46 protein-coding genes and 2 pseudogenes are annotated in these 48,217 nt (G+C 35.4%); 16 read left to right on the forward strand and 32 right to left on the reverse strand.

All coding sequences use genetic code 11. The features are described from left to right. Positions 1-54: 54 nt before the first annotated feature. Positions 55-567: a pentapeptide repeat-containing protein gene (locus D5R40_RS08310; RefSeq protein ID WP_338043252.1), complete on the reverse strand. Its 513-nt coding sequence runs from the start codon at positions 565-567 to the stop codon at positions 55-57. Positions 568-680: 113 nt separating this feature from the next. On the opposite strand from D5R40_RS08310, the gene D5R40_RS34860 reads away from it, so the two are divergent. Both D5R40_RS34860 and D5R40_RS08320 read left to right on the forward strand, forming a co-directional pair. Then, on the forward strand, positions 681-857 hold the full coding sequence (locus D5R40_RS34860; RefSeq protein WP_161564956.1) for a hypothetical protein: 177 nt from the start codon (positions 681-683) through the stop codon (positions 855-857). Positions 858-907: 50 nt separating this feature from the next. Next, positions 908-2,437: a SagB/ThcOx family dehydrogenase gene (locus D5R40_RS08320; protein WP_124147132.1), complete on the forward strand. Its 1,530-nt coding sequence runs from the start codon at positions 908-910 to the stop codon at positions 2,435-2,437. Between the two features lie 375 nt (positions 2,438-2,812). On the opposite strand, the gene D5R40_RS08325 is transcribed toward D5R40_RS08320, so the two are convergent. The 5 genes from D5R40_RS08325 to D5R40_RS34865 all read right to left on the reverse strand — a co-directional run bounded on the left by D5R40_RS08325 (position 2,813) and on the right by D5R40_RS34865 (position 7,048). Beyond that, the gene (locus D5R40_RS08325; protein ID WP_124154484.1) at positions 2,813-2,992 is read right to left on the reverse strand and encodes a hypothetical protein; all 180 of its coding nucleotides are present in this window, start codon (positions 2,990-2,992) and stop codon (positions 2,813-2,815) included. A 279-nt stretch (positions 2,993-3,271) separates the two neighbouring features. Then, the gene (locus tag D5R40_RS08330) at positions 3,272-4,054 is read right to left on the reverse strand and encodes an ABC transporter permease (RefSeq protein WP_124154485.1); all 783 of its coding nucleotides are present in this window, start codon (positions 4,052-4,054) and stop codon (positions 3,272-3,274) included. A 594-nt stretch (positions 4,055-4,648) separates the two neighbouring features. Beyond that, the gene (locus D5R40_RS08335; RefSeq protein ID WP_124154486.1) at positions 4,649-5,314 is read right to left on the reverse strand and encodes a 2OG-Fe dioxygenase family protein; all 666 of its coding nucleotides are present in this window, start codon (positions 5,312-5,314) and stop codon (positions 4,649-4,651) included. 533 nt (positions 5,315-5,847) lie between these two features. Beyond that, positions 5,848-6,609, reverse strand: coding sequence for an HpcH/HpaI aldolase family protein (locus D5R40_RS08340; RefSeq protein WP_124154498.1), 762 nt, complete (start codon positions 6,607-6,609; stop codon positions 5,848-5,850). Between the two features lie 274 nt (positions 6,610-6,883). After that, entirely contained in the window at positions 6,884-7,048 is a 165-nt protein-coding gene (locus D5R40_RS34865; RefSeq protein ID WP_161564957.1) for a hypothetical protein, read from the reverse strand. A gap of 441 nt (positions 7,049-7,489) precedes the next feature. Between D5R40_RS34865 and D5R40_RS08345 the strand changes: the two genes are divergently transcribed. Beyond that, complete coding sequence (locus D5R40_RS08345; RefSeq protein ID WP_124145979.1) at positions 7,490-8,218, forward strand: hypothetical protein; 729 nt, start codon at positions 7,490-7,492, stop codon at positions 8,216-8,218. 426 nt (positions 8,219-8,644) lie between these two features. Here D5R40_RS08345 and D5R40_RS08350 read toward each other — a convergent pair whose 3' ends face one another. Then, positions 8,645-9,253, reverse strand: a complete 609-nt coding sequence (locus D5R40_RS08350; RefSeq protein ID WP_124154487.1) for a hypothetical protein — start codon at positions 9,251-9,253, stop codon at positions 8,645-8,647. 10 nt (positions 9,254-9,263) lie between these two features. Between D5R40_RS08350 and D5R40_RS08355 the strand changes: the two genes are divergently transcribed. Next, the gene (locus D5R40_RS08355) at positions 9,264-9,479 is read left to right on the forward strand and encodes a hypothetical protein (protein ID WP_124145977.1); all 216 of its coding nucleotides are present in this window, start codon (positions 9,264-9,266) and stop codon (positions 9,477-9,479) included. A gap of 24 nt (positions 9,480-9,503) precedes the next feature. Here the strand turns inward: D5R40_RS08355 and D5R40_RS08360 are convergent, their stop codons facing one another. From D5R40_RS08360 to D5R40_RS08370, 3 genes are all read right to left on the reverse strand, one after another. Beyond that, entirely contained in the window at positions 9,504-9,956 is a 453-nt protein-coding gene (locus D5R40_RS08360) for a PIN domain-containing protein (protein ID WP_124145976.1), read from the reverse strand. A gap of 45 nt (positions 9,957-10,001) precedes the next feature. Next, on the reverse strand, positions 10,002-10,232 hold the full coding sequence (locus tag D5R40_RS08365) for a hypothetical protein (RefSeq protein WP_124145975.1): 231 nt from the start codon (positions 10,230-10,232) through the stop codon (positions 10,002-10,004). Between the two features lie 190 nt (positions 10,233-10,422). Further along, the gene (locus tag D5R40_RS08370) at positions 10,423-11,955 is read right to left on the reverse strand and encodes a glycoside hydrolase family 10-like protein (RefSeq protein WP_124154488.1); all 1,533 of its coding nucleotides are present in this window, start codon (positions 11,953-11,955) and stop codon (positions 10,423-10,425) included. Between the two features lie 459 nt (positions 11,956-12,414). Here D5R40_RS08370 and D5R40_RS08375 point away from each other — a divergent pair, with 459 nt between their 5' ends. Next, entirely contained in the window at positions 12,415-14,559 is a 2,145-nt protein-coding gene (locus D5R40_RS08375) for a HEAT repeat domain-containing protein (RefSeq protein ID WP_124154489.1), read from the forward strand. A 39-nt stretch (positions 14,560-14,598) separates the two neighbouring features. On the opposite strand, the gene D5R40_RS34870 is transcribed toward D5R40_RS08375, so the two are convergent. Further along, the gene (locus D5R40_RS34870) at positions 14,599-14,826 is read right to left on the reverse strand and encodes a hypothetical protein (protein WP_124145972.1); all 228 of its coding nucleotides are present in this window, start codon (positions 14,824-14,826) and stop codon (positions 14,599-14,601) included. A 35-nt stretch (positions 14,827-14,861) separates the two neighbouring features. Here D5R40_RS34870 and D5R40_RS08385 point away from each other — a divergent pair, with 35 nt between their 5' ends. Beyond that, positions 14,862-16,715, forward strand: coding sequence for a pentapeptide repeat-containing protein (locus tag D5R40_RS08385; RefSeq protein ID WP_124154490.1), 1,854 nt, complete (start codon positions 14,862-14,864; stop codon positions 16,713-16,715). A gap of 52 nt (positions 16,716-16,767) precedes the next feature. Here the strand turns inward: D5R40_RS08385 and D5R40_RS08390 are convergent, their stop codons facing one another. From D5R40_RS08390 to D5R40_RS08415, 8 genes are all read right to left on the reverse strand, one after another. After that, a complete protein-coding gene (locus tag D5R40_RS08390; RefSeq protein ID WP_124154491.1) occupies positions 16,768-17,796 on the reverse strand; it encodes a CHAT domain-containing protein in 1,029 nt (342 codons plus the stop codon). 41 nt (positions 17,797-17,837) lie between these two features. Further along, positions 17,838-18,503 (reverse strand): RNA-guided endonuclease InsQ/TnpB family protein, encoded by a 666-nt coding sequence (locus D5R40_RS39320; protein ID WP_339379480.1) that lies wholly within the window; start codon positions 18,501-18,503, stop codon positions 17,838-17,840. Positions 18,504-18,515: 12 nt separating this feature from the next. Continuing rightward, positions 18,516-19,094 carry an RNA-guided endonuclease InsQ/TnpB family protein gene (locus tag D5R40_RS39325; RefSeq protein ID WP_240041564.1) on the reverse strand — a complete coding sequence of 193 codons (579 nt, stop codon included), beginning with the start codon at positions 19,092-19,094 and terminating at the stop codon, positions 18,516-18,518. Between the two features lie 181 nt (positions 19,095-19,275). Continuing rightward, positions 19,276-19,941, reverse strand: a complete 666-nt coding sequence (locus D5R40_RS08400; RefSeq protein WP_124145968.1) for an HAD family hydrolase — start codon at positions 19,939-19,941, stop codon at positions 19,276-19,278. Between the two features lie 539 nt (positions 19,942-20,480). Continuing rightward, positions 20,481-20,807 (reverse strand): DUF433 domain-containing protein, encoded by a 327-nt coding sequence (locus D5R40_RS08405; RefSeq protein ID WP_124145967.1) that lies wholly within the window; start codon positions 20,805-20,807, stop codon positions 20,481-20,483. 345 nt (positions 20,808-21,152) lie between these two features. Next, on the reverse strand, positions 21,153-21,293 hold the full coding sequence (locus D5R40_RS34875) for a hypothetical protein (protein ID WP_161564616.1): 141 nt from the start codon (positions 21,291-21,293) through the stop codon (positions 21,153-21,155). A gap of 170 nt (positions 21,294-21,463) precedes the next feature. Further along, positions 21,464-23,191, reverse strand: a complete 1,728-nt coding sequence (locus tag D5R40_RS08410; RefSeq protein WP_124154492.1) for a succinate dehydrogenase/fumarate reductase flavoprotein subunit — start codon at positions 23,189-23,191, stop codon at positions 21,464-21,466. 553 nt (positions 23,192-23,744) lie between these two features. Then, complete coding sequence (locus tag D5R40_RS08415; RefSeq protein WP_124145987.1) at positions 23,745-24,053, reverse strand: hypothetical protein; 309 nt, start codon at positions 24,051-24,053, stop codon at positions 23,745-23,747. Between the two features lie 571 nt (positions 24,054-24,624). Between D5R40_RS08415 and D5R40_RS39330 the strand changes: the two genes are divergently transcribed. Together D5R40_RS39330 and D5R40_RS08425 are read left to right on the forward strand one after the other, a co-directional pair. After that, complete coding sequence (locus D5R40_RS39330; RefSeq protein ID WP_124145965.1) at positions 24,625-25,647, forward strand: globin family protein; 1,023 nt, start codon at positions 24,625-24,627, stop codon at positions 25,645-25,647. Positions 25,648-25,700: 53 nt separating this feature from the next. Further along, complete coding sequence (locus D5R40_RS08425) at positions 25,701-26,102, forward strand: globin family protein (RefSeq protein WP_240039068.1); 402 nt, start codon at positions 25,701-25,703, stop codon at positions 26,100-26,102. A 716-nt stretch (positions 26,103-26,818) separates the two neighbouring features. Here the strand turns inward: D5R40_RS08425 and D5R40_RS41900 are convergent. The 3 genes and pseudogenes from D5R40_RS41900 to D5R40_RS08435 all read right to left on the reverse strand — a co-directional run bounded on the left by D5R40_RS41900 (position 26,819) and on the right by D5R40_RS08435 (position 28,073). Beyond that, positions 26,819-27,079 carry a tetratricopeptide repeat protein gene (locus D5R40_RS41900; protein ID WP_339379481.1) on the reverse strand — a complete coding sequence of 87 codons (261 nt, stop codon included), beginning with the start codon at positions 27,077-27,079 and terminating at the stop codon, positions 26,819-26,821. Between the two features lie 15 nt (positions 27,080-27,094). Beyond that, positions 27,095-27,430, reverse strand: a pseudogene (locus D5R40_RS41905) (tetratricopeptide repeat protein); the annotation flags it as partial. Positions 27,431-27,440: 10 nt separating this feature from the next. Beyond that, on the reverse strand, positions 27,441-28,073 hold the full coding sequence (locus D5R40_RS08435) for a tetratricopeptide repeat protein (RefSeq protein WP_124154493.1): 633 nt from the start codon (positions 28,071-28,073) through the stop codon (positions 27,441-27,443). A 314-nt stretch (positions 28,074-28,387) separates the two neighbouring features. Between D5R40_RS08435 and D5R40_RS08440 the strand changes: the two genes are divergently transcribed. Beyond that, positions 28,388-28,666 (forward strand): hypothetical protein, encoded by a 279-nt coding sequence (locus D5R40_RS08440; RefSeq protein WP_124145962.1) that lies wholly within the window; start codon positions 28,388-28,390, stop codon positions 28,664-28,666. Positions 28,667-28,997: 331 nt separating this feature from the next. Then, positions 28,998-29,345 (forward strand): DUF4258 domain-containing protein, encoded by a 348-nt coding sequence (locus D5R40_RS08445; protein WP_240039067.1) that lies wholly within the window; start codon positions 28,998-29,000, stop codon positions 29,343-29,345. Positions 29,346-29,943: 598 nt separating this feature from the next. Here D5R40_RS08445 and D5R40_RS08450 read toward each other — a convergent pair. From D5R40_RS08450 to recF, 6 genes and pseudogenes are all read right to left on the reverse strand, one after another. After that, on the reverse strand, positions 29,944-30,864 hold the full coding sequence (locus D5R40_RS08450; protein WP_240039066.1) for a 2-keto-4-pentenoate hydratase: 921 nt from the start codon (positions 30,862-30,864) through the stop codon (positions 29,944-29,946). Positions 30,865-30,897: 33 nt separating this feature from the next. Then, positions 30,898-31,899 (reverse strand): pentapeptide repeat-containing protein, encoded by a 1,002-nt coding sequence (locus D5R40_RS41910; protein WP_339379482.1) that lies wholly within the window; start codon positions 31,897-31,899, stop codon positions 30,898-30,900. A gap of 54 nt (positions 31,900-31,953) precedes the next feature. Then, positions 31,954-32,436 (reverse strand): annotated as a pseudogene (locus tag D5R40_RS08460) (Uma2 family endonuclease); the annotation flags it as partial. 174 nt (positions 32,437-32,610) lie between these two features. Beyond that, positions 32,611-34,146: a glycoside hydrolase family protein gene (locus D5R40_RS08465; RefSeq protein WP_124145960.1), complete on the reverse strand. Its 1,536-nt coding sequence runs from the start codon at positions 34,144-34,146 to the stop codon at positions 32,611-32,613. A gap of 1,196 nt (positions 34,147-35,342) precedes the next feature. Further along, complete coding sequence (gene psb27, locus D5R40_RS08470) at positions 35,343-35,741, reverse strand: photosystem II protein Psb27 (RefSeq protein ID WP_124145959.1); 399 nt, start codon at positions 35,739-35,741, stop codon at positions 35,343-35,345. A gap of 159 nt (positions 35,742-35,900) precedes the next feature. Then, positions 35,901-37,073, reverse strand: a complete 1,173-nt coding sequence (gene recF / locus D5R40_RS08475; protein WP_124145958.1) for a DNA replication/repair protein RecF — start codon at positions 37,071-37,073, stop codon at positions 35,901-35,903. Between the two features lie 719 nt (positions 37,074-37,792). On the opposite strand from recF, the gene fmt reads away from it, so the two are divergent. The 5 genes from fmt to D5R40_RS08495 all read left to right on the forward strand — a co-directional run bounded on the left by fmt (position 37,793) and on the right by D5R40_RS08495 (position 42,024). Next, positions 37,793-38,791 carry a methionyl-tRNA formyltransferase gene (gene fmt / locus D5R40_RS08480; protein WP_124154494.1) on the forward strand — a complete coding sequence of 333 codons (999 nt, stop codon included), beginning with the start codon at positions 37,793-37,795 and terminating at the stop codon, positions 38,789-38,791. A gap of 633 nt (positions 38,792-39,424) precedes the next feature. After that, the gene (locus D5R40_RS08485) at positions 39,425-39,706 is read left to right on the forward strand and encodes a hypothetical protein (protein WP_124154495.1); all 282 of its coding nucleotides are present in this window, start codon (positions 39,425-39,427) and stop codon (positions 39,704-39,706) included. A 362-nt stretch (positions 39,707-40,068) separates the two neighbouring features. Continuing rightward, a complete protein-coding gene (locus tag D5R40_RS37590; RefSeq protein WP_205127620.1) occupies positions 40,069-40,302 on the forward strand; it encodes a hypothetical protein in 234 nt (77 codons plus the stop codon). Positions 40,303-40,349: 47 nt separating this feature from the next. Beyond that, positions 40,350-40,565: a hypothetical protein gene (locus D5R40_RS37595; RefSeq protein ID WP_205127621.1), complete on the forward strand. Its 216-nt coding sequence runs from the start codon at positions 40,350-40,352 to the stop codon at positions 40,563-40,565. A gap of 718 nt (positions 40,566-41,283) precedes the next feature. Next, positions 41,284-42,024 carry a sulfite exporter TauE/SafE family protein gene (locus D5R40_RS08495; RefSeq protein WP_124154496.1) on the forward strand — a complete coding sequence of 247 codons (741 nt, stop codon included), beginning with the start codon at positions 41,284-41,286 and terminating at the stop codon, positions 42,022-42,024. A gap of 366 nt (positions 42,025-42,390) precedes the next feature. On the opposite strand, the gene lysS is transcribed toward D5R40_RS08495, so the two are convergent. Together lysS and D5R40_RS08505 are read right to left on the reverse strand one after the other, a co-directional pair. After that, positions 42,391-43,551 carry a homocitrate synthase gene (lysS, locus tag D5R40_RS08500; RefSeq protein ID WP_240039064.1) on the reverse strand — a complete coding sequence of 387 codons (1,161 nt, stop codon included), beginning with the start codon at positions 43,549-43,551 and terminating at the stop codon, positions 42,391-42,393. An 891-nt stretch (positions 43,552-44,442) separates the two neighbouring features. Beyond that, complete coding sequence (locus D5R40_RS08505; RefSeq protein ID WP_124145954.1) at positions 44,443-45,303, reverse strand: AAA family ATPase; 861 nt, start codon at positions 45,301-45,303, stop codon at positions 44,443-44,445. A gap of 83 nt (positions 45,304-45,386) precedes the next feature. On the opposite strand from D5R40_RS08505, the gene D5R40_RS08510 reads away from it, so the two are divergent. Continuing rightward, positions 45,387-46,355: an acetamidase/formamidase family protein gene (locus tag D5R40_RS08510; protein WP_124154497.1), complete on the forward strand. Its 969-nt coding sequence runs from the start codon at positions 45,387-45,389 to the stop codon at positions 46,353-46,355. Between the two features lie 184 nt (positions 46,356-46,539). On the opposite strand, the gene D5R40_RS08515 is transcribed toward D5R40_RS08510, so the two are convergent. Together D5R40_RS08515 and D5R40_RS42490 are read right to left on the reverse strand one after the other, a co-directional pair. After that, positions 46,540-46,740 carry a tetratricopeptide repeat protein gene (locus D5R40_RS08515; protein ID WP_124145952.1) on the reverse strand — a complete coding sequence of 67 codons (201 nt, stop codon included), beginning with the start codon at positions 46,738-46,740 and terminating at the stop codon, positions 46,540-46,542. Between the two features lie 1,104 nt (positions 46,741-47,844). Then, positions 47,845-47,991: a transposase gene (locus D5R40_RS42490; protein WP_353734885.1), complete on the reverse strand. Its 147-nt coding sequence runs from the start codon at positions 47,989-47,991 to the stop codon at positions 47,845-47,847. Positions 47,992-48,217: the final 226 nt, after the last annotated feature.

Raw genomic sequence — 48,217 nt, forward strand, 5'->3', positions numbered from 1 at the left:
CCCCTCACCCAATAAGACTTTTTCAGCAAACCCTAATTATTAATTATTAATTATTTAATACCCATCAGGTCCAATAGTAGTGTCGTTGTGTTCTGCCATAGATAAATCAACTTTTTTAGCTCGAAATAAATTACACCATCCCAATTTAGCATTATCTAATTTTGCCTTCTCTAGATTAGCTTTTCTTAAATCTGCATGGCTTAAATCTGTGTCTGTGAGGTCTGCATTATATAAATTTGCACCTTGTAAATTGGCTCGATTCAAATTTGCACCACTCAGAATAGCATTACGCAAATTAGCTCTCGATAGATTTCCCTGCGAAATATTGGTATTAGATAAATTAGCTTGATAAAGTTTAATATCTCCCATTTCCACTTCTTGTAAATTACATCCTTTAAGATTAGCTTGATTCAAATTTGCATAAGGCATATAAGCTTTTGTTAAATCACAACCTTTTAAATTAATTCCTTCTAAATCAGCCTCAAATAATTCAATATTACTCAAATCAATATCACAAAATTCTCTTTGACCCTCCGCGTATCTTGCCAGTAATTCCTCTGCACTCATTTTCTCCATCTTAATATTTTTATAACTACTTGATTAGCAGTTGATAATTATTATTTATGTGTTAAATTATGAGTATTTATACTCGGTTTTTTTTATTAAGCTTAATATTAAGATTGCCTTATAAAAATTACTGCGATTCTAATCCTTTTTTAAGATTTGTAAAATTTTTATTCAGAAATGTCAAAATCATAACTATACCTATTGAAGAAGGAGACAGGAGACAGGAGACAGGAGACAGGAGGAAAATTACATGGGGATTCTCACCCCAAGTAATTTTGAACACCGTGTAGACGGTGGGGTATTAAACCCACAAAGAAAATGATAAAACCTAACAAGAATTATGACAGAAGTTAAACAATCCATCGCTCAACACTACCATGAACGGACAAAATACGACCCAGAAACAATAGCAAGTAAGAATAACCAACTAGACTGGGAAAAACAACCAATACCATTCAAAGAATATAAAGTCGGGACAACTATTGACCTCAAACCCTATCTACAAGAACAAATTGATCAAGAAAAAGATTTAGGAGAAGGAGAAAGGCTATCTAATTTATTTTTATGTAGCTATGGTTTAACTGGTAAAGTGGCAACAATTATGGGAAATCATTACTTAAGAGCTGCTCCCTCTGCTGGAGGTTTGTATCCTGCGGAGGTTTATTTAATTTCCCGTGGCACACCTCTATTACCTGCCGGACTATATAATTATCAGGCCAAAACTCATTCCTTACTCAGATTTTGGGATAATAGAATCTGGCCAGAATTGCAAGATGCTTGTTTTTGGCATCCAGCTTTAGAAAATACAAAATTAGCGATCGCCATAACTACTATTTTCTATCGTTCTGCTTGGCGTTACGAAGACCGAGCATATAGAAGAATATTTTTAGATACAGGTCATTTACTAGGTAATATTGAATTAGCTTCTGCTTTCACCAACTATCGACCTCATCTAATTGGTGGGTTTACCGATGAAGCAATAAATCAAATGCTTTATCTAGATACTCAAGAAGAACAGGCGATCGCTATTATCGCTCTGGCAGACCTACTAGATATTGAACAAAATCTCTCACAATGGGAAAGTGCTTTACCTTCTAGCACTCAAACAGATTACCCTATGATTCCAGATGGTGAACTGCTAAAATATTTACATCAAGCTGCTCACATCAACTCAAATTCTCCAAAAGTGCCTACCTGGAAAACAAGAGAAACTCCTGAATACTCAGAAGATAAATACAACTTTCCATTCTGTACAAAAGTCTCCACTGTCACTCCCTCTATCTCATGGGGCAAAGACTTAAGAGCTTTAAGAAAAACAATTCTCAAAAGACGCTCTACTCGGGAATATACAGGGGAACCAATTGCTTTAAAGGAACTATTAGCAGCATTAGATTTTACTTATCAACCCGATCATTATATTAATCAAGACTTAGATCGTAACCCTGATTATTTTGACCTGAGTTTAATCGAAACATTTATTGCTGTTTCAGGAGTAGATGGTTTAGAAGAAGGTTGTTATTATTATGCTCCAGTTGCTCAAGAGTTACGGCAAATTAGGTTTAAAAATTTCCGACAAGAGCTACATTTTCTGTGCTTGGAGCAGGAATTAGGGAGAGATGCTGCTGTTGTGCTATTTCATACCGCTGACCTCAAAAAAGCTGTAGCAAAATATGGCGATCGCGTTTACCGTTACCTCCATGCAGATGCAGGCCATCTTGGGCAAAGGCTAAATTTAGCAGCTATTTATCTTAATTTAGGTGTTAGTGGTATCGGTGGTTTCTTTGACGATTATGTGAATGAAGTTTTAGGTATTCCTGTAGATGAAGCCGTTGTGTATATTTCTACCTTAGGCCAAGCGCGATCACAATAATAGGATTGGGTAGCATAATTATAGCGATTTTCACAAAGGTAGACTACAGACAAAATATAAGTATGTTTTAAGTTTAATAAGTTACAGATATGACAGCTGTATTCTATGTTAATGAAAACCGCTATAAAAAAGTTTGACTGTGCTACCTTTCTATAATAGACTTGTCGCTTTATGACTTAAAAAATCCCCAAAAACCTTGTTCTGTAAGGATTCTAGATATTAGAAATTAAAAATGCTTAGAATTATTGCTCTGTCTAGGTTGGAGCGATTTTTTCCCTCTATTTAGCGACAACTCTAATGAAATCAAATATGGTAGACATCTAATCTTTCTACTGCTTCGGCAGCAACAAAAGTATCTTGAGGTATTTCTTGGAGTCAATCTATAGCTTCTTGCCATACCTCCGGTGGATGAGGAGGGAGTGGTTGATATTTAACCATATTCTTAGCTTGAATATTTAGTTTTTGAGCTTCTTTGAAATCTTTTTCTTCAGGAGAAACAATTACTATTCTTTGACTAGCTTGTAGAGCATAGACAACTATACTTACTTCTATCATTAGAATAGATAATAATAAGATGATCAGAGGTTTCTGTGAAAATTTTGTTTCTTCAGAAAGTTGTTCTTCCTGCTGTTGCTGTTGTTCTATTTCTTGTAGTAACTATTCAGAATCTAAACTTTCCTCAAGTTCACTTAAAAGTTGATTTGGTTCCATTGCTAAATTAAGTACCTGTGGAAGATTAATTTAACATTTAGAAGTAAAGAAGAGGGGGCAGAAAATATATCTCAGTATATATATCTCAGTATAAATATACAAATAATTTTGCCCACCTACTTATTAACTAGAAGCACTTGTATAGTAGCGCAAAGCCAGCCGCCAAAATCCAATAGAAGCAAATAATAACCCACTTGCCAAAATAAAAGAAACTATTATCCAAGTTCCTCCAATTCTACCTAAGATTGCTTGAGTTGGAATTGTTGTTAAAAATGCAACTGGTACTAGAAAAGTAAAAAAGAAACGATAAGCATTGGGATAGGCACCCATTGGGTATCTTCCTGCTTCTAATAGGCCTTTGAGGACTTCTGTCACATTATAAATTTTGACGAACCAAATACTTGTTGAACCCAAAATAAACCACAGACTATAAAGAGTAATTATCCCACAGACTAGGGGTACTAAACTAAACAAATAATTATCTATTCCTAAGCCTAATTTACTACCAGCATATTCCAATAACAGAATACCAAAAATTACATCTGGTATTCCCCAAGGAGAAATTGTACGAGTAGAAAGCCAAAATTGACTACTGATAGGTTTTAGTAGTACAAAATCTAGAGTACCTTCTTGTACTTGTGTGACAATGCGATTCAGATTTGGAGTCAAAAAAATAGCAGATATACCCTGTAAAATAGTAAAAATTGCTAAGACAATTAAAGCTTCTTCCCAATTCCAAGCATCAAATTTATAGCCTGTTCTATAAAATAAAAATAACCCAAATAAGCTACCTAATAAATTCCCTAAACTGCTGATTGCTGCTATAACAAAATTGAAGCGGTATTCTAATTCAGCAGCGATCGCTGTCCCCCAAAATAATTTTAATATTTGTAGGTATCGTTCCATTTTTATTTGATTTCATCAGAAAATTTACATCTTTAAAAATTATACAGCAATCCTATTTCAGTTGTAGGTAAAAATATCTTTGAATTTAGGGAAGAGGAAACAGGCAACAGGAGTAAAAGTTTCAGAGTTTTTATATATCCTTAGATTTTTTACAAAAGATTTTTGATTGCTATATCAAAATAATGTTTAGTTTATGCCAATTATATGTGAGACTGCACAAAATTATGAAATTTATTCACTTGTCTTGTTGATCTATATTTACAGTCAACTCTAATTCAAATATTATTCTATGCAACTTTATATGAATTTGATATTAATCTCCTTTTTTTCAAGAAGGTGATTCGGGAGTTTTAGCAATTATTGAGTTAGAGTTAAATCTGCATTCTAATTGATGTATAGCAGGTAAGGGTGGGGTATTAAATTTAATAGTGGAGGAGTGAAACAGTGAGATTTATTTTTTCCTAATTCCCCTCCAATTCAGGAAAAGGTAATTCTGAAAAATAATAAGTTTAATTTCCTCTTATCTAGCAACAAGTCTACAGACAACTTATCAAAAGTAAAAATCTCTATCTTTAGTCGTTATTTCTCTCTTCTTCAATGAATCAAACTTGGAGAAGTCAGAACAAATACATCTCGATATCCTACTTCTTCAGTTACAGGTTTAATCGGAGTTGTAAAGTGGAAAAATTCATGGTCATTTACCAATAATAAATCCCCAGGATTGAGAATTTTACTAAATACTGGCTTTTCTTTTCTAGCAGTATAAAGATGAGTTGCACCGCCTTGAATATTATGTCTATTTACTGCAAATATGCCAATAAAATCTGTTCCGTCTCTGTGGATACCTTCTGGTGCTGGATTACCTGAATTCTTAGGGGAACAAATCGTTCTAATTTGATGTACTCCTATTTCTGCTTCTGGATGTATTTTGCAGGAATCACAGAAGGCTAATATCATTTTTTTAAAGTTATCTAAGGCGATAAGTCTGTCGTCTATTTCAGCATATTCCCTTTTAATATCTCCAGCTAAAGGATTATAATTTTTGCTTTGGAAAAGATAACCATGAGGCTGTTTTATTACCTCTTCCCCTGAAATAATAAAACGAGAAAGTCTTCTATAACGATAGTTACCTTTTATGTATGGATCGACAGGAAGGTCAGCAAAAAACTCTTCAAAACCTTCCATACTAATTGAGTTTACCTTTTTGTAGGTAAACATAAAAGCGTAATCTAAATTAATTGATTCTAAGACTTTTTCCATAGATATTTCTCCCTATTTTCATAGAGTAAAAATTGAGTTTTATATTGTTTATATTTTTAGTATAGCTCAGGTTTCTGAGAAGTGTTGCTAAGTATTATACAAAGCATTAATTTTTTTTAAAAAATGTGGCGTTGGTGAAGGGCATGTATGATATTAATCTTAATTATTTAGGAGTCAGGAGTCAGGAGTCAGGAGGAAAGAAAGAAGAATAAAGAGGAATAGAAGGAGAAAGTTTTTTGTTTGCTCTCTTATCCGGACAAGACATCATACCTCAAATTACCAACGCCAACAAGTCTAATACTAATTGAATAAATGTTGGCTAAAAATAGCTAGGCTATTTATTAGGAGTCAGGAGTCAGGAGTCAGGAGTCAGAATGAATCGTTTTTATACTATTTAGTCAAAGGAACATTTCCTGTAAAATCTTTTAGTCACTCCAATTATTGATAACATTCTTAGATTAACTTTTTCCCTCTTCCCTCTTCCTTCTTCCTTCTTCCTTCTTCCCTCTTCCTTCTTTCTTCCAGAGTAAAAATTAACCTCTTACAGCTCTGACCAAACCTTGACAACCTTGTAAGAAAATACTCACATCTATACCCAATCCAATATACTGAACTCCACAGTCAATCCATTTTTTTGCAGTCTCAGAATTATTAGTAAAAGTACCGACTGCTTTGCCAGAACTCCGAATAATTTCTACCGATTTTTGCATTAATTCAACTACTCGAATATCATCAACCTGACCGGGAATACCTAAAGATTGGGATAAATCATAAGGACCGAGAAAAATCACATCAATATGAGGAATTGTAACAATTTCTCTCAGATTTTCGACACCTTTTGTACCCTCTACATGAACGACAACTAAAGATTCTGCATTTAATTTATCGGTAATATTACTACCTGCTGAAGTGTAAACTCCCGCACGAGTTCCAAATGATAAACCACGGCAACCAATGGGATTATATTTAGCACTTTGCACTACTATTTCTGCGTCGGTTATTGTTTCTATCTGTGGAACTTGTACACCTGCACTACCAATATCAAGAGCACGTTGAATTTGTGCGGCATCATTTTTGCTGACTCTAACAACGGGGGCAATACCAACACAGTCAGCAGCACGACATAGGTCTTCTGCGACTAGAATATTTAGAGGTCCGTGTTCCAGGTCAATGACTGCAAAATCAAATCCTGCTAGACCACAAATTTCTATGAATGCAGGGTAAGCACAATTCATAAAAAGTCCGAGTACAGTTTCGCCGTTTTTGAGTTTTTGTTTGAGTTGATTTTTTTGCATGGTTGATAAATATATAGAAAAGAGGTAATAGGGAATAGTAGTGGGAGCATCTTGCTCCCGTTCCTGGTATTTCTTATTCCTGTATACCATTACTATGTAAAACTACCAACAATATTACTAGAGAGTTTGGAGACCAAACCCCTACCAAGAATTTTAAATTTTTGGAATAATGCTTATAGAACCCATTTGAGATCTATATAATTATGGTGGTCAAGTCTTTTCGCGCATCAATTTTGACCGAAAATCTTGGTGTTGGTGTGTTGAATTTTTTGTATTATTTCTCCCCACATCTTCCCTCTTCCCTCTTACCTCCTGTCTCCTGACTCCTTGCTTTTTGTATTATTTCTCCCCACATCTTCCCTCTTACCTCCTGTCTCCTGTCTCCTGTCTCCTGACTCCTTGCTAAATTTATGAAGATACGATCAGGGGTTCTATACATTATATCATGTCCGGTAGCATCGGTCTTGTATAGCAAAGGTAAGGAAGAAGGAAGAAGGAAGAAGGAAGAAGAAAGAGGGAAGAGGGAAGAAGGCTACCCTCGCAAGAAAAAACCATCATTTCCTGTAGATATTCACCCTTAGGTTTACACAAACGATATAAACGGACATGATATTATCCGGATTAATTCCTCTTTCCTTGAGCATTTATACTGCTCTGTCTGCACGTTGTTTTTCCTGAATAGTTTTGTAGAATGAGCGTCTTGCCTTTTAGTTGTTTTATCCTGAACAAACACTCAGCTCTTGGTATTAGCGGTTAAAGAGATGATTTTTTCCTAGGGGTAACATTCTTAGTCGGGTATTCAGGGCGATCGCTTTGGATGACCTTTAAATTTTTACCTCTTGATTTACTAACGCCCAAATTTAAACTTTAGGTGCAACTGATGACTACTTCACAAAATCCAAACAATCAAAACACTCAAGCAAATCAAAAAAATTTCTTGCACAGATTTATTGAATCTTTCCGTAGAAATAGTACGGTATTTGTTGTTGCTACTATTGCTAGTATTATGATTTCTATCATAGGATTTGTTGTTGATTTTGTAGAATTTCAAGCAATTATCCATCCTCCAATAGATATTAGCAATTATAAATCGGGGTCGGTTTTGGTCAAAATCACAGGATGGTCAGAAACATCTTATAATTTTGCTGAACAAGATGGAACAGATGGACTCAGAGCTTTTTTTGTTCAGAGATTAAAAGGAAAATCTGAACAAACTTCTATGATTTATACAGACCATCAACCTACGGATCGAATGCTAAATAAAGGTGTATCTCCAGAGAAAGATATTAGTGTTCTTAAAAATGTAGACTACGAAGGCACAATTCCTGATATTACCAAACCCATATCAAAAAGAAATTCTCAAACGCTTCTTGCACGACTTATTCAGGCCAGTAGAAATGAAGAACCTGTTTGTCTTTTTGTTTATGGTATACGTGATAATGAAAAGTCTCAATTCTTGAATATTATAGACTTTAAAACAGTGAATCAAAATTTTCAAGATGAATATAATACTCTTATAAAGGAAGAAAATCTACATAGGAAACAAGATAAATTAGTTAAGTTAACTGGGGATGCTTGCTCTGGTCTTGGTAAACCCTTATTTGGGTAATTATCAAACCCACATTCCGCACCACAAAATGTAGTATAGAAGAAGGAGTCAGGAGACAGGAGACAGGAGACAGAATTTTAGAAGAAAATCATAACTGCCGCGATCGAGTACATGATCGAGCAAGTATTTATGCTTCATTATTTACTCGGAATTTGATCGACGAAAAAAGTAATTGAGATGACTTGCATAGTATAAATACCTACCAAGCTACGGATTTATATACTACTTTTAATGATACAAATTGAAGTGCGAAATGTGGGATCAAAATATCAATCCTTGGTTGATAGATACTTTGACTCTCGAATATGAGCTTTCGTTAATCAACAGAAACCTGGTTTTTTAACAACCATTAATATTTTGAGTGAATAGAGAAAATAGGGAACAGGGAACTCTAGGGTTTTGCGGACCAAACCCGTACAAATTATCCTATTTCTCATCATCCTCTTCTACTAATTGAACCAGGTTTTCCAAAGCACCATAAACTCTTGGCAAATTATCGATAGTGAAATTCCCAGAATCTTTGATAAAATTGTCTCCCGCAAGCTTTCCAAACTGCCATAAATTACCATCTGTAACAATTCCATATACTGCCCTTAAAAAATTATCATTTATTTTCTGTGACGCGAACAACTCTGCCAGACATTGCCCCCAACCATACTCAAAATCATTTTTTTTTGCTTCAACAACAATGACAATAGGCTTTTCTAATACAGTTTTACCAAGTTCAGAACGTCGTGAAAAAATATAATCAGGTGTTCCAGAGAGAATTTCATCATAAGAAATACTTTTGCGAATCCAAAATGAATACTTCTGATAATATTTCTTATAAACTTCACGCAATAGTGGCGAGATTATAATTTCACTGCGAGATGCTTCTGAGGCAAACAAGTCTATATTTTCTTTGTTAAATTCAAAGTCTTTGATAAAACTGTCTGAAGGCAATAATTCCTGACTAACTATCAAATTCTCTTCTGAATATTTAATTCTATACTTTTTTTGTACATCCGAGATTGTCTTAAAATCACTGAAAGCCATATTTGATATAATGTTATTTACAAATGGTAGAGACGTTGTATGCAATGTCCCTACTAAATCAGAAGGGCTAAACGTTGAAGAAAAACTTCAATTAATGTGTTATTTATCAAGTCATCTTCAAAGAGATGATAATTCAACCCCTAAACCTAGGCGTCAATGGCATAATATTCAAGGAAAAGCAACTTATCCATTAGTAGGAGAAGATGCTCAACAATGGATTTATTGAACTCGTCAAGAAGACACTTATAACTTAAACATACTTATTAACAAAAGCTTCAGGAGTTAGACACTCAAACTCTCCAGTTTTTTCTACAATAGCCTTAATTAATTTATAGTTAGCCGACACAAAACATTGAGCTTTAGCTGTTTTAGCAGTTAAATAAACTCCTGCATCCTCTCTAGGAATATTACCTGAATTTTTAATTATTTCTAGTTCATTTTCATCCAGTAGAACATAACAGACTTGAAAATATTGCCATATTTTATCGACTATTTCTCCACTCCAATCTTTATGTTTTAGACGTTTTGCCACTCGCAAAATTTCTGCAAGCAATATTTCTGAAATTACAACTTCAATTAATGCAGATTTTTTCATACCTAAACCAGCCCATTGAAGACATCTAAACTCATTACTTTCTGGAGCAGCGAAACCAATAATATAAACATTAGTGTCGAAAAATATACGACTTGGAGAAATAGTCATTTTTTTAATTTAAAAGTATTATCAAATTTAATAAAGTTAGCGATGTTATTGTGAAATTTCCTTTCTAACTTCTCGTACTAAATTCACTATATCCTCTCTTGATTTATATCCTGCTTCTGCTAAGTCTTTAGCAAATTCTGATTGTAACCTTTCTAGAGGCATTAAAGAATATTGAGAAGATTTATTTTTCCTAAGTTCAACTATCATTTTTTCAATTAAAATAATTTGTTCAGAAACAGGAAGCTGTTTGGCTAAATTAAACACTTGTTCTAACATAATAATATTGTCTCCGTGAAAAATAATAACCCTGTAGGGACGTTGCATGGAACGTCCCTACTTTTTTAAGGGGAATTTAGGGGAATCGTCAATGTACTTCATCTTTATGAGAAATGCTATACATAGAATTTAGAATTAGTAAATTTACCTCATTTTCTAAATTCTACATTCTAAATTCTAAATTCGGAAGCTACTGCACCGTCACCACTTGTTCCGAACTTTCATTTGCCAAGCGATCGACTGCTCGTAAAGCATAAATTCCTGGGGTAACTCTCACCGCATTAGTAGCAGAATTTAATACCTGTACAAGTGACCATTGATTACCATTTTGCTGATACAACGCCCAAGAACGAACATCTCCAGTATTATCAACATTCCAACTAATAACATCAGAATTAACCTGTACTCCTGTAGGTGGTGCGGGAGGTTGGTTATCTAACCACGGCATCGCTGGAGGTAATGCTGGAGTTGGATAAACTGAACTTTTGAACACATTATTTACACCCGCTACATTATCTCGAAACATCTTCATACTAAAAAAGATATTTCCTAAAGAAAGTTGACTTGCTCTCTGACGAGAAATAGCAACTTGTCTCTCAAACTCAGATACTGACCAACCTGCACCTTGCAACTGACTTAAATAGTTTCCGGCATAAATATGACGACGTTGTGGGTTTTGTTGTAACCACCAATTTAACAAAACTGGATAACTTTGTTGAGGGGGGTCGATTCGCCAATAAAGTTGCGGTGCTAAATAATCTACCCAACCCTGCTCCATCCATAATTTCACGTCAGCATATAAACTTTCATATTGATCTAACCCGACAATACCAGGAGGGTTCCCTGGGCGATAAATGCCAAATGGACTAATGCCAAATTTCACATAAGGTTTCTCAGCGTGAATACCTTGGTAAAGACGTTGTACCATGTTATTCACATTCTGTCGTCGCCAGTTAGATAAAGAGAGAGTACCACCAGATGCTTTGTATGCGTTATAGGTTTGGTAGTCGGGGAACTCTTGTCCGCGTTGAGGGTAGGGATAGAAATAGTCGTCAAAGTGAATGGCATCAACGTCATAACGACGGACTACATCCATAATGGTGTTGAAAGTTTGGTCTTGAATAACTTTCGCCCCTGGGTCCATCCAAATGTTGTTGCCGTATCTATAAGCATATTGGGGATATTTGACTGCCATGTGATTTCCAGCAAAGGAACCATCATTGGGACTAAGTTGAGCGCGGTATGGGTTAAACCAAGCATGGAGTTCGATATTGCGTTTATGACTTTCGGCGATCGCAAATTCTAGTGGATCGTAATATGGTTGTGGTGGGGTTCCCTGTTTGCCTGTCATCCAACCACTCCAGGGTTCGATCGGAGAATCATACAAAGCGTCTCCATTGGGTCGAACTTGCAAGACTAAAGCATTAAGGTTAAGTTCTTGCATCCGGTTGAGGATGTTGAGTAATTCTGATTTTTGTTGCGCAACAGATAGACCACGTTGGGATGGCCAGTCAATATTGGCAACGGATGCTACCCATACTCCTCGAAATTCTCTGGGGGAAAAGGAAGAGGGTTGTTGAGCAGTGGCGGTTGGTAGATAGGTGTAGATTTGAGTGAGGGTTAGTCCAAATATTATTAGGGAAACCCAGAGGAGGTTTTTGGGTCGAAAGCGAATATTTTGAGGGATATTAATTTTGGAAAATAGTTTGCTGATTAAGTTCATTTTTGGACAATTTGGATAATTGGCGTTGTTGAATAGTAATAATTTTTAGATTAAGTATCAACGCAAAACATAAGTTTTTCAATTTTATCTTCAGCTACTTACCATTACATTTCAGCAAGGCAGGATAATTTAACTTTATAGTAAATCTAATTCTCCTTAAAAGGAGAGACTTTCAACCTTTGGGAATTAATTATCAATTTTATTATTTGTTAATATTCTTTAAATTTTTTGAAGTTATAGCTGATTTATCAAGTAAATATTAAGAGGATGAATTCTTTACTATACTTAGGCTTTGCGATTTATCGTTCAGTCAGACCCAAATTACTAAAAGCTAGGTAATATAAGACTTTTCCAGGGTCATGCTGCGCAAACAGCTAAGTTTACAAATTAGCTCTTAGTACAACTGTAGTTTTTTATGGGTTAGGATGGTGGAGAAAATACTAAAGAAATAACTTTCAGATGGATACTTTAATAAGAATAGGAAGTCGAGGGTATCAAGTTATTCAGCTTCAAGAACAATTAAATAACTGGGGATTTCCAGTCGGGAAAGTAGATGGAATATTTGGCCCTAAGACTCTTGCTGCAGTTATTCGTTTTCAGGAATATCATAATTTAAAGCCAGATGGTATTGTTGGTCCAGAAACAAATAAAATTTTGTTAACACCTCCTAATGTTCAAGCTTTAATTAACGTCATAATAGATACTGGTACGAGTAGTGATATTCGTAGTAGTGTAATTTACGCATTAGGAGACATAAAATCAAAAGAGGCGGTTCAACCTTTAATTAACATTATCACAACTGATAGAGATAGTGATGTTCGTAGTAGGGCAATTGACGCATTAGGAGACATAAAATCAAAAGAGGCGGTTCAACCTTTAATTAACATCATCACAACTGATAGAGATAGTGATGTTCGTAGTAGTGCAATTGAAGTATTAGGAAGGATAGAATCAAAAGAGGCGGTTCAACCTTTAATTAACATCATCACAACTGATAGAGATAGTTTTTTTCGTTTTATAGCAATTGAAGCATTAGGAAGGATAAAATCAAAAGAGGCAGTTCAACCTTTAATTAACATCATCAAAGATACTGATACGGATAGTTCTGTTCTTATATTGGCAATTTACGCACTAGGAAACATAGAATCAAAAGAGGCTATTCAAGCTTTAATTAACGTTGTTCAACCTTTAATTAATATTATCACAAATACTGGTGAACATATTCATGTTCGTAAGAGTGCAATTGAAGTGTTAGGAAACATAGAATCAAAAGAAGCTGTTCAAGCTTTAATTAATATTATCACAAATACTGGTGAACATATTCATGTTCGTAGTAGTGCAATTGTAGTATTAGGAAGGATAGAATCAAAAGAGGCGGTTCAACCTTTAATTAACATCATTGATACTGATACTAATAGCGATATTCGTAGTATTGCAATTGACGCATTAGGAAACATACAGTCAAAAGAGGCGGTTCCACCTTTAATTAATATCATTACAAATACTGGTGAGGATATTGATGTTCTTTGTAGTGCAATTGAAGTATTAGGAAACATACAATCAAAAGAGGCGGTTCCACCTTTAATTAATATCATTACAAATACTGGTGAGGATATTGATGTTCTTTGTAGTGCAATTGAAGTATTAGGAAACATACAATCAAAAGAGGCGGTTCCACCTTTAATTAATATCATTACAAATACTGGTGAGGATATTGATGTTCGTAAGAATGCAATTGAAGTATTAGGAAACATAGAATCAAAAGAGGCGGTTCCACCTTTAATTAACATCATCACAGATACTGATACTGATGTTCGTAGTAGTGCAATTAGAGCATTAGGAAACATACAGTCAAAAGAGGCGGTTCCACCTTTAATTAAAATTGTCACAGATACTGATACTGATGTTCGTAGTAGTGCAATTAGAGCATTAGGAAACATACAGTCAAAAGAGGCGGTTCCACCTTTAATTAAAATTGTCACAGATACTGATACTGATGTTTTTGTTCGTAGTAGTGCAATTGACGCATTAGGAAACATACAGTCAAAAGAGGCGGTTCCACCTTTAATTAAAATTGTCACAGATACTGATACTGATGTTTTTGTTCGTAGTAGTGCAATTGACGCATTAGGAAACATACAGTCAAAAGAGGCGGTTCCACCTTTAATTAAAATTGTCACAGATACTGATACTGATGTTTTTGTTCGTAGTAGTGCAATTGACGCATTAGGAAACATACAGTCAAAAGAGGCGGTTCCACCTTTAATTAAAATTGTCACAGATACTGATACTGATGTTCGTAGTAGTGCAATTAGAGCATTAGGAAACATACAGTCAAAAGAGGCGGTTCCACCTTTAATTAACATCATTACAGATACTGATACTAATAGTTCTCTTCTAGAGATAGCAATTAGAGCATTAGGAAACATACAATCAAAAGAGGCTATTGAATCTTTAATTAACATCATCACAGATACTAATACGGATAGATATGTTCGTAGGATTGCAATTGAGGCATTACTAGGAATAGAGCCTGAGCAGTATCAGGGTTATTCCATTACACATTGGACAAATCTATTGAGCAATAGGATCAGAAATAGGTAAAGCTTTATCATTTTCTTTGTGGGTTTAATACCCCACCGTCTACACGGTGTTCAAAATTACTTGGGGTGAGAATCCATAAGTAATTTTCCTCCTGTCTCCTGTCTCCTGTCTCCTGTCTCCTTCTTCAAGACTTTTTACGGTTTCGTACCATGAAAGTAGCGATTGCAAATAAAGTCGCTTTTTACTATAATTATAGTCACCTCTATTACTGTGTTTCTGGCTTTTCCAGACACAGATAATGCCAAGTCCAATGAATTGTACTAGCACTTTTTATTGGTATTAATATACTGTATTTCCAAAAAATGTTTAAAGATTTCCCACAGCAAAACTTGCAAGGTGGTACTGTCAAAAGTCAAGATAATGCTAATTTTAGCCATAGCAAGATTCAGGGACGAAACTTTTCTCAAGCTATGCTTGTTAGTGGAAATTTTCGTTATGCCCAAGCTGGGCTAAAAATAAGTTGGTTGCTGATTTTAGGAACAATTTTATTATTTTTAGCAATGCTAGGTGGATTTATCTGTGGCTATGCAGGAGCTTTTATAGGTAGTATATTGAAATGGAAAGGTCTAACTTGGATAGGACCATTATTAGTCCTTGGTTTTGGATTAATTTTATTCTTGGGTTTTATTTTAATCACAATTTATAGAGGTATAGGTACGGCTTTATGGCTTTTTACTATAATTGTACTCACCTCTATTGCTATGTTTATGGCTCTTCCAGGCACAGATGATGCCGGAGCTGATGCCAGAGCAGACGCAATTTTACTAGCATTTTGTATTGGTATTAATATTTCAGGGGTATTGTTAGAGGCAATTGCGATCGCAGTGATGAGAATTTCATTCCCAAACAGAATGTTATTATTATTGATTCAATTTGTAACTCTAGCTACAGCAATACTGGGAATAATAGCAGCGACTCAGGAAGAGAATAAAAATTTGCTCTACACTTCATCTGTTGTCAAAATTTTGGCCATTGCAATTCCTGCCACGATAACTTTGCTCGCTCTAAGTCTTTTTATTGGTTGCCGTGCTGTGGTTGGCGATCGCAAATACGCTTTGATTAGAAATATTGCAATTATTCTATGTAGCTATGGAGGAACTAGCTTTTACGAAGCAAATTTAACTGATGCCAACTTCTCTGGTGCCAGTCTCAAAAACACTAATTTGAGAAAAGCTATTCTCACTCGCACTTGTTGGTTAAATGCTAAACACCTAGACAAAGCTAGAGTTGAAGGAACCTACTTAGAAAATAAAATAATTCGTCAATTGGTTGTAACAGGTAACGGACGAGATCAGAACTTTGACAATTTAGACTTACGGGGATGTAACTTACGATACGCTGACTTAACTGATGCTAGTTTCATTGGTACAAAGTTGAGCGAAGCTACTTTAGAAGGGGCAAACTTAACAAGAGCAAAACTTGTGAAAGCTCAACTGTACGGTACTAACCTAACAAATGCAATACTAACAGGTGCTTGTATTCAGGATTGGGCAATTTCCCTGGATACCCAATTTGAGGGGATTAAATGCGATTATGTTTATATGCGCTTAGAAACAAAAGAAGACCGCGACCCTTGGCGCAAACCAGACAACCGCAATGAGATTTTTAAAGATGGAGACTTTAGCAGTTTTATCGCCCCTATTATCAAAACTAAACAACTTTATCAAACTCAAAATGTAGACCCACGGGAAGTAGCAGAAAATTATTCAATTTTAGATATATTTCACCATGAAGGAGTAGACCCCAGTGCCGCAGCAATAGCTTTTCAAAGATTAATCGAAAAATATCCAGAATCAGGATTACAAGTTCTTTCAATTGAAGGGCGAGGTAATGAAATAGTTCACTTTCAAGCACAAGTTACTGATGATGTTGACCGCTCATTTCTCAGTCAAGAATATAATGAAATTTATCATCAAATAAAATCAGGAAGTTATCCAGATTTATTAGCACTTTTAGCTGGAGTAGCGGAAAAAGACAAACATATTATTGAGCTGAGAAATTTATTAGAAACAGCCTTAAAGCAGAACAAATTTTATGTCGAAACCTATCAAGAAACCCGGAATATTGAAGTCCAGAAAGGTGATTATCGAGAGACTTCTGTTAACGATCGAGGGAGTTATGTTGAAGGGGATACTCATCATAACTCCCCAGAGTAGGAATGGGAAATAAACTAGCAACCTTTGTGTGAGAATTTGTTTTTTATTTGCCTTAATTTTTGGTATTTTTCCACTCTTCCAAAGCACCAATCACAAAACTTGCTGCCGGATGATTTAAAGTTTGCTCAAAAACACTCATACCACCAGCTTTTAAAGCACTAAAAACCCGATTCATCAAAGCAGGATTAGTTTCAATTTTCTCAATTACTTCCCCTGCTATTTTCATATTTCCAGTCATTGTATCAGTAGGGTTATTTTTGCTTAGTTGTTCCAGCAATTGTTGAATTTCATTAGCAGCATCAGCCAGGTTTTGTTTTTCTGCGGAATTATTATAGTAATCTCCTTCAACATAACTTCCTTGGTCATTAATAGTTGTCTCACGATAATCACCAGTTCCAATTTGTATATTACGTTCACCAGTCATTGTTTTATCTCCTTGATTAGAAGTATTAAAATCAAATTTATTACGAGGTATAAAAGTCGCAGTTTTAGGAATTGAATTTTCGCTATTTTTAGCAGACAACTGAGGAATTAACTCTTGAGGTATTCCTGCAATCATAATAGCATTACATCCTAACTGATAAGCAAAATCATAAGTTTGTCCAGCTCCCAAAGCATCATAAAAAGCCACAGCAAATTCAATTGCAGCTCTATCATTTATAGCCTGACTCATACCAATCACATAATTAATATATTTAACTATTTCTTGAGCTTGATACTCTGAATAACAAGCATTCAGAACAACACATTCTACCTGTTCCGAAAATAATTGAAAAAGTCCGGCAATAGCTTCAGTATCAACTAATTTTTGAGACCCAGTTTCATCCTCAAAAACTAAACCATCATGGCCTGCTCCATGTCCGCTAAAATGAACAATATTCGGTTGATAATCTAAAATAGCTCTACGAATATCTCTATATCGAGTAGCTTCCGCAGATTCAATTAAAAATAAATCTCTAGAAGGCGATCGCCTCAATCCTTCTTTTATTTCTCGCATTTCTTCATCTAACCTTAAATAACTTGTACTTTTAGGATTAGCTGATAAAATTAATATTTTCCGATAAGTAGCATGATTATTCATAAACTAATACCTCGTGAAGTTCTCTCCCGTTAAATCAAAGATTATAACCGGAGCTTCTCAACAAACAAAGAAGTTTCTTGTTTTGCTGGCTGACCAATATCTAAGCCTCCACAAGCAGACAAGATGATACCCACCTCGTTTAACGCTTTATTTAATATGTTTTTTGCTGCATTTTCATCCCTATCTAAAACTGTTCCACATTTCTGACAAGAATGAGTTCTAACTGATAAAGTCTTAGGTACTTTTTGACCACAATTACTGCAATTTTGTGATGTATTGTGAGGATTAACTTTTACTACATGAACACCGCGTTTTACCGCTACTGCATTCAATTTTTCAATAAAATTACCCCAGGCTACATCATAAATTGATTTTGATAGTTTCGTGTTTTTTGCCAGACCTCTAATATTTAAGTTTTCAACTGCAATCATATCATATTGTTTAACTAATTTATGAGCAGTCTTATAGTGAAAATCTTCTCTTTGCCTAGCAATATGTTGATGTAATCTAGCTATTTTGTTTTGTGCCTTTTTCCAGTTGTTTGAACCTATTTCTTTTCTAGATACTTTTTTTTGCTTTCTTGCTAAATTCGATTGAGATTTTCTATAGAATTTAGGTACAGAAACAGTCTCACCAGTATTAGTAGTTAAAAACTCTTTTAACCCTACATCAATACCTACAGCAGTTTTGATATTATTTGTAGGAATTAGATTAGGAACTTATTTATCTTCTAAACTGAAACTTATATAATAACCATCAGCTTTTTTGGTTATAGTTGCAGTTTTTATCGTCATACCATCTGGTATAGGTCTATGAACTATGACTGGAATAGTACCAAACCTACTAATAATGATTTGCTTACCATCAAACTTAATTGCTGCTTTAGAATGATTGACTCTGCTGAAACAAAATGACCTTAACTTTCCTGATTTTTTAAATCTAGGTCGCCCTCCACGTTGACCTTTTTTGTCAGGTATTAACCAACGTTTCCAAGCTTTATCTAGCCTTTGTAAGTTAATTTGTTGAATTTCTGAATATATTTCCTTGTAGTCAGGAAATAACTGTTTTGTCTGTTTAAGTGCTGATTGTTGAAAATAATAATCTGGTCTAGTAGAAATTTCACCAATAGGACATGAAATTAATGAACAACGGTCAACTTGACATCTAGTTCTATTTAACCAATCTAGTCTTTGACCTAGAGCATAATTCCAATGTCTTCGTAACAGTTCTAGCCAATAATCTATTTTGACTGACTGTTCAGTAGTGGGCTTAATTTTGTAGCAATGAGTAATTATCATAATTTTATACTACTCTTTAGTGCTACATTTGAACAGCAATCGAAACCTGTTTAATTTGCAGCTCGGCAATTCCCCTCCTGTTAAATCGCAGATTATAACGGGAGACCCCTTGCCGAATCAAGTTGGAAATAAACATTTTTAGCTTTTATGTCACTAAGGATTTATCTTTGCCATCATAACCTTAGTTTCCTTGGAACTTCCTTATATCTAAAAGTTGCTGTAATTTTTCATCACTAAAATCATTAATAACAATACTCGCTCCTACTTCTAATAAAGATTCAGGTTCATGGGTAGAAGCAACTCCTACTGTGTAAATTCCTGCTCCGACTGCTGACTTAATTCCAGAACGAGAATCTTCAAAAACAATTGCCTCTTCCGGGGAAATTTCCAATTTTTCTAAACATAATTTATAAGGTGCAGGATCTGGTTTTGCGACAGTCATTACTCCACCTAATATTACTAATGGAAAAGTATCTGTTAGCTGCAAAACATCTAACATAAATTCAGCATTTTCTGGAGGTGCATTTGTCACGACCGCTTTCTGAAGTTTTTGTTTTTTTACCCATGCAATAAATTCTAATAATCCTGTCATTGGTTCTAAGTTTGTAGCCATTTCTCGAAATTTAGCTTCTTTATAATCTGCTAGTTCTTCTACTTCTGTAGTTGATAGGTGTGGTAGTAATTTTTTCAGAATTGTGGGATTAGTTCCACCACTAATTTTTTCCTTATAAGAGTTATGGTCAATTACTATTCCGTAATTATTTAAAATTTCTTTCCATACCTGGAAATGCAAGGGGTCTGTATTAACTATGGTGCCATCTAGGTCAAACAAAATTGCTTTTAGCATCTCTTATATAGATAGTGTTTACTTTATGAGGTCTGAACTGAAAATTGAATTTCTCAGAGAAAATCTAGATCGAAGGTTCGTGCAATGAGGGGCAATTAAAGCTTAAAAGTATTGATTTATATGAATTTTAGCCCTCTTACTGAACGGTTATTTAACAAAATGATACTATCATTGTATCAACTTAATTCTAATATCTGAATAAAATAAGGTATGAAATGGATAGAATTGAAGAAGGAGACAGGAGACAACCCACCTCCAACCCCTCCCAGGAGGGGAAGACAGGAGACAGGAGGAAAATTACATGGGGATTCTAACCCCAAGTAATTTTGAACACCCCCGTTGACGGTGGGGTATTAAACCCACAAAGAAAATGATAAATCTTATGTAGAAACCGGAATCTCTAATTTAGACTCTGAACTTTATGGTGGCTTTTTCTATGATAAATTAACTTCTATTAAAGGAAGAGTTGCTGTGGAGAAAACAACCTTTATAGTGTAACTGATAATCAGTAAATAAAAAGGAAAAAAAAGCAGCAAAATTTACAATCTGTGACGTTTAAGTAAGCGATCGCGTACTCTTTGGGGGTCAAATTTCGCCTCATTTTTTCGACGTACTTCTTGTGCTATTTTTTGTCGTTCCTGTAAATACTTTTCTACTTCTTCTTGATGCCTTAAATAATAGACAATCACTGCATAAACATCTGCTAAATTTAATGATGGATATGCCAAACAAATTTCTTCTGCTGTTGCTCCTTGTTGAAAAACATAAACAACTGTATCTAGGGTAACTCGTGTTCCGGCAACTAGGACTACACCATCCGTATTTATTGTTAAAGGAATAGGTTCTGCTGCAATTGAAATTGTCATAATATTTTTGTTACTAATAAGGAAGAAGCAAGAAGTAAGAAGTAAGAAGCAAGAAGTAAGAAGCAAGAAGAATTCATTAATGAATAATGAACAATGAATAATGGATAATGAAAACAATCTCTAATATCATGTCCGGTAGCATCGTTTGTGTATAAAATAAAGGTAAAAATGGCAGAAAAGCTTCTGCCTTCTGCCTTCTGCCTTCTGCCTTCCTTCCTCCAAAATGTAACTATTCAACCGGACATGATATAATTAGGGCTTGCTGATTAAATATCAAAGCATTGAAAGATAAAGGTTTTAGCATTTTTTGGTCTAAAAAAGTGCCAACTTTTCAGCGGAAAAAGCTCAAAAAGGAACGTATTTTAGCCGCATAGTTGGGCAGAAAAATCTTGGGACAATTCTTACTCCTACCTCCTTTAAATTCCCATTTCTCCTGTCTCCTGTCTCCTGTCTCCTGTCTCCTACCCCAACAAAAAGACTTTCCATACGCAAACCCTAATTATCAATTATCAATTATCCATTATCCATTGGTAATACCATGCATGAAAAAACAACTTTACAAACAGTAAGTCTGGTTAAAAGACTTTCTAAAAAATGGTATTAAAGCCATTCCCATACGACTCCTGAGGACTGACTCCTGACTCCTAAAATCCTACTTAATACTTCCGCTCCTGTGGTTCAAACATAGTAACTGCCACAGGTCGATAACTAATATCAATTCCTGCTAACGAATAATATGCCAAAGTATGCCGTAAAAACTGCTCGTCATTTCGTTGCAGAAAATCTTCCCGACTGTGAGCGCCACGACTTTCCTGACGACTCAACGCCGAACTTAAAATTGTCTCCCCCACCACAATAATACTCCGCAACTCCAATGCTTCAATAATCTCCGTATTCCACAACTTACCTTTATCATCCAAATAAACTTCCTGATATTGCTCCTGCAACTGTTTCAACTTTTCCAACCCTTCTTGCATCACATTCTGAGAACGAAATACACCGCAATGCTCAGTCATCGTATCCTGAAACTGCTGCCGTAAAAAATCAATACGATATTCTCCCGAACGGTCTAACAACCCTTGAATTTGTTCTCGTGCCTCCTGAATATAAGGTTCTTCCTCAATATCCGGTAATTTGCGACCTTCCACAAACTCAGCGATCGCTGCCCCAGTCCGTCGCCCATAAACCACACATTCCAACAAAGAATTACTGCCCAAACGATTCGCCCCATGTACCGAAACACAAGCACATTCCCCCGCAGCAAATAACCCATCCACCAAACTATCAGCACTCGCCCAAACTCTACCATCAGTATTAGTAGGAATGCCACCCATAGAATAATGAGCAGTCGGACGAACTGGCATCGGTTTGTTCACCGCATCAATACCTAAAAGACGATGTGCTTCTTCCCAAGCAAACGGTACTCGACTCATAATTTTTTCCCGTCCCATGTGCCGTAGATCGAGATAAATAAACGGACCACCCGCAGTACCATCCATATTAATTCCGCGACCAGCACTAATTTCCAAAGTAATAGCACGGGAAGTAATATCGCGGGGTGCCAACTCCATGCGACTAGGAGCATAATTTGCCATAAAGCGATCGCCATCACTATTAATCAGATAAGCACCCTCACCGCGCACCGCTTCCGAAATCAAAACTCCTGCTGGATATAAACCTGTAGGATGAAACTGTACAAACTCCATATCTTGCAGAGGAAGGCCAACCATTGCTGCCATTGCCAAACCGTCGCCAGTAGAAGCATAATCATTGGAAGTGGTATTAAATACTCGACCATAACCACCAGTGGCAAACATTACTGCCTTTGCTCGCAGCACAACAATTTCACCATCCAGAATATGGTACATAACCACGCCCTTTGCCTGACCATCTTCGAGTATCAAGCGCATTACATACCATTCCTGATAAATATGCACCCCATAACGACGGAGGTTATTTACCAATTCATGTAAAATAGCGTGACCAGTTTTATCCGCAGCGTAACAAGTGCGGTTGTGGGAATGACCGCCGAAAGCACGTTGAGCAATGCGACCATCTGGCAACCGAGAAAATAATACCCCTAAATGTTCGAGGTCGATAATTACATCTGGCGCTTCTTTTGCCAAAATTTCTACTGCATCCTGGTCAGCTAGATAGTCCGAACCTTTTACAGTATCAAAAGCATGAGCTTTCCAACTATCTTCTGGATCTACATTTTGGAGGGAAGCCGCTATTCCACCTTGAGCTGCTACCGAGTGGGAACGAATGGGGTGAGTTTTGGCAACAACTGCTACATTTAAGCTAGGATTTTTGCGAGCTATTTCTACAGCAGCGCGACTGCCTGCTAGTCCGCCACCTACTATTATTACGTCGTGTTCTAACATTAAGTAAATCTCTAATAGTTTTATGCTTTTATTATTTTATACCAAATAGACATCTCCAGAAAAAAGGGAGTAGGGAGTAGGGAGTAGGGAGTAGGGGGAAATAATTTATATATCTAGTTCCATAATTGATTTTATTTTTAATTTATTATTAGAGATGTCTAATTTAAAAAAAGGTATTTATATCATTTTCTGACAGGTCATTTCATTTATCAGTTATCAGTACTTTTTTCTGAGATAAAAAACCTACCTGTGTCATTAAGCAGGCAGGTTTTTAACTTTTTAAGTGCCTCGAATTAAATGAGGACTCTAGCTTTCGGTGTTGCTAAATTCAAAGTCAGTAAGCATTTCTTGCAGAATGCGCTCGTATTCAGCTTTTTAATGAATGAACCAAGTATTTGCTTAACTTCTACTACATTTTTGAACAAAGAATTGAAGCACAAGAACAACAAGCTTAAATTGTCCACTAAAAGTAATAAAGCTGATAACGCAGTTCTGACCATAGGACACTAGCTGATAGTTGACCGCTGACCGCTGAATGCTTATTACAAAACATTTAACCTAGAGAAGTTGCTGCTTGCTGACCAGACATTGACGTTTGAGACTCTTCTTCTTCGTTAGGTTCTACTGAAAGTACTTCAATATGATTTAATAGGGTAGTTACAAAAGCAAAAAGTAGGAAGGGTAGAGACAAAACCACGATTAAAGCAATAGCTCCTAGAGCATAGACTTGGCTACTGCTAGTCCAAAGGGCAACTCCTCCAGCTATGCTTAAGAATACTACTATTAACCAAACAATAATTTGGCCATAAATGTCACCGAAAGTGAGCGTGCATCGGATACTATATTTTTGCAAATTATTCATCATTTTTACCTCGTTGCATTACCTCAAATTAATAAGTTAGACGTATTGTCAAACCATAGTAATTTATAGGTTAGACTAACTGTCAAACTAGAGTAAAATTTATTACGATCAAAATCGTAATTGTTACAACACTTTACAGTTTTTAACTGTAAAATAATATAGTTGTTACAAAAGTAACAATTAAATCTTTTTTATCTTTTTTTTATCTACATTAGACATCTCTGAAAAAGAATAGACTTTTTGCAAAAGTAGACAACAGCTTATCTGGGAATCAGGAAGAAAATTTATAAAAAAAGACACAAAAAATGATCTAGATGTGTAATTTTCGGAGATTTCTATTTTTCTCTTTCAAGCTATCCTTAATTTCTGGCAGAAGCATTACAAGTTAATGTGTAATACTAGATCCGGTTTAAAAGAGATATTTATTGTGAAGATAAAGCAGAAGACAGAGGGCAGAAGGGTTAGAATGATTTGGATAAATTAGCTTTTTATAACTGGATTTGGTATGATTTGATACTGAAAAATTTTATCTATAATAATCAATAGTTAATATCTAAATTTTACATAAAAAATGCAATCAAAAATTGAAATTATAGAACAAAGTTTTGATAAAATTAAACTTTATACTAATGAATTTGCAGCCAGTTTCTACGAAAACTTATTTGCAGAATATCCAGAGACAAAACCACTGTTTGCTAATACTGACATACAACAGCAACAAAAAAAATTGCTGGATGCTCTGATACTGGTAGTCGAAAATTTGCGTCATCCAGAGATACTAAAAGAAGTCGTGCAAGCATTAGGCAGTCGCCACATTAATTATGGCGTGCTACGACAACATTATCCCCTCGTAGTTAAAGCACTACTAAAAACATTAAAGCAGTATCTTGGGGAATATTGGACTCCAGAAGTAAAAGCAGCTTGGATATATGCTGATGGTGGAATGGCAAAATTGATGTTGCAAGGTGCAAACTATCCATCGGAGACAGAGCGATCGCCCACTACGAACACTACAGAAACCGAAACCAAGACCCAGGAAAACCCCGAAATCAAGAACACCGCAACCGAAGTTCAAGCTATAGCAACCCAACCTCCACCCCCACAGTCAACCCCTACTTCACCAATAGAACTCATTGAAACCAGCTTTGAAAAAATCAAACCCCGTGGAGCAGAATTTGTCGCCAGTTTCTATGAAAATCTATTTGCAGCATACCCAGAGGCAAAACCACTATTTGCTAATACTGATATACAACAGCAAGAAAAAAAGTTGCTTAATTCCTTAGTGTTAGTAGTAGAAAGTCTGCGCCACCCAGAAGTTTTAGCACAAGTATTGCGCGCTCTCGGTGCCCGTCATATTAATTATGGAACTCTTCCGCAACATTATCCTCTAGTTGGGGAAGCATTGTTGAAGACTTTAGAACAGTATCTTCAGCAAGATTGGAATTCGGAAGTCAAGAATGCGTGGGTATTTGCTTACGAACAAATTGTGCAATTGATGTTTGAGGGTGCAGGGTATTCTCCAGAAACTTCAAACACAGAAGTTGAAACTACCTCGCCACCAAAAATAAAAATAATTTATAGAAAGCACCATTAACAAAATCATCTTCTAAATTACAGGTAGAAGTTATTGAAACGAGCTTTGAAAAAATTAAACCCCGTAGCGCAGAATTTGCTGCCAGTTTCTATGAAAACCTATTTGCAGCATATCCAGAAGCAAAACCACTATTTGCTAATACCGATATGGAAAATCAACAAAAAAAGTTGCTTAATTCTATAGTCTTAGTAGTAGAAAGTCTGCGCCACCCAGAAGCTTTAGCAAAAGTATTACGCGACCTCGGTGCTCGTCACGTTAATTATGGCACTCTCAAACAACATTACCCTTTAGTGGGAAAAACTATACTGAAAACTTTAAAACAGTATCTCCAGGAAGACTGGAATCCCGAAGTTAAGACAGCTTGGGTATATGCACTCGGTCAGATTACTAGATTCATGTTTGAAGGAGCAGGTTATATAAAAACACCAACACCACTTCCCAAACAAGTAGAATAAACAACGACACAACCCACTTCTGAACAAGAAAAAAAATCTCTGTCTCCTCCAAAAACTAGACAAAAAATAACAACTAAAACTAAGCAAAAAAAAGAACAGTCAGATCAAGAATATTCTGCTGAAAAAGCAACAGCAAAACTCAAAAAAATACTTACACAAATTATTAATATTTTCTGGAAATTGCCAAAAATATATGTAGTAATTATCGCCGTCATTATTGCAGTTATAGTTGTTAATTTAGTAGGTGAAGATTCTATTTTTGCTAAAACATTAGATTCTAAAGCATTGATAAATAAAGGTTTTATATAGAATCCGGTTATACAGTAATTGCAAAATTACTTTCTCTTAATACAGATGTTCTACTGAATACAAATTTAAAAATTCATGCTATTTCAATCTTTTCTTTCTCCTGACTCCTGAGGACTGACTCCTGACTCCTAGAGCGATACGATAACTAATTACCCGGATTCTATATTAGCTGTTTGAAGTTGAAAAAAAGTGCCTGGTATCACGTCTAAAACGCTCAAAAAGTTAGTATTTTAGGCTCATAAGTTGGGCAGAAAAATCCCAAATTGACAATTCTTACTTCTACCTCCTCGCTCCCGATCCATTTCTCCCCTCCTGGGAGGGGTTAGGGGTGGGTTGTCTCCTGTCTCCTGTCTCCAGTATAGCTGTCTCCTACCCCTACTAAAAGACTAGTGAAGCGCAAACCCTAATTAATTTTCCAATTCCGTCATCATAGTTTCCACTTTTTCTTTACCTTCAGAATTATTCTGTTTCTCAAACAATTTTAATGCCCTTTCAAAAGACTTTCTGGCTTCTCGAACGCGCTCTCGACGGTGAAGAGCTAACCCCATTTTATAATGAGCATCTGCACGATCGGGATTTTTCTTAATTACTTGCCGAAACATAATTATTGCTTGTAAATAATCCTGGCTTTCTAAAAGTATCTCTGCTGCCGCAAACTTAGCCTCCACTAGATCGGGATTAGCATAAGCAGCTCTTTGATAAAATTTCAAAGCAGCTTGAGGATTATTTTGCGCTTTATAAATTTCCGCAATTTGAAACTGAATCTCTCCATTTCGAGGTCCTAGACGAGAAGCTACTTCTAGAGTAGCTAAACCACCATTAATATCTCCAGTAGATAATAAAGCAGTTCCTAACTTGATTTGCACTCCTGGATCTCTCGGTGATAATCTAACAGCTTCTCGAAGTGCTTCTAATGCTTCAGGAAAACGTTCCTGTTTCAGTAATGTTAAACCCATTGAGGCATAAGCTTCAGCATTATTAGAATTAGATTGAATTGCTACTTGATATGCAATGATCGCCTCATTGTATTTAACGTTCCTGTTTCAGTAATGTTAAACCCATTGAGGCATAAGCTTCAGCATTATTAGAATTAGATTGAATTGCTACTTGATATGCAATGATCGCCTCATTGTATTTCTCTAGACGAAACAATGCAGCACCTAATCCTAAATGAGCATTAACATTATTGCGGTCAAGTAAAGAAGCACGGCGATAAGCTTCAACTGCGGCCTGATAGTTTTCTAACTTAGCCATACTATATCCCAAACCATATTGAAAATCTGCTTTATGAGGCTCAATAGCGATCGCCTGTTGATAAAACTGACTTGCAGCTTGAAAATTTCCTTGGAGTGCTTCTAAATAGGCAATACCAGAATATATTTGTGCATTTTTTGGGTCTAAACGTGCTGCCTGTTGATATATTGTGATAGCTTTTTGGTATTTACCTGCATCCGCTAGCGCTCTTCCCTGGCGTAGTAGTTTGTCTAAGTTAGAACTCACGGATTGATTTTGAGCCAATAATTTGACCCCACAGCCAGGATAAATGTAGGTCTTTATGCCAGATGTTTTTTGACAAGCAACCCCATAGGCAACAGAAGGAATAGTGGCTGTTATTATGGCCACTACTAAACTACTAAATATTGATACTGTTTTTTTGTACACGGCCAGTCTGAAATATTAAATGTTCATAGAAATTATTAATCATATCACCGCTTTGAAAAACTTAAGACAGGGAAATATTTTTCCTACTATTACCTCTGTTGGTGCGCTACCAGGTGCGTCTGTCGCGCCCCGCGGGGTCGCACCGCTGTTCCCTGTGGCCTATTCCCTGGCATAAAAAAGAAAATAAACCCATCTCCTGTCCCCCCACTATCGAAACTTATTGACATAAACTTTGACCTTTCTTAGAAAATATTCACGAAATTAAACTTGTAGAAGGCTATGTTTTCCATTAATATGAGTGTTACTCCGGCAGAGTGGACTGTGTTGCCAGTTTCTACCTCATCCTGCGCATTATAGAATTTCAATCTGTTCATCAAATCAAACCTCTTGCTGACAAACTCTTCCCACTGGTAGCTTATTGTAGGGCAATGAATCGTCAATATGGCCTCAGACTCAACAACGCTTTGTCGATTATCACTACTCCTCAAGAGGCGATACGGCTGATGCCATGCTCTGCGAAAACTTGGTTTGAACCTAATGAAGTGATGAAATATTGGCACCAGTGGCCTATTTTTGGCAATTACAGAATGTAGTATAACTTGCTAATTTTGTAGGCTTTGTTAAGCTGGGTTTAAGGGTATAACTACTTCGGAAGAAAAATCTATTAATCCTCCTGCCTAATCAAGGATAAAACAGTGTATTTATTCTATGTGGTTTTTACCGGGATTTATTTCTCAACCCACTGAAAACTTACCTAGAAAATTGTCTGGAATAGCTACACAAAAGCTCTTAGTAAACAAGCTGTTCCATATCTCTTTTTTGTGCTGAACTATTAGTCTATTTCTAGACATCAATTAAATTAAACCATGCTTAATTTTTTGCTTGTGATTTACCTAGTAACTTTACTAAATAAGGACAATGAACATGAATCACCAACTCAGTCTAGTGCTTCAAAATGACAAAAATATTCAAAAATTAGGTTGTATTAGCGCTGTACATAATCCTAAAGATACTAATCATTTGGAACGCCGACAACAACAACGTGCTATTAGTTTATCGATGATGAAAGTTGCCATAATTTATGGTAATAGACAATTTAGTTATGGGGCAGTCACTTATACTTTGACTGATAAGAATTTATGCAGAACTCCTTATAAAAGGTTTATAGATGTGCTGCGAGGATTGCGAGTTGTTTGTGTTCATGGATTTCCAGAACCTAAAATTATGACTGCTTATTGGCATAATAAAACGAAGCGAAAAGTTCATAGATAGATGTTGATATATTGCTAATTTATGAGCTTAAAAAGTTTACATTCATTCAGCAAACTTACCTTACTCAACCCAACTCACTACTATTTTATGTAGGCTAAAATGTTGGGTGAGAAAATTATTTATAGCAGAAGGAAGAAGGAAGAAGGAAGAAGGAAAAATATTACGTTATTTACTCCTTATTATATCAAATCAGGTTAATTGCACATAGAATCCGCTTATATAATATCTGTTTATAATTCTATTATTACTTCAATACTAGACATCTCCGCAAAAGAGGGAGTAGGGATATTGCATGCAACGTCCGTACAGGGAAATAATTGATAAATAAGAGTATGATAATTGATTTGATTTTTTATTATTGGAGATGTCTATTTAATCTCCCATTTTCCCCTCCTGGGAGGGGGAGGGGCGAAGGGTGGGTCTCCTACTCTCAACTATATAATAAGTGTTCAACCGGATTTGATATTACTTCTTCGTTCTGTCATATAGCAATGTGCGCTGGCATATTTACAAATTACAGGAACTGTCTAATAGCTAAAAGTCTTATATTATTGGCAATTATTCCCCCTATTCCCTGTTGCCTGCGCGTAGCGCTATACTATTCAAACTTCACAAATATTTCTACGGTTTCATTTGGAGTTAAACCTGTATATTGAGCGCGGATAGTAGTATTTGATTTAATAGTAAAAAAATTTGTAATACTCCCCAAAGAAAGTAAATCCCCTTTTTTTAATTGTTTACCTTCTGCTTGTAAAGAATTTTTAATCCAGAGAACAACATTTAGTGGATTACCTAATAAAGAACTGCTATTTCCTGATACTAATACTTTACCAGTTTCATCTAAAATTTCTAGGTTTAGATTCTTTAAACGATTTTCCCATTCATCAGTATCTGTTAAAGGAATAGGATTACCTAAAACTCCAGCTCTTGCCCCAACATTAATAGCTAAAAGAGTAGGTGCATCTAATTTTACATCTTGACTATAAACCAAATCTGGTAATTCAATAAATGGTATTACTGCATCAAGATATTTCAAAGTTTCTCTAGGAGTTTTAGCATTATTAATTTCTGCACTTCCAACTCTAACAATTAAATCACCTTCGCCTATTGGACGACTGCCAAATTTAGCTGGAATAACAGCACCACTTTCGAGGAACATTTTTTCGAGTAAAGCACCTCGCAAAGGCTGAGAAACATTAAAACGTTGTTGAGCATTTGGATTAGTTAATCCTGCTTTGTAGCCAACTATTTCACCTAAATTTTTACTAATTTCTGTTATAAATTGCTTTTGAATTTGTTTTGCTTGAGGAATAGTTAAGGTTGTTGCAGTGTCAACAGGAGTTTTTGTCAGGTAATTTTCTACAAGATTTTTTACTAGCTGAGAATCACTATTTTGAGTAACTATAGATGTAGAATTTTTATCCGATACTTCTGTTTCCGATGATGTTTTTGATGTTTCAAAAGTGCAGGCTGAAAGTAAGGAGATTAAGAGTAAAATAAGATATTTAGATATGTGCATAATTTTTAGTTTTTAATAAGGTTTTGTCAGTCTTTACTCCCATTGAGAACAATCAGGAAGATTTTCAGGGTCGGAATCTTTATCTTGTTCAATTTCCTTTATTCTCTCTTGTTTAGCTTGCTTATCTTCAGGAATCCATTGAAATTCAAATCTTCTAGTGTCTATTAATTTTTCAGATATTGTGTCGATATTGTCTTCAAATAGTGTGTCTATATTGTTTTCTTGTATTGTACTCTTTACATAAGTTGCTTCTTTCCAATTGCAGGCTAATTTTATTTGTGCATTACGGAGGTTTTTGGCATTAAAAAGGTAAGCTCCACGGAGGTTAGCTCCATCAAGGTTAGCTGAATCGAAGTCAGCTTCACTAAGGTTAACTCCACCAAGGTTAGCTTTAGTGAACTTAATTCCAATCATGTTAGCTCCATTGAGGTTAGCTCCATTGAGGTAAGCTTCATTGAGCTCAGCTCCAATGAAGAAAACTTTACTGAGGTTAGCTAAAACCAGGTTAGCTTTAGTCAGTTTAACCCTACTGAGTGTAGCTTCACTGAGGTCAGCTTGAAATAGTCTAGCTCCACTGAGGTTAGCGTCATGGAGATTAGTTTTATTAAGTTTTAGACCAGATAAAGAAAATCCTTCATTATTTAATCGTTCTACTGCAGCTGTCACAACCCCAGATTTATCGCTTTGACCTTCATTAATAATACTCCAGCTAGAAAAATGTCTTTGTTCTTTTCGTTCTTCACGCCCCGTGAACCAGCTCACTAAACTAACAATAAGAGTAATATTGGCAAGCAAACCAACAACATTTAAAATTGCGAAATTTGTTAACAAATAGTCTATATCTTCTACAAATTTCTCAATAGCAGTTGTTTCCCACCAATCTGCAAAACGTCTGATTGGTCTGGTTTGTTTTTCAGGAGTTTCTTTTTCAGGAGATTGAACGTCTTGAGGAGAAGAAATATATTGTTGTTTCGGATTTTCTATTCCTTCCTCTTCAATATTTATTTTTTCTGGGAAAACTACATTTTCGTACAATAAAGAAGTAGTAAATTCAAAATTAATGCTTTCTAATTTAAGCGAAAATTCCTGTTGACTATCAGCTATTTCCTCAAGAGAATAAGTAGTAAGTTCCCATTTATTTTTTTCATTAATTTGATAGTATTCAATACATATCTTTTCTGAGTCAATAAGAACATATTCTTTGAGACTTTCTATCTGACGATAATATTGGAATTTTTGAGCGCGGTCGAAATTTTCTGTACTTGATGATCAAACTTCTACAATTAAACAGGGATAATAGATAATATTTCTAGATTTTGTGTCTCGTGGATCGCAACTTACAACTACATCGGGGTAGAAAAAGGAACCATTGCTGGAAACTGCGACTTTAGTATCTGCGATTTGCACTCTACAACCTTTTCCTTGCAGGTGACTTTTTAAAGCAGACGCTAAGTTGAGAGCAATGTCATTATGAGAAAGAGTTTCTCTAGTCATCCCGTAGACTTTGGCATTGATATATTCATATTTTACGGGTTGCTCTTCTTCCCATGCTAGATATTCTTCTGGAGTCATCTTTTCAGTTACCAAGGAAAATTAATTGTGTTCCCTTAATTTAGCAGGTCGGGACGTTGGATGCAACTTCCCTACCGGAAAATGATGTACAAGGTAAATAGTGAAAACCTTGTAGTGCGGGCATCTTGCCCACTATATGATCTGATTACAGCGGGAAGCGCTGTAATTCTATTTTCACAACCGACAAGACTTACGTTCGCGGGTTTCTTCCACATTTTGCCAACCATAAGAAAAATGACTAATAGAATTAATTTGAGGAGTTGCTCTTCTAATAGCTTGCATTTGGATCTCCAAGGAAGGGCGACCAGTAACAGGTTGTCCCCAAACTCCAGCGATCGCCGGAATAACTGCTACCCCATTTGGTGCCATACTTACCACTCTCTGCACTTTTGAAACAATACAATTGGGGTTGCGATCGCCACAAGTTCCATAAGACATGGGATGCCATTCCATTGAAGCTGGAAATTGATCCCAAGGTTGGAGTCGAGAGTCAAACCCATTATCGCGTACTCTTTTGTTACCACCAGGGAAAAATACAGCACCAGCAGAAAGACCTTTTTGTTTCACTGGTTTAGTCGCCATTTTGAGAAAGTCAAGTATTCCTTGAGCTGCATGAGCAACACTCAATTCCCAAACTTGTCGTCCCGAACCTCCTTTCGGTAGTCTACCAGTAGCAGATTCAGTAGTAGCAGGTGAAAAGAAATTTTGCCACTTAGGAGTTTGCTTGTAAGAAACCGCAGAAATATCTCCAGAAGTTACATATCCTTTGTCTAAAAATCTTGTGAGTAATTCCTTTCCTGCTTCATTTTTCGCCCGTTGCAATAGAACTTTCCTAGAAGCTTCACCATAAACCCATAAATCTTTTACTTCATCCGCTACAGAGTCTGGTCCTACTCCACGCAAATAACGAACGTAGTCGAATAAAACACCTTGAGGTTGACGTTTGAGTACCTCATTAATCATAACTGCATAATCTTGACGTGCTTCTGGACTATAAGGGTCAATAAAAGTATGAAAAGCATGACTTGCACCTAACTGGTCGTGCAAACTCGTATTGTCTGGAATCACATCAAGGGTTGTTTGACCTTTACCATTGCGAGCTAAAGCTTGTTGGCGGTTGGGTAGTTGAGAGTAAGTATAGCCAAAGTTGATGGTAAATACCCAAGCATAAGCTCGCAAACCGCGATCGCCTGCTTTTTTGAGACTCTCAGCTAATAGATCGACATTTTCATAACCAGGGACGCGCAGTACAGACGGCCAAACTGTGGGGTTATTTGCTGCGGGAAGAAGTACTTGTCCATCATAAAAAGCTTCTATGTAAACTTGATTGTAGCCTTTATTAACTACATGGTCGAGTATTCTGTCGATTTCTCCTGGTCTAGCATCACAAGGATATAGTCGCAACCATATGCCTTGAGTTCTTGGCCAGTTTCTTAGGCGACAGTTGTTTACTTCTCTACCGTGTTGAATCAAGATATCTTGATATTGTTTTTCTACTTCTTTATTTCCTGTTAAGACTGCTTGACGTAAGTTTTCTTTTGTAGCGATCGCTTCTGGTGACAACCGACAATAATTATCTGTTTGTGCTTGAGCTGGTTGCTGATACCAAAATAATGGGTTTGCTACTAGGCAAAATAAAGTGCCTAATATACTATTATATAAGGTTTTTTTTGCTTTAATTTTTTTGTGTGAAGTATAATTTTTGTTCATAACAATAATTAAATTTATTTCCTCATACAAATAAACAGAATAACACCTAATATCATGTCTCTTTGAATAACCACAATAAAAAATTTAGGGAGTAGGGAGCAGTAGGGAACAAGGGGAAATTTGTTTGCGCAGAATTCCGCACCGAAAAAATATTCTCGCCTACAGAGAAGAACATTTTTACCCTTGGCTAATTAATAAGACTTGATATAATTATTGATTAGCTATTCGGTCAATACCTAGTCTTTCAGTATAGTTTAAGAATAAATTGTATAGCGCTACGCAAATAAATAGTGCGCGGACATTCGTTTATTTCCTACTCCCTGCTCCCTACTCCCTTTTCACTCAAATTTGATTGTCAAACACCAAAGAACCTACTGCTAAGTAGGTAGGTCTAATTAAACGTTAAAAAAATTGTCGGGGCGGGTTTAACCAAAAGCTTTGACGTAAAGTACTTTTGAGTTCTAAAAACCCGCCTTCTAATATTGCGTTTATTTATGCTCACCTAAGATTGACAAAAAAAATTCGGATTATAGTTACCCGAATTTATACAGCTACTAAGAAAAAACTGAGGAATTGATGATTTTTTCACCTTCTTTGTAAGACAAATTAAAATTAGTCGAATACCTACAACCTATTTTGTACTAAATAATAGGAGGTAGGATATAGTTATAACTACAATAATTTGAATTAATACTCTTTCATTGATTTTAGAAATTGAAAATCTTAACTATGATGACTATCATCTCATAGTCTATGGGAAGTTCATCAGTTCAATGAAAAGAACCTCTAAATATCACCTCACATTTTTGTTCAAATTTTGTCTCAGTTTTTGTGTTTTTTTCAGCAATTATTTTTCTGTTATTTCCAGTTCTATAGCATTCTTAAATTATTGGTCAAAAATCCAGAATTGTATAGACAAAAAAATGTCAGTTATTAACCCCTTTTCCTTATTTCTAAATTCCCAAATATTTTCTGCACAACTTAAATATAACTGCCATATTTCTAGAGGTATAAAAAATATTTTCTTTAGTTAAAAGGCAAAGAGATAATTGCTAAAGTAAGAATTAATATAGTGTTTCTCAGACTTAGTTTAAGATACACTTATTTTCCCTATTTGATTTTTCCTTTTCTCTAAAACCAGTAACTTTGTACTTCAACAGTATGGTAATTGCGATAATCATAATTTAATCTGACAATTACGCTCCCCGACTTAAAGCAAGTTCTACTTGTCTAAATTCTTGATTTAAACGCTTCTTCAATTTTTCAGGCACAGGACGATTTGGATAAGAACTATAATGCCCTGCTAAAGAATTAAGAGCAGTTCGCATAGTAGTAAATGAAGGTAAATTCGATACAGAATTATCACGTCGGTAGCGAGAGGCATAATCATTAATTGTTTGACGTGCTATTGCTTGAGCTTCCGCCTTACTTTCTGTATTCTCTGGTAACTCAATAGCTGTTTTTAAGGTATTTATTAAAGCTAATGTGTCTTCTTGATAATTTCCAGTTAAAGTTGCGGGATTATTAGAACAGCCCATCAAACCTATTACACAAACTAAAACTAAGGCTAGTACACGAGAAATAAAACGTTTCATAGAACTTTGTTTGCTATGGTGGCTAATTCGTTATTGATTATTTCATAGTATAGTCTAGCTCAATTTGAAATTTTAGTGTAGCTATATATCAAAAAAATATCTGTCTACTACAGTTTTTGATTTTTGTCAAATGTCAATTGTTTGACCACGATCAAATAATCAAAAATCCCAGAAATAACTAATTTGTCCCGATCGCACCGAAAGAATTTGAGTATCTTGTAACCACTGACCATCAAAACACCCTAAATGAGTAGTAGTAATCAAAGTTTGAAAACGGTCAGTAATTGCTTCTAACAACTGATTTTGTCGATGCAAATCTAACTCTGCCAACACATCATCCAATAGCAACAACGGCGGTTCCCTTACTACCTGCTCAATAAGTTGCAACTCCGCCAACTTTAACGCTAACACCAAAGTGCGCTGCTGTCCTTGAGAAGCATATTGTCTTGCTGGAGTATCATTAATAGTAAAAACTACATCATCTCGATGAGGACCTACTACTGTAGTACCTTGATATTGTTCGGCGATCGCCCGTACCTTGATTTTTTCTAAAAAAGCTTGACGCACGCCATCCAAACTATCTTGAATAATCAATTCCTTGCTATCAACCATCACATTCGCTAAATATTCCATCCGCAAAACTTCCATATTTCCAGCGATCGCCCGGTGCCACTCACTTGCTAACGGTGCTAACCTCTGTAAAACACGCTGTCTTCGGCGAATTACCCGCGCTCCAGTAGTTGCCAACTGGGCATCCCACAAAGCTAACTCCTGAGTAGAAATAGGATTTATGGAACCAGTAGTTTCTGCTGCCATTTTCTGTTGGCGAATCTGCTTTAACAAAGCATTCCGTTGGCGCAAAACTTGATTGTACTGTTGCAGAATGTGAGCATAGACAGGTTCGAGCTGTACCAATAGTCGGTCTAACCAGTGACGGCGTACTTCAGGTCCACCCCTGACTAAATCTAAATCTAGACTGGAAAACTGAACCACATTCAGAATGCTTAAAAAGTCTAAATGGCGACGTAAAGTTTCACCATTAATTGCTACAGTGCGTCTACCTTGACTCCGTACAGTTAAAGTCAGCTCAATATTGCCAACTTGTCTTTCTAAGTTAGCTTGTATTTGTCCCGCTGGTTTGCCATCTAAAATTAAATCGCGATCGCGACTAACCCGATGAGATTTGAGAGTGGAAAGTAACTCTACTGACTCCAGTAGATTAGATTTACCTTGGGCATTATCTCCCACTAAAATTGTTTTGGCAGCATCAAAATTAACTTTTTGATCTAGATAGTTCCGAAACTGTCGTAAATGTAAATGTCTAAGGTACATATTCACTAGGAGACAGGAGACAGGAGACAACCCACCCCTAACCCCTCCGGTGGAGGGGAGAAATGGGAATGAGCGAGGAGGTAGAAGTAAGAATTGTCCTTTGATTTTTCAACCATAGTCAGCCAAAAATATAGCAATGTGCGCTGGCATATTTACAAATTGCAGGAGATGTCCAATAGCTAAAAGTCTTATATTATCGGTTTTTTATTCCCCCTGTTGCCTGTTGCCAGATGAGCTGTTGCCTGCGTACAGCGCTATACTAGCTTTTTGCAGCTCTTTGCACCGAAAAGCTGGCACTTTTTTGAACCCCAAAAAGGCTAATACCTTATATTTATCAATACTTTGAGAATTAATCAGCAAACCCTACATATTTACTAGAAGTCACGACGTTTAAATTAACGAGTTTAACCACCAGATTAAATAAAACCGCCCCAAATATCTAACTATAACGTCTTAGTTTCTCAACATAAAACTCCTATTATTAAGTATACTAACGAGCGTCAGGGATTACTTCTGACTTTTGTACCTCACCAATCCAACAGCTCCCCTATCTTGTACCAATTCACTTGAAAAATGTCACAAATAGTTTCAAACTTTAAGTGTTAAATAATTTCCTGAAATTACTGTAGCATCAAAGTTTTGAGCTTCTATAAAATCTTACTTTTAATTTTTGACTTTTAATTTTTGACTTTTGACTTTTGACTTCTTGCTTAAATTCTATGAAAATAATATTCTTTGGCACACCCCAATTTGCTGTTCCCACTCTGGAAAAATTATTAACTCGGCCAGAAATTGAAGTTGTGGCAGTTGTCACTCAACCTGATAAGCGACGGGGACGTGGCAATAAGCTCATCCCATCTCCAGTTAAGTCATTAGCAGTTTCTCACAGTATCCCTGTTTGGCAACCCCGTCGAGTTAAAAAACATACTGAAACTCTCAATTTATTACGACAAGCACAAGTAGATGTATTTGTGGTAGTTGCTTATGGACAGATTTTGTCTGCGGAAATTTTAGATATGCCGAAGTTGGGTTGTGTAAATGTTCATGGTTCGATTTTGCCCAAATATCGCGGTGCTGCTCCTATTCAGTGGTCTATTTATCATGGCGAGAAGGAAACAGGCAATACCACGATGTTGATGGATGTGGGGATGGATACGGGTCCAATGTTGTTGAAGAGTATTATTCCTATCGGTTTATTGGATAATGCTGCATCTGTGGCGGAGGTTTTGGCAAAGGATGGGTCTGATTTATTATGGGAAACTTTGTTGAAGTTGGAGACAGGGGATATTGAACCTATTGCTCAAGATAATTCTTTGGCAACTTACGCTCCGCTGATTCAAAATTCTGATTATCAAATTGACTGGTCAAGGAGTGCTTTGGAAATTCACAACCAAGTAAGGGGGTTTTTTCCCAACTGTGTCACAAGTTTTCGGGGTCAGTCTTTGAAGGTAATGGCAACTGTGCCAGTAGGTGCTGAATATTGGTCGGAGTTGCCACCTGAGTTACAGAAGTTGGAGAAGGTGTGGTCTTCTGAGTCTGAGGTTTCTGGGAGTGTGGGGGAAGTAGTGAAAGTTATTAAGGGTTTGGGACCGGTGGTACAAACTGGCGCTGGTTGGTTGTTATTGTGCCAGGTGCAGTTGTCAGGAAAGAAGGCGGTTTCTGGTTGGGATTTTGCTAATGGTACTCGTCTGGCCATGGGGGAGATTATTGGCAGTTAGGATGGGTCATTTCAGTTATCAGTTATAGCACTACACAAATAGGGCGCGGACATTGATAAATCCTCAAACTCAGTCAGGGATTACTTCTATAGGGGTGTTAATGATATTTTGCTTCGCATAACTATCGTTAATGTCCCTACTGACTTCTAATATCATGTCCGGATAATTAGTGATAAAAAAAACTTTCTCCTTCTTCTTCTTTCTTCCCTCCTGACTCCTGACTCCTGACTCCTGACTCCTTCATCGTTTATTTATAACTGTTCAACCGGACATGATATAACTTCTGACTTGCGCGTAGCGCTATATCAATACCTCCCACTGAAGCAGGAGGCTACGAAAATACGGAGTTCTCTTTTTTTTATCCCCTTAAAAGGGGAGACTTGAGACCTTATTTTTCGGTTATTGGTTGTTAAATTTAAAATTTAAACTTATAAATTTTAACTTTTAGTTTAGTTTCAACTGAAAAAATGGATAGGAATTAATTTAGACTATGTTGACAATTTTACAAGTATTAGACTCTCCAAGAATCAATTTCCTGCTCTTGATTAAAGAGGACCTAAGTAATTTTCTAGGAGGTTTACTAATTTGGACTATTTTAGCCTTTATTTTATATATAGTGGTCTTCTATGAGGCATGGATAAATTTTTACAGCAAATTGTTAATGCTAATAATAGTTTCTTAGAAACTAAGTTAGATAACTATGGCGAAGAGTTATGGAAATGGATGGAGGATAGATTTCAAATTTATGCTGCTTGGCAACATCCCAAAATTTGGATGAACAATGTGACAATAAAAAGCACTGGAGAAGGGACTATAGATTTGGCTGTAAAGTTTTTTATTGATAATGTGAAATTGAAACAATGTCAGCGTGGTAACCGCATTTGCAGTGAAGTTCATGGAGAAATTGTTAGCTGACTAAGGTAGGCTTATTTTTACAGATGAAGCACCCAATGGCAAACAAATCATCTAGGGATTTGCTCCTTCTTGAGAAAATCTGTTTTGGACTTAAATTTAAATACTTAATACAATCAAGTTGGATGAGAATAGAGTTGTTTTTTTGACCGCTAATTATACCGGTTTATACAAATCCTTTATTTATGAAGGTAAGGAAGAAGGTAGAGAGAAGAAGGATTAGAGAAGAATTTGAAAAACGTGCTTTTGATATCTGGATTTGGTATTACTTGGACTAGAATTGATGAATTGAATGAAGTAAAAATTAATATTTTTATAATGAATATTATTAGATAACTCGGCTAATATACTATTGTTTATGTTTAGTGTTTTCTGTAAAAAAAATACCTGCGATAGTTGCTAATCAAGAATTGACAGAAAAAATTTCTAACGAAAGTCCAGAACTTCAAGTTTTTCAACTCAAAACTCAACTTTTGAGTAAGGGAAGAAGTGACTATACCCTCGCCAAAACTGATTTAATGAGCGTCAGAATTAAATGTTACGCTCAAGGTGGAGAAAATGTTCTACACTCTCATCCTGGAGAGGACATACTTTTGTAATTTTAGCCGGAAAAGCTAGGTTTTTTGGCAAAGATGGTGAAGTTGGAGTGTTCAGTAGAAACCAAGGTATATTAGTTCCTAGAGGTGGTTTTTACAAGTTTCAAAGTTGTGGAGATGAGCCTCTAGTCATGTTGAGAATAGGCGCGGAAAAGGAAAAAATTCCAGTTAATCGTATTGGTATTGATGGTAAGTCATTACCAGGAAAATCAAAGGAAAACAAACATGAGGATGGTGTACTGATAGAAGGGTTATATTATGAGTAGCCGCTTTCTTAAGTAGCAATGTTAATGACGTTTTGAATCAATCAATGTTTTTAGTGATTCCTTCTCTAGAAACTACTAAATTTTTATTGGTAGGTTCTGGAGAAGATTATTGATATGAAATAGAAAATTTAAAACCTTAGATTTTTCTATCAGAGAAGTTTGAAAGAGGATTTCCACTATAATATAATTTTTAATTTACGGTCATTTCAGTTATCAGTTATCAGTACCTCAAAAATAACGTACTATACTATCAAGTCAGTTGAATATTTATAAATAAGAGAGTATGGAAAGATTTACTTTATGAAGTGAAGGGATTGTTTTTCCCTCCCGTGAGTGGAATGGAGTTCTATCGGGAATTAAACAGTCATCCAATTATCATTCCTTAAGTTTATTTTGAGCTTCTGTAATATTGTTAAAAACCCTTATTTAATCTCCCTTTAATATTGGTAGAATAGTCAAACTTATAAATCAAAAAATTAGCAAGCATTTCCTGCGGAATGCTGCGCAAACAGCTATTAGCTGTCAACTCTCAGCTCTCATGAGGGGGTTTGAATAAATATAGACTTTCAAGCCAGCTTTTATAGTAAGTATCAATTATGACTCAATTAGTAAAGCTTTTATATAAAATTAAAAGCAATAGCTGATAGCTGGCGGCTGAATGCTTACAGAAATAAAGCAGAAATAATTAGTAGTAAAATATTATAAATTTTCAAAGAATATGACCTATTTGTGGTTAGCATTAGCAAGTATTGTTGGGTGGTTTGTCAGTACTCTAGCAGGTGGCGGTAGTTCATTTATCTTAATGCCAGTCATTGGTTTATTTTTAGGAGCTTTAGCCATCCCACCAATTATTACAACTGGAGGAATGATTGGTAATGCTGAACGTGCTTTTACTTATCGGCAAAAAATTAACTGGACAGTGATTTTTTGGGAACTACCTGGTGCTATTGTTGGTGCTTGTTTGGGGGCATTTATGTTGACCCAAATTTCTGTAGAATGGCTGAGTTTTTTAGTAGGATTATTTCTAGTTATCTCTGGGATAAATTTAATTATTAAGAATCAAGACCAATCTTTTACTGTTCGTGCTTGGTATTTTTTACCAGCAGGTTTTATTTATTCCTTTTTGTCTGGCATTATTGGTAGTATGGGACCGATACTTGCACCTTTTTACCTGAAATTTGGCTTGGAAAAAGAGGAACTATTAGGCACTCAAGCAATGAACCGGATGGTAATTCATATTATTAAGGTGATCGTCTACGCCATTTTTGGTACTTTAACTTTGCCTTTGTTTGGATATGGAATACTCATAGGAATAGCTGCTTTTCCAGGTAATTGGTTGGGTAATTTAGTATTAGAAAAAATTAGTCCGCAATTGTTCCGTCAGTTAGTAATTATTTTTGTGCTTTTTAGTGGTGTCTTTATTCTCTGGGAACAAAGGAATATATTAATATTGTGGTAGATTTGGCAGTAATGCTAAAAAAATTTAACCAATATTTTTGTAAGCACTCAGCTATTAGTATTTCCTACGGAATGCTGTGCAAAAAGATGCATGAACGTAAAGGACTTACTAAGGTTAGCTTATTACCTTTTTCTTTCCTGCGGAATGCTGCATAAACATAATTTTGAATTCTCCTTCTAAGATAATAAGTTAATAACTGATAACTGATAACTGATAGCTGAATACTGAATGCTTATATCAAATCCGTTTAATTCGGTATAAAAACATTCTTGATCTTCACCATTACTAAATCTTCATAAATTTTTTCCCTCCTGACTCCTGACTCCTACTTCAAAAGATTTTATACCGATGCTAACGGATTTGATCTTACATATTTTTTTGGGATGATAACAAAATTTCATCCACGTTTTCTAAGGTCATTTTTTGTCGGTCGGCTAAATTTTTAATTGTTTGAGTAATAGCTTGAATTTGGAAGTTGTCTAAATTCAAACCAAGTTGAATAGCACGATGATTAATACTATTTTTACCTGTAAGTTTATGGTTAATTAAAATTGACCGATTCAAATCAAAATCAGTGGGATTTATTGCTTCATAAGTTCTAGAATTATTGAGCATTGCTTTAGTATGAACTCCTGCTTTATGATTAAATGCAGCTTCCCCTACGATACAATGATTGAAAGGAATAGAAAGTTCAATTTTTTCCGCTACTAATTGATTTAATTTATGGAGATAAGATAGAGAATATTTATTGTTTAAAGTTTGTGGATCGAGGGTATAAAGACGAGCAATTAATCCAGCTAAAGGAGTAATGCCATTACGTTCACCAATCCCTAAAACAGTTGTATCAATATGAGTTGCCCCTGCTTCAAAAGCAGTAAAACTATTAGCAATTGCACAACCTGTATCATTATGAGCGTGAAATTCTATATCCTCACAAAAACATTGTCTCATATTTTGAATTAGTTGATAAACCTGGTGAGGAGTTGCTATACCTACTGTATCAGCTACTCCAAAACGATTGACTATTCCTAATTTATTAATTGCTAAATAGACTCGCAGTAAATCTGAAAGAGAGCTACGGAATGAATCTTCAGTAGAAAAACGCAATTCTGCTTGAGGATTTTGTTGATGAATAAAACTGATAACTTCTGTAGCTATATCAATAATTTCTTCAATACTTTTACGGTGACCAAATTGACGTAAAATTTGTGAAGTACTGATAAACAGATTAATGCCATCTACACCTGTATCTAGGGCTATTTTTGCATCTTCTAGATGGCAACGAATGTGGGTGACAACTTTAGCTTGTAAATCTAATTGAACTAATTTTTGACAATCTTGATAGGATTGAGGAGAAGCTCTCGGAGAAGTAACTTCTATGTATTCTACTCCAAATTGATCTAATCCTCGAGCTATTTCAATTTTATCACTCGTAGAAAAGTTAGATTTAAAAAATTGTTCTCCTTCTCGCAGAGTAGAATCAACTATGGCTAATTTACTTAATAGCATTTGTTTTAGTTTAGGCATAATTCTATAATTTTCAGCTAAACATATTACAGGAATTATGGTTAGTATGGTTAATTACAATTAATGTCACAAAAAAATGCTATATATTAAAAATATTTAAGAAGATTTAAGAACATTTAAGTTATTGTTAAAATCTATAGCAAAGCAGTCTTATTTGAGTTGTGAGATATTGTAGATTTTAGGGAATAGGGAACAGGGAACAGGGAACAGGTATGGGAGAAACACCGAAGCAATAAAATGATCACAAATGATTTAGGATTGCTATAGTAACCCTCAATCTTAAATTCTAATTAATATTTTTATAGTTATTTGAGTAAATTATATCAATTTGGAAAAAGAATGTTACGAATAATCAGGGCAATTAAAATACTTTATCGGAGATGTCTCTTGGACTAAAAAGATAAATTACAACCTAAAAACTGGTATTAAAGCCATTGATTCTGACTCGGTCCGACTGACTTCCCCTCCTGGGAGGGGGAGGGGCGAGGGGTGGGTTAACTCCTAAGAAATATCCTAGCTATTTGTAGGAAAAATTTATCAATTTGGTATTATAGCGTTTCTCAAGTTACTGAGGTACAGTTATTTTTCTTCTTTTCTACTTCCTACTCCCTAAAAAAATGAATATAGTCGAGAAAACAGCTTCTTAAAAATATTCTATGACTACTTTTAAACAGAATATAAAGTTAATAAAATCTGGAAAGTTTTAGGTAAAAATATCTTTGAATTTAGGGAACGGGAAATAAGAGTCTTTTCAGTTATCAGTTATCACTACCTCTAGCTGAAGCAAAAAGCTTAACATCAGGAATATTCTCTTTTGACTCAGTCCTCCTACTAAAAAAAACTGTGTTTATGATAGGGGAGCATTCCCCCATCAACAAAATAGTAGGAGACTTAAACCCTCGAATTTTTAAGTAATAAGTAAGCAAGAATTTTTTGAGTTAGTTGTTGAGGTGAAAACTTAGTAGTATCTAAAAGCAAAGTTCGCTCAGGAGCAATTGTCTGTAAAGCTGTTTTTGTTGCTTCCGAATCATAATTTCTGCTCTCCTCAACCAGAATGTTTAATCGTTCGCAAACATCTACAGAGTTATATACTCCTCTTTCCAGTAGAGTTAAAATTTCCTGCTCTTCATCAAAGGTAAATAAATTGGATGCTTCGGGTATACCAAAGTCAGAAAAACTCATAATTTTTTGGGAATTAACTACTTCATTATCTGGATATTTTGTAATTCTATCGAAAGCATCACTTCTAGTTAAAAGACGTTTTAAGCGAACTGATAATGGAGCATCCAAAATTATAAATTTAGCTTTTTTCAAAGTATTAGCAGCATAAGTAACTTCATTTTCTCCTCGTAAACCATCAAAAATTAATGGACGATTAATTAAAGAGGGATTAACTTGTAACTGGGCTAAAATATGACCCATACCACCGGGAAAACTTTTTTGATACTGACGAGTATATTTGAAGCGGTCTATACGACAAGTTGTTTGAACATTTTGCTCATTTGTGGCTTGAATATAAGGAATAATTAATTCTGTTGTTAGGGTGCGTCGATTTGGAAGTAAAGTGAAATCTAATCCAGATTCAGTTAATTTATTAATGACTGTGCTTTTCCCTACACCAGTTAAACCTACAATAATTACTAGAGCTTTATTTTTGATAGATACCCAATCTTGAGGTAGAGGTGTACCAATACCAATTCCCGACTGTAACTGTTGAAAAGTTTGATTAGTTTTAGTTATAGTTTGAATCATTTTAAGTTAAGTTTATGAAAAATTGAAATTATTTTATTTAGATAGGTATTATATACGATAAATCTTAAAAAAAAATAAATAAGATGAGAAAGCATATTTTAAAAGCTCGATGTAACACTGTTCATTTAGGAGGTTTTTCCCATAAACTAGAACCAGCATTAATCATTAATTCTGGCGATCGCATTGATGTAGAAACTTACACGGGTTATTATCTTTACGACAGAGCACCTAGAGAATTTCTCACTCCAGAATTTCTAGAAATTTGTCACCATTTACCAGCAGAAAGAAAAGTTGGTGTTGGTCCTCATTTATTAACTGGACCAATATATATTAATGATGCTAAACCAGGAGATGTATTAGAAATTATTCTGGAAAATATTTACCCTAGTTTACCGATGGGTTTTAATTCAATTCGTCCGGGATGGGGTGCATTACCCGAACAATTTACAGAAGCAAAACTAAACTTTATTCCATTAGATTTAGAAAAAAAGATAGCTGAATTTCCTCTTAATAGTGGGATAAAAATTCCACTTCAACCATTTTTTGGAATTCTCGGAGTTGCTACAGAAAATACTCAACGTTCATCTATTCCTCCTGGTATTTATGGGGGAAATATTGACTGTCGAGAATTACAAGTTGGTTCGCGAATTTTTTTACCTGTTTTTGTGCCTGGTGGTTTATTTTCTATTGGTGATGGTCATTCTGCACAGGGCGATGGAGAAATAAATGTAACGGCAATTGAAACTTCAATGAATGGTACTATTCAGATTAAGGTTAGGCAAGATTTACAACTAATTTTTCCCATGGCAGAAACATCGACTGATATTATTTCGTTTGGTTTTGGCAATACTTTAGATGCTGCTTTTGAATTAGCTTTAAAGCAAATGATTAGTTGGTTAGAAAATTTTGTTGGGTTGAGTGCTGAAGATGCTTATAGTTTGTGTTCTATTGCTGTGAATTTTCATATTACTCAAGTTGTGAATAATCCTCATAAAGGAGTTCATGGAATGTTACCAAAATCAATATTACCCGCAATAAACTCTATCATATAGAAGAAATTATCTTAAAAAGCTGAATGCGAGCGCATTCCGCACCGAGGAGCTGACTGCTAATAGCTGAAATTACATTCTGCGTAGGTGTTTAGATACCATAAAAAAGAGGCAAGATTTTTCCTTCTTTTTTCTTCCTTCTACTATAAAATAATAATCTAGTTATCGGTCTTAACTTTTTTGCCATTCAGTAAAGCAAGAGGATGAACTTTTTTGCTGTTTTATTTGCTTGAATTTTTAATGCCTGATCAAAAGTAGCGATCGCCTCTTCATAGCGGTGTAGTTTTCCAAGTATAGCGCCTAAGTTATGTAAAACATCAACATTAGCAGTTAAATTTTGGGAACTGAGAGCAGCAAGGGTTAAGACAGCTGTTTTAGAAATACGCATATTTGGCTTATTTATCTATATATATTAGTTTTTATCATTTTCTTTGTGGGTTTAATACCCCACCGTCAACTGGAGTGTTCAAAATTACTTGGGGTGAGAATCCCCATGTAATTTTCCTCCTGTCTCCTGTCTCCTGTCTCCTGTCTCCTTCTTCAATGGAATTAGTTTTTATTGGAACAGATTCTATTTAAGTACAGGTGCAGTTTTTTATTTCTGTGGAGGAAAAAAATTGACTACCTGAGTTAACCATATAGTCTATTTGCCTATTACAAAAGTTTATTGTACTAACCCGGAAATTTATTTATCCAGAATTCAGTACATAAAATCAGTTAAGTTTATTCATCAAAATTACTTCAAGTAATCAAATTTCAACTGGTAAGCTACTACGCAGTTAAATTTAATAAACTGTATTGCTTTGATCGCAGAAGTAAAAAGGAAAAATACGCTTAGTTATCTAGGAGAGAAGAAAAAAAGTTAATGATTGATATTCCGTTGTTTCTCCTATTCCATTTAAGTACAGGTGCAGTGTTTTATTCCTGTAGAGGAGAAAAATTGACTACCTGAGTTAACCATAGAGTTTACTTGCCTATTACAAAAGTTTATTGTACTAACCCGGAAATTTATTTATCCAGAATTCAGTACATAAAATCAGTTAAGTTTATTCATCAAAATTACTTCAAGTAATCAAACTTCAACTGGTAAGTAGGTAGGTCTAATTAAACGTCAAAAAAATTGTCGGGGCAGGTTTAACTGAAAGCTTTGACTTCAGCGCTATAGAGTTCTAAAAACTCGCCTTCTAATATTGGGTTGATTTATGCTTATCTACTTAAGATCCTACAGAGTTAAACTTAATCAAAAGTATTGCTTTTATAGCAGAATTAAAAAGGAAAAAGGTATTTAGTTATCTAAGAGAAAAGGAAAAAGGTGAATTATTCATATTCTGTTGTTTCTCCTACGGAGTTACACAAAAAGATATTCCATAACTCAAAAGTAGTAAGCACCTACACAAAATTAATTACATATTCTTGACAATTTTTATCCAGAACTTTTTTGAGATAGTTAAGAAAGCTTGGAGAGTTTTCGAGTTTCATCAACTTTAATCCACTAATACTTAATAAATTTCCAAAGAATTTCGATTAAGTTGTGCTTGGGTGAGTAAGTTTGACACCAAAATATCTCTAATTTTTTTTCTTTCCATTCTGATAATTTTTCGCTCATTTTATCCCTCGTATAGATGAAAGCTCTATCCATAACTACAGAGCAAGAGTTTAGCTAAATATTGACTAAACTTATTTCAAAAATTTATGACAATTTTACTGTCAATTACTCCCTGATGTATTTCGTAATTTAGTTAATTTTTACATCATATATAGAGCTGCTATCTCTCACTTGAGGAAATTTACTTTGGAAACTTATTCTTTCTAATACCAAATTCACGCAAAGGCAGTTACATCTTAATTTGTGATTTCTTCTTAAA

It is taken from the genome of Okeania hirsuta (assembly GCF_003838195.1).
GTDB lineage: Bacteria > Cyanobacteriota > Cyanobacteriia > Cyanobacteriales > Microcoleaceae > Okeania > Okeania hirsuta.

Excerpts from the sequence above, each read along its gene's own strand:
- D5R40_RS08405 (WP_124145967.1), bottom strand. The coding sequence starts at position 20,807 with ATGACAATTTCAATTGCAGCAGAACCTATTCCTTTAACAATAAATACG.
- D5R40_RS08325 (WP_124154484.1), bottom strand. The coding sequence starts at position 2,992 with ATGATAGAAGTAAGTATAGTTGTCTATGCTCTACAAGCTAGTCAAAGA.
- D5R40_RS08365 (WP_124145975.1), bottom strand. The coding sequence starts at position 10,232 with ATGTTAGAACAAGTGTTTAATTTAGCCAAACAGCTTCCTGTTTCTGAA.
- D5R40_RS08350 (WP_124154487.1), bottom strand. The coding sequence starts at position 9,253 with ATGGCTTTCAGTGATTTTAAGACAATCTCGGATGTACAAAAAAAGTAT.
- D5R40_RS08355 (WP_124145977.1), top strand. The coding sequence starts at position 9,264 with ATGTTATTTACAAATGGTAGAGACGTTGTATGCAATGTCCCTACTAAA.
- D5R40_RS08375 (WP_124154489.1), top strand. The coding sequence starts at position 12,415 with ATGGATACTTTAATAAGAATAGGAAGTCGAGGGTATCAAGTTATTCAG.
- D5R40_RS08310 (WP_338043252.1), bottom strand. The coding sequence starts at position 567 with ATGAGTGCAGAGGAATTACTGGCAAGATACGCGGAGGGTCAAAGAGAA.
- D5R40_RS34865 (WP_161564957.1), bottom strand. The coding sequence starts at position 7,048 with ATGTATAGAACCCCTGATCGTATCTTCATAAATTTAGCAAGGAGTCAG.
- fmt (WP_124154494.1), top strand. The coding sequence starts at position 37,793 with ATGAAAATAATATTCTTTGGCACACCCCAATTTGCTGTTCCCACTCTG.
- D5R40_RS08370 (WP_124154488.1), bottom strand. The coding sequence starts at position 11,955 with ATGAACTTAATCAGCAAACTATTTTCCAAAATTAATATCCCTCAAAAT.
- D5R40_RS08335 (WP_124154486.1), bottom strand. The coding sequence starts at position 5,314 with ATGGAAAAAGTCTTAGAATCAATTAATTTAGATTACGCTTTTATGTTT.
- D5R40_RS08495 (WP_124154496.1), top strand. The coding sequence starts at position 41,284 with ATGACCTATTTGTGGTTAGCATTAGCAAGTATTGTTGGGTGGTTTGTC.
- D5R40_RS08340 (WP_124154498.1), bottom strand. The coding sequence starts at position 6,609 with ATGCAAAAAAATCAACTCAAACAAAAACTCAAAAACGGCGAAACTGTA.
- D5R40_RS08320 (WP_124147132.1), top strand. The coding sequence starts at position 908 with ATGACAGAAGTTAAACAATCCATCGCTCAACACTACCATGAACGGACA.
- D5R40_RS08385 (WP_124154490.1), top strand. The coding sequence starts at position 14,862 with ATGTTTAAAGATTTCCCACAGCAAAACTTGCAAGGTGGTACTGTCAAA.
- D5R40_RS08400 (WP_124145968.1), bottom strand. The coding sequence starts at position 19,941 with ATGCTAAAAGCAATTTTGTTTGACCTAGATGGCACCATAGTTAATACA.
- D5R40_RS08410 (WP_124154492.1), bottom strand. The coding sequence starts at position 23,191 with ATGTTAGAACACGACGTAATAATAGTAGGTGGCGGACTAGCAGGCAGT.
- D5R40_RS08510 (WP_124154497.1), top strand. The coding sequence starts at position 45,387 with ATGAGAAAGCATATTTTAAAAGCTCGATGTAACACTGTTCATTTAGGA.
- D5R40_RS08515 (WP_124145952.1), bottom strand. The coding sequence starts at position 46,740 with ATGCGTATTTCTAAAACAGCTGTCTTAACCCTTGCTGCTCTCAGTTCC.
- D5R40_RS39325 (WP_240041564.1), bottom strand. The coding sequence starts at position 19,094 with ATGATAATTACTCATTGCTACAAAATTAAGCCCACTACTGAACAGTCA.
- D5R40_RS34875 (WP_161564616.1), bottom strand. The coding sequence starts at position 21,293 with ATGGAAAGTCTTTTTGTTGGGGTAGGAGACAGGAGACAGGAGACAGGA.
- D5R40_RS08330 (WP_124154485.1), bottom strand. The coding sequence starts at position 4,054 with ATGGAACGATACCTACAAATATTAAAATTATTTTGGGGGACAGCGATC.
- D5R40_RS08485 (WP_124154495.1), top strand. The coding sequence starts at position 39,425 with ATGGATAAATTTTTACAGCAAATTGTTAATGCTAATAATAGTTTCTTA.
- lysS (WP_240039064.1), bottom strand. The coding sequence starts at position 43,551 with ATGCCTAAACTAAAACAAATGCTATTAAGTAAATTAGCCATAGTTGAT.
- D5R40_RS08445 (WP_240039067.1), top strand. The coding sequence starts at position 28,998 with ATGAATCACCAACTCAGTCTAGTGCTTCAAAATGACAAAAATATTCAA.
- D5R40_RS08415 (WP_124145987.1), bottom strand. The coding sequence starts at position 24,053 with ATGAATAATTTGCAAAAATATAGTATCCGATGCACGCTCACTTTCGGT.
- D5R40_RS08465 (WP_124145960.1), bottom strand. The coding sequence starts at position 34,146 with ATGAACAAAAATTATACTTCACACAAAAAAATTAAAGCAAAAAAAACC.
- D5R40_RS08390 (WP_124154491.1), bottom strand. The coding sequence starts at position 17,796 with ATGAATAATCATGCTACTTATCGGAAAATATTAATTTTATCAGCTAAT.
- D5R40_RS42490 (WP_353734885.1), bottom strand. The coding sequence starts at position 47,991 with ATGGATAGAGCTTTCATCTATACGAGGGATAAAATGAGCGAAAAATTA.
- D5R40_RS08450 (WP_240039066.1), bottom strand. The coding sequence starts at position 30,864 with ATGCACATATCTAAATATCTTATTTTACTCTTAATCTCCTTACTTTCA.
- psb27 (WP_124145959.1), bottom strand. The coding sequence starts at position 35,741 with ATGAAACGTTTTATTTCTCGTGTACTAGCCTTAGTTTTAGTTTGTGTA.
- D5R40_RS39330 (WP_124145965.1), top strand. The coding sequence starts at position 24,625 with ATGCAATCAAAAATTGAAATTATAGAACAAAGTTTTGATAAAATTAAA.
- D5R40_RS08360 (WP_124145976.1), bottom strand. The coding sequence starts at position 9,956 with ATGACTATTTCTCCAAGTCGTATATTTTTCGACACTAATGTTTATATT.
- recF (WP_124145958.1), bottom strand. The coding sequence starts at position 37,073 with ATGTACCTTAGACATTTACATTTACGACAGTTTCGGAACTATCTAGAT.
- D5R40_RS08345 (WP_124145979.1), top strand. The coding sequence starts at position 7,490 with ATGACTACTTCACAAAATCCAAACAATCAAAACACTCAAGCAAATCAA.
- D5R40_RS08505 (WP_124145954.1), bottom strand. The coding sequence starts at position 45,303 with ATGATTCAAACTATAACTAAAACTAATCAAACTTTTCAACAGTTACAG.